This window comes from Parasphingopyxis marina (genome assembly GCF_014237875.1).
Lineage (GTDB): Bacteria > Pseudomonadota > Alphaproteobacteria > Sphingomonadales > Sphingomonadaceae > Parasphingopyxis > Parasphingopyxis marina.
The window spans coordinates 947,874-1,004,256 of sequence record NZ_JACJVJ010000001.1; the positions used below are offsets into that span (position 1 = coordinate 947,874).

At 64.8% G+C, this 56,383-nt stretch carries 58 protein-coding genes and 1 pseudogene (2 of these 59 only partly in view); 45 read left to right on the forward strand and 14 right to left on the reverse strand.

The annotated features are described in order from the left end of the window. Both H6P80_RS04705 and H6P80_RS04710 read left to right on the forward strand, forming a co-directional pair. On the forward strand, positions 1-718 hold the end of the coding sequence (locus H6P80_RS04705) for a prolyl oligopeptidase family serine peptidase (RefSeq protein ID WP_235973712.1). The gene continues 1,355 nt to the left of window position 1, outside the view; the window shows 718 of its 2,073 coding nt (coding positions 1,356-2,073); the start codon falls outside the window, past its left edge; its stop codon occupies positions 716-718. Between the two features lie 145 nt (positions 719-863). Next, on the forward strand, positions 864-1,409 hold the full coding sequence (locus H6P80_RS04710) for a hypothetical protein (RefSeq protein WP_185800165.1): 546 nt from the start codon (positions 864-866) through the stop codon (positions 1,407-1,409). A 954-nt stretch (positions 1,410-2,363) separates the two neighbouring features. Here the strand turns inward: H6P80_RS04710 and H6P80_RS16775 are convergent. After that, positions 2,364-2,481, reverse strand: a pseudogene (locus tag H6P80_RS16775) (methyl-accepting chemotaxis protein); the annotation flags it as partial. 204 nt (positions 2,482-2,685) lie between these two features. On the opposite strand from H6P80_RS16775, the gene guaA reads away from it, so the two are divergent. Then, positions 2,686-4,257, forward strand: a complete 1,572-nt coding sequence (guaA, locus tag H6P80_RS04720; RefSeq protein WP_185800167.1) for a glutamine-hydrolyzing GMP synthase — start codon at positions 2,686-2,688, stop codon at positions 4,255-4,257. Between the two features lie 9 nt (positions 4,258-4,266). Here the strand turns inward: guaA and H6P80_RS04725 are convergent, their stop codons facing one another. Continuing rightward, positions 4,267-4,629 carry a DUF7662 domain-containing protein gene (locus H6P80_RS04725; RefSeq protein ID WP_185800168.1) on the reverse strand — a complete coding sequence of 121 codons (363 nt, stop codon included), beginning with the start codon at positions 4,627-4,629 and terminating at the stop codon, positions 4,267-4,269. Between the two features lie 61 nt (positions 4,630-4,690). On the opposite strand from H6P80_RS04725, the gene H6P80_RS04730 reads away from it, so the two are divergent. Further along, on the forward strand, positions 4,691-5,392 hold the full coding sequence (locus tag H6P80_RS04730; protein ID WP_185800169.1) for an endonuclease III domain-containing protein: 702 nt from the start codon (positions 4,691-4,693) through the stop codon (positions 5,390-5,392). Between the two features lie 227 nt (positions 5,393-5,619). After that, on the forward strand, positions 5,620-6,048 hold the full coding sequence (locus H6P80_RS04735; protein ID WP_185800170.1) for a GNAT family acetyltransferase: 429 nt from the start codon (positions 5,620-5,622) through the stop codon (positions 6,046-6,048). Here H6P80_RS04735 and H6P80_RS04740 read toward each other — a convergent pair. Beyond that, positions 6,045-6,944 (reverse strand): LysR family transcriptional regulator, encoded by a 900-nt coding sequence (locus H6P80_RS04740; RefSeq protein ID WP_185800171.1) that lies wholly within the window; start codon positions 6,942-6,944, stop codon positions 6,045-6,047. The genes H6P80_RS04735 and H6P80_RS04740 overlap by 4 nt on opposite strands. A 114-nt stretch (positions 6,945-7,058) precedes the next feature. On the opposite strand from H6P80_RS04740, the gene H6P80_RS04745 reads away from it, so the two are divergent. The 6 genes from H6P80_RS04745 to H6P80_RS04770 all read left to right on the forward strand — a co-directional run bounded on the left by H6P80_RS04745 (position 7,059) and on the right by H6P80_RS04770 (position 10,413). Beyond that, positions 7,059-7,610, forward strand: a complete 552-nt coding sequence (locus H6P80_RS04745; protein ID WP_185800172.1) for a carboxymuconolactone decarboxylase family protein — start codon at positions 7,059-7,061, stop codon at positions 7,608-7,610. Positions 7,611-7,685: 75 nt separating this feature from the next. Continuing rightward, entirely contained in the window at positions 7,686-8,150 is a 465-nt protein-coding gene (locus H6P80_RS04750) for a nuclear transport factor 2 family protein (RefSeq protein WP_185800173.1), read from the forward strand. A 6-nt stretch (positions 8,151-8,156) separates the two neighbouring features. Beyond that, positions 8,157-8,753, forward strand: a complete 597-nt coding sequence (locus H6P80_RS04755; RefSeq protein WP_185800174.1) for a pyridoxamine 5'-phosphate oxidase family protein — start codon at positions 8,157-8,159, stop codon at positions 8,751-8,753. Between the two features lie 127 nt (positions 8,754-8,880). Then, the gene (locus tag H6P80_RS04760; protein ID WP_185800175.1) at positions 8,881-9,705 is read left to right on the forward strand and encodes an alpha/beta fold hydrolase; all 825 of its coding nucleotides are present in this window, start codon (positions 8,881-8,883) and stop codon (positions 9,703-9,705) included. Between the two features lie 65 nt (positions 9,706-9,770). Next, a complete protein-coding gene (locus H6P80_RS04765) occupies positions 9,771-10,010 on the forward strand; it encodes a hypothetical protein (protein WP_185800176.1) in 240 nt (79 codons plus the stop codon). A gap of 43 nt (positions 10,011-10,053) precedes the next feature. After that, positions 10,054-10,413, forward strand: coding sequence for an ArsC family reductase (locus H6P80_RS04770; RefSeq protein ID WP_185800177.1), 360 nt, complete (start codon positions 10,054-10,056; stop codon positions 10,411-10,413). Between the two features lie 77 nt (positions 10,414-10,490). On the opposite strand, the gene H6P80_RS04775 is transcribed toward H6P80_RS04770, so the two are convergent. After that, positions 10,491-11,573 carry an endonuclease/exonuclease/phosphatase family protein gene (locus H6P80_RS04775; RefSeq protein ID WP_185800178.1) on the reverse strand — a complete coding sequence of 361 codons (1,083 nt, stop codon included), beginning with the start codon at positions 11,571-11,573 and terminating at the stop codon, positions 10,491-10,493. A gap of 136 nt (positions 11,574-11,709) precedes the next feature. On the opposite strand from H6P80_RS04775, the gene panB reads away from it, so the two are divergent. The 6 genes from panB to H6P80_RS04805 all read left to right on the forward strand — a co-directional run bounded on the left by panB (position 11,710) and on the right by H6P80_RS04805 (position 16,880). Next, entirely contained in the window at positions 11,710-12,579 is an 870-nt protein-coding gene (panB, locus tag H6P80_RS04780; protein ID WP_185800179.1) for a 3-methyl-2-oxobutanoate hydroxymethyltransferase, read from the forward strand. 88 nt (positions 12,580-12,667) lie between these two features. Next, complete coding sequence (locus H6P80_RS04785) at positions 12,668-13,414, forward strand: tetratricopeptide repeat protein (RefSeq protein ID WP_328804968.1); 747 nt, start codon at positions 12,668-12,670, stop codon at positions 13,412-13,414. Positions 13,415-13,434: 20 nt separating this feature from the next. Then, positions 13,435-14,751 carry an outer membrane protein assembly factor BamB family protein gene (locus H6P80_RS04790; protein ID WP_185800181.1) on the forward strand — a complete coding sequence of 439 codons (1,317 nt, stop codon included), beginning with the start codon at positions 13,435-13,437 and terminating at the stop codon, positions 14,749-14,751. Between the two features lie 25 nt (positions 14,752-14,776). Next, a complete protein-coding gene (der, locus tag H6P80_RS04795; RefSeq protein ID WP_185800182.1) occupies positions 14,777-16,138 on the forward strand; it encodes a ribosome biogenesis GTPase Der in 1,362 nt (453 codons plus the stop codon). Beyond that, positions 16,135-16,350, forward strand: coding sequence for a sulfurtransferase TusA family protein (locus tag H6P80_RS04800; protein WP_185800183.1), 216 nt, complete (start codon positions 16,135-16,137; stop codon positions 16,348-16,350). Before der ends, H6P80_RS04800 begins: the two co-directional genes overlap by 4 nt. 89 nt (positions 16,351-16,439) lie before the next feature. Beyond that, entirely contained in the window at positions 16,440-16,880 is a 441-nt protein-coding gene (locus H6P80_RS04805) for an Hpt domain-containing protein (protein WP_185800184.1), read from the forward strand. Positions 16,881-16,907: 27 nt separating this feature from the next. Here H6P80_RS04805 and bfr read toward each other — a convergent pair whose 3' ends face one another. The 4 genes from bfr to H6P80_RS04825 all read right to left on the reverse strand — a co-directional run bounded on the left by bfr (position 16,908) and on the right by H6P80_RS04825 (position 19,670). Then, on the reverse strand, positions 16,908-17,387 hold the full coding sequence (gene bfr / locus H6P80_RS04810) for a bacterioferritin (protein WP_185800185.1): 480 nt from the start codon (positions 17,385-17,387) through the stop codon (positions 16,908-16,910). Positions 17,388-17,485: 98 nt separating this feature from the next. Beyond that, positions 17,486-17,656, reverse strand: coding sequence for a (2Fe-2S)-binding protein (locus H6P80_RS04815; protein ID WP_185800186.1), 171 nt, complete (start codon positions 17,654-17,656; stop codon positions 17,486-17,488). A 50-nt stretch (positions 17,657-17,706) separates the two neighbouring features. Continuing rightward, the gene (locus tag H6P80_RS04820) at positions 17,707-18,966 is read right to left on the reverse strand and encodes a DUF418 domain-containing protein (protein WP_185800187.1); all 1,260 of its coding nucleotides are present in this window, start codon (positions 18,964-18,966) and stop codon (positions 17,707-17,709) included. 29 nt (positions 18,967-18,995) lie between these two features. After that, positions 18,996-19,670, reverse strand: coding sequence for a nitroreductase family protein (locus H6P80_RS04825; RefSeq protein ID WP_185800188.1), 675 nt, complete (start codon positions 19,668-19,670; stop codon positions 18,996-18,998). An 86-nt stretch (positions 19,671-19,756) separates the two neighbouring features. Between H6P80_RS04825 and H6P80_RS04830 the strand changes: the two genes are divergently transcribed. Then, positions 19,757-20,548, forward strand: coding sequence for a Coq4 family protein (locus H6P80_RS04830; RefSeq protein WP_185800189.1), 792 nt, complete (start codon positions 19,757-19,759; stop codon positions 20,546-20,548). Between the two features lie 43 nt (positions 20,549-20,591). On the opposite strand, the gene purL is transcribed toward H6P80_RS04830, so the two are convergent. From purL to H6P80_RS04860, 6 genes are all read right to left on the reverse strand, one after another. Then, positions 20,592-22,793, reverse strand: coding sequence for a phosphoribosylformylglycinamidine synthase subunit PurL (gene purL, locus H6P80_RS04835; protein ID WP_185800190.1), 2,202 nt, complete (start codon positions 22,791-22,793; stop codon positions 20,592-20,594). A 61-nt stretch (positions 22,794-22,854) separates the two neighbouring features. Continuing rightward, the gene (locus tag H6P80_RS04840; RefSeq protein ID WP_185800191.1) at positions 22,855-23,937 is read right to left on the reverse strand and encodes a hypothetical protein; all 1,083 of its coding nucleotides are present in this window, start codon (positions 23,935-23,937) and stop codon (positions 22,855-22,857) included. Positions 23,938-24,067: 130 nt separating this feature from the next. Continuing rightward, a complete protein-coding gene (locus H6P80_RS04845; protein ID WP_185800192.1) occupies positions 24,068-24,499 on the reverse strand; it encodes a hypothetical protein in 432 nt (143 codons plus the stop codon). 94 nt (positions 24,500-24,593) lie between these two features. After that, positions 24,594-25,262, reverse strand: coding sequence for a hypothetical protein (locus tag H6P80_RS04850; RefSeq protein ID WP_185800193.1), 669 nt, complete (start codon positions 25,260-25,262; stop codon positions 24,594-24,596). Continuing rightward, the gene (locus H6P80_RS04855; protein WP_185800194.1) at positions 25,259-25,915 is read right to left on the reverse strand and encodes a toll/interleukin-1 receptor domain-containing protein; all 657 of its coding nucleotides are present in this window, start codon (positions 25,913-25,915) and stop codon (positions 25,259-25,261) included. Before H6P80_RS04855 ends, H6P80_RS04850 begins: the two co-directional genes overlap by 4 nt. A gap of 49 nt (positions 25,916-25,964) precedes the next feature. Further along, positions 25,965-26,474: a DNA-deoxyinosine glycosylase gene (locus H6P80_RS04860; protein WP_185800195.1), complete on the reverse strand. Its 510-nt coding sequence runs from the start codon at positions 26,472-26,474 to the stop codon at positions 25,965-25,967. Between the two features lie 192 nt (positions 26,475-26,666). Here H6P80_RS04860 and H6P80_RS04865 point away from each other — a divergent pair, with 192 nt between their 5' ends. The 27 genes from H6P80_RS04865 to H6P80_RS04995 all read left to right on the forward strand — a co-directional run. Next, on the forward strand, positions 26,667-27,662 hold the full coding sequence (locus H6P80_RS04865) for a cysteine synthase A (protein WP_185800196.1): 996 nt from the start codon (positions 26,667-26,669) through the stop codon (positions 27,660-27,662). After that, the gene (locus H6P80_RS04870; RefSeq protein ID WP_185800197.1) at positions 27,663-28,001 is read left to right on the forward strand and encodes a hypothetical protein; all 339 of its coding nucleotides are present in this window, start codon (positions 27,663-27,665) and stop codon (positions 27,999-28,001) included. It begins immediately after the preceding gene. Positions 28,002-28,326: 325 nt separating this feature from the next. Next, on the forward strand, positions 28,327-28,857 hold the full coding sequence (locus tag H6P80_RS16675; RefSeq protein ID WP_185800198.1) for a division/cell wall cluster transcriptional repressor MraZ: 531 nt from the start codon (positions 28,327-28,329) through the stop codon (positions 28,855-28,857). Beyond that, positions 28,854-29,831, forward strand: a complete 978-nt coding sequence (gene rsmH, locus H6P80_RS04880) for a 16S rRNA (cytosine(1402)-N(4))-methyltransferase RsmH (protein ID WP_185800199.1) — start codon at positions 28,854-28,856, stop codon at positions 29,829-29,831. The genes H6P80_RS16675 and rsmH overlap by 4 nt, the downstream gene beginning before the upstream one ends. Next, complete coding sequence (locus H6P80_RS04885) at positions 29,828-30,406, forward strand: hypothetical protein (protein ID WP_185800200.1); 579 nt, start codon at positions 29,828-29,830, stop codon at positions 30,404-30,406. The genes rsmH and H6P80_RS04885 overlap by 4 nt, the downstream gene beginning before the upstream one ends. Then, positions 30,403-32,112 carry a peptidoglycan D,D-transpeptidase FtsI family protein gene (locus H6P80_RS04890; RefSeq protein WP_185800201.1) on the forward strand — a complete coding sequence of 570 codons (1,710 nt, stop codon included), beginning with the start codon at positions 30,403-30,405 and terminating at the stop codon, positions 32,110-32,112. The genes H6P80_RS04885 and H6P80_RS04890 overlap by 4 nt, the downstream gene beginning before the upstream one ends. Next, a complete protein-coding gene (locus H6P80_RS04895; RefSeq protein WP_185800202.1) occupies positions 32,109-33,539 on the forward strand; it encodes a UDP-N-acetylmuramoyl-L-alanyl-D-glutamate--2,6-diaminopimelate ligase in 1,431 nt (476 codons plus the stop codon). Before H6P80_RS04890 ends, H6P80_RS04895 begins: the two co-directional genes overlap by 4 nt. Beyond that, on the forward strand, positions 33,536-34,921 hold the full coding sequence (locus H6P80_RS04900) for a UDP-N-acetylmuramoyl-tripeptide--D-alanyl-D-alanine ligase (RefSeq protein WP_185800203.1): 1,386 nt from the start codon (positions 33,536-33,538) through the stop codon (positions 34,919-34,921). Before H6P80_RS04895 ends, H6P80_RS04900 begins: the two co-directional genes overlap by 4 nt. After that, entirely contained in the window at positions 34,909-35,979 is a 1,071-nt protein-coding gene (gene mraY, locus H6P80_RS04905) for a phospho-N-acetylmuramoyl-pentapeptide-transferase (protein WP_185800204.1), read from the forward strand. Before H6P80_RS04900 ends, mraY begins: the two co-directional genes overlap by 13 nt. Further along, positions 35,976-37,253, forward strand: coding sequence for a UDP-N-acetylmuramoyl-L-alanine--D-glutamate ligase (murD, locus tag H6P80_RS04910; protein WP_185800205.1), 1,278 nt, complete (start codon positions 35,976-35,978; stop codon positions 37,251-37,253). Before mraY ends, murD begins: the two co-directional genes overlap by 4 nt. Further along, a complete protein-coding gene (locus H6P80_RS04915) occupies positions 37,250-38,443 on the forward strand; it encodes an FtsW/RodA/SpoVE family cell cycle protein (RefSeq protein ID WP_185800206.1) in 1,194 nt (397 codons plus the stop codon). Before murD ends, H6P80_RS04915 begins: the two co-directional genes overlap by 4 nt. Beyond that, on the forward strand, positions 38,440-39,603 hold the full coding sequence (gene murG, locus H6P80_RS04920) for an undecaprenyldiphospho-muramoylpentapeptide beta-N-acetylglucosaminyltransferase (RefSeq protein ID WP_185800207.1): 1,164 nt from the start codon (positions 38,440-38,442) through the stop codon (positions 39,601-39,603). The genes H6P80_RS04915 and murG overlap by 4 nt, the downstream gene beginning before the upstream one ends. Then, positions 39,603-41,009 carry a UDP-N-acetylmuramate--L-alanine ligase gene (gene murC / locus H6P80_RS04925; protein WP_185800208.1) on the forward strand — a complete coding sequence of 469 codons (1,407 nt, stop codon included), beginning with the start codon at positions 39,603-39,605 and terminating at the stop codon, positions 41,007-41,009. The genes murG and murC overlap by 1 nt, the downstream gene beginning before the upstream one ends. Then, positions 41,006-41,914: a UDP-N-acetylmuramate dehydrogenase gene (gene murB / locus H6P80_RS04930; RefSeq protein WP_185800209.1), complete on the forward strand. Its 909-nt coding sequence runs from the start codon at positions 41,006-41,008 to the stop codon at positions 41,912-41,914. Before murC ends, murB begins: the two co-directional genes overlap by 4 nt. Then, positions 41,911-42,828: a D-alanine--D-alanine ligase gene (locus tag H6P80_RS04935; protein WP_235973713.1), complete on the forward strand. Its 918-nt coding sequence runs from the start codon at positions 41,911-41,913 to the stop codon at positions 42,826-42,828. The genes murB and H6P80_RS04935 overlap by 4 nt, the downstream gene beginning before the upstream one ends. Further along, positions 42,825-43,745, forward strand: a complete 921-nt coding sequence (locus tag H6P80_RS04940; RefSeq protein ID WP_185800211.1) for a cell division protein FtsQ/DivIB — start codon at positions 42,825-42,827, stop codon at positions 43,743-43,745. The genes H6P80_RS04935 and H6P80_RS04940 overlap by 4 nt, the downstream gene beginning before the upstream one ends. Positions 43,746-43,787: 42 nt before the next feature. Continuing rightward, positions 43,788-45,047: a cell division protein FtsA gene (gene ftsA / locus H6P80_RS04945; protein ID WP_185800212.1), complete on the forward strand. Its 1,260-nt coding sequence runs from the start codon at positions 43,788-43,790 to the stop codon at positions 45,045-45,047. A 122-nt stretch (positions 45,048-45,169) separates the two neighbouring features. Continuing rightward, positions 45,170-46,852, forward strand: a complete 1,683-nt coding sequence (gene ftsZ / locus H6P80_RS04950) for a cell division protein FtsZ (protein ID WP_185800213.1) — start codon at positions 45,170-45,172, stop codon at positions 46,850-46,852. A 144-nt stretch (positions 46,853-46,996) separates the two neighbouring features. Beyond that, entirely contained in the window at positions 46,997-49,105 is a 2,109-nt protein-coding gene (locus H6P80_RS04955) for a tetratricopeptide repeat protein (protein ID WP_185800214.1), read from the forward strand. Then, positions 49,105-50,265, forward strand: a complete 1,161-nt coding sequence (locus H6P80_RS04960; protein ID WP_185800215.1) for a deoxyguanosinetriphosphate triphosphohydrolase — start codon at positions 49,105-49,107, stop codon at positions 50,263-50,265. Before H6P80_RS04955 ends, H6P80_RS04960 begins: the two co-directional genes overlap by 1 nt. 74 nt (positions 50,266-50,339) lie before the next feature. Further along, positions 50,340-50,645: a ferritin family protein gene (locus H6P80_RS04965; RefSeq protein ID WP_185800216.1), complete on the forward strand. Its 306-nt coding sequence runs from the start codon at positions 50,340-50,342 to the stop codon at positions 50,643-50,645. A gap of 4 nt (positions 50,646-50,649) precedes the next feature. Next, positions 50,650-50,925 (forward strand): hypothetical protein, encoded by a 276-nt coding sequence (locus tag H6P80_RS04970; RefSeq protein WP_185800217.1) that lies wholly within the window; start codon positions 50,650-50,652, stop codon positions 50,923-50,925. Positions 50,926-51,063: 138 nt separating this feature from the next. Beyond that, the gene (locus tag H6P80_RS04975; RefSeq protein WP_185800218.1) at positions 51,064-52,683 is read left to right on the forward strand and encodes a peroxidase family protein; all 1,620 of its coding nucleotides are present in this window, start codon (positions 51,064-51,066) and stop codon (positions 52,681-52,683) included. A gap of 86 nt (positions 52,684-52,769) precedes the next feature. Beyond that, positions 52,770-54,500, forward strand: a complete 1,731-nt coding sequence (argS, locus tag H6P80_RS04980) for an arginine--tRNA ligase (RefSeq protein WP_185800219.1) — start codon at positions 52,770-52,772, stop codon at positions 54,498-54,500. 3 nt (positions 54,501-54,503) lie between these two features. Next, the gene (locus H6P80_RS04985) at positions 54,504-55,232 is read left to right on the forward strand and encodes an SPOR domain-containing protein (protein ID WP_185800220.1); all 729 of its coding nucleotides are present in this window, start codon (positions 54,504-54,506) and stop codon (positions 55,230-55,232) included. Positions 55,233-55,269: 37 nt separating this feature from the next. Then, positions 55,270-56,277 (forward strand): beta-N-acetylhexosaminidase, encoded by a 1,008-nt coding sequence (gene nagZ, locus H6P80_RS04990; protein WP_185800221.1) that lies wholly within the window; start codon positions 55,270-55,272, stop codon positions 56,275-56,277. 94 nt (positions 56,278-56,371) lie between these two features. Continuing rightward, a protein-coding gene (locus tag H6P80_RS04995; protein ID WP_235973714.1) for a segregation and condensation protein A crosses the window boundary here: on the forward strand, positions 56,372-56,383 show its 5' end (the start). It continues 759 nt past the right edge of the window; only the first 12 of its 771 coding nucleotides appear in the window; the start codon lies at positions 56,372-56,374; its stop codon lies beyond the right edge, outside the window.

Sequence of the window (56,383 nt, forward strand, 5' to 3'; positions counted from 1 at the left end):
GCATCCGGCGCTGCTCTACGGCTATGGCGGCTTCAACGTTTCGATGACGCCGAGTTTCAGCCCGGCGACCCTCGACTGGATGGAGATGGGCGGCGTCTATGCAGTGGCCAATATCCGCGGCGGCGGCGAATATGGCGCCGAATGGCACGATGCCGGGCGGCTCCGGAACAAGCAGAATGCGTTCGACGATTTCATCGCGGCCGGCGAATATCTGATCCGCGAAGGCATCACCTCGCGCGAGCAGCTGGCGATCCGCGGCGGATCGAATGGCGGGTTGCTGGTCGGCGCGGTCGTCAACCAGCGGCCCGACCTCTTCGCCGCCGCGCTGCCCGCGGTCGGCGTTATGGACATGCTGCGCTTCGACCGGTTCACGGCCGGGCGCTTCTGGGTCGACGATTATGGCTATCCGGACCGCGAAGAGGATTTCCGCGCGCTCTACGCCTATTCGCCCTATCACAATATTCCGGAAACCGGCGACTATCCGGCGATCCTTGTGACGACGGCGGACACAGACGACCGCGTCGTGCCGGGCCACAGCTTCAAATATGCGGCCGCGCTCCAGCATGCCGATCTCGGGGATCGCCCGCACCTGATTCGGATCGAAACCCGGGCCGGGCACGGCTCCGGCCGGCCCACCAGCCAGCTCATCGCCGAATATGCAGACCTCTGGGCCTTTATCGGGCACTGGACGGGACTGGCAGTTCCTGGGCACGAATAGCCCGGCTTTCCGCCATTTTTATTGTTCATGAAAATAGCATTTTAGATTAACGGCGCCCTACAGGCGAGTTCAGACCGGGCTCAGCGCGGCCTCCCTATAAAGCCATCAGTTCTTCGGGAACTGCGTGCATGAAAGGAGCCACGTGATGAATATTCTTGGAAAAACCCTGATGGGTGCAACTGCCGCCACCGCGCTGGCCGTGGCTGCTCCGGCCCAAGCTCGCGACAATGGCGGGATCGACGGCGAGGACGTTCTCGTCGGCGCCCTGATCCTCGGCGGTGTCGCCGCCGTGATCGCGGCCGTGTCGGACAATGACGACGATGATCGCTATGAGCGCCAGGCGCGTTACGACCCGCGTTACGACCGGCGCAACACCCGGCCCAATAACGGGTATAACAACGGCTATTACCGGCAGCAGAATCTGACGCCGCGTGCCGCCGTCAACCAGTGCGCGACCGCCGCCCAGCGCCGTGCGTCGCAATATGGCCGGGCCCGGATCACGGAGATCACCGATATCGACCGGGATCGGAACGGCTATGACGTCGAAGGCCGGCTCGTGGTCAACGAGGGCCGGTGGAACAATGGCGGACGCCGCTGGAACGCCGGCTATAACAATGTCGACAATGGCCGCTTCTCCTGCCGGATCCGCTACGGCCAGGTCGAACGGGTCCGCATCCGCGGCATCGACTAAGCCTGACGGCCAGCCAATGAAAAGGGCAGGGCGTGGAACTCCGGTTCCGCGCCCTCTCTTTTTGTCCGGTTCAGGGGAAAGGCTAGGCGGCCTTGGTCTGCTTCTCGCCGGCGGCGATCGCGGCAAGGATTTCGGTTTCGCTTTTCACCTGCTGCTCGATCACGCAGCGCAGGCCCAGCCCGTCGAAACCGTTGTACGGCAGCGCCTTGGCAATCGCCCTGGCCGAACGGTCGGTCGAGATAACGCCGCTTTCCTTGCCCTCGACATCGTAGCGCTGGTTGAACGGCGCGCCCCAGGACGAGCTGACGACATGATCCTGGTGATCGATGATGCTGACCTTGGTGTGATCCATCTCGGGATCGCTGTAGAGCCGGCCGTCGGAAATCAGGAGCCGGATCTGGGTCTCGAAATCGAATTCCAGATACAGCACGCCGGTCGGTCGGCGTGCGCCCGGATCTTCGGGCCACAGGCTGGCGACGTAGATCAGCACTTCGCGATCGTTGGAATAGGGGTTTTTCCATACCGCGTCGGTTTTCCAGAAACCGCGCTCATTGGTGTTCAGCGCCTCGCTGAATTGCACTTCGCCCTTGAAATGATGGGTTCGGATGCTCGCCTGCTCGTTCGCGCTGGCGACCACCCTGCCATCGGCATTCACGATGAAGGCGTTGATGTAGAAAGGCGAAATGCTGACCTGGTGCTTGAGCCGCTTGAGCGCCGCCGCAAGGCTTTGCTCGTCGCCGATCTCGGTCGCCGCGATCACGCTGGGGTCAGAGGCGAGCATCTTGAGATCCAGGCTGCGCGCGTAGAGATTGCGGGTGATATTCTGAATTACCGACTGGGCGACATTGCCGAGCCTTTCGCCTTCGATCTCCGCGACCAGCGAATCAGCGATTTCGGCGCCCCGCGCGAGGCGATCGAGCACATCGGCGCGGAAGGAGGCCGCATTGTTGCTGGCCTGGCTGGCAAGCGCCTTCACCTCCTGCGCAACGACCGCAAAGCCGCGACCTGCCTCGCCGGACCGTGCGGCCTCGATAGTGGCGTTGAGGGCAAGCAAGCGCGTCTGGCCGGCGATGGCTTCACCTTCGCTGGCATAATCCTGCACTTCGTCGCGCAGATTGTTGAGCAGATGGCGAATTCGTCTTGGCATCCGAATAACCTGTCCTGTGCGCCGCCTCTCTATCCCGCTATTGGTTAACAGGCCGTTTGTGCGAGACGGAAACCCCCGGATTTTCGGCCTCGGCTGGACAGAATCGCCGGCGCTGATTATTCCCCCGCAATGACGATCCAGCCTTCAGAAACCATCCTCATCGTCGACTTCGGAAGCCAGGTAACCCAGCTTATCGCCAGGCGCGTTCGCGAAGCCGGCGTCTATTCCGAGATCGCCCCCTTCAACAGTGCCGAAGAAGCGTTCAACCGTCTGAAACCCAAGGGAATCATCCTTTCGGGTTCGCCGGCCGGCGTGCCCGAGGAAGGCAGCCCCCGGGCGCCGGAAATCCTGTTCGAAAGCGGCCTGCCGATCCTCGGCATCTGTTACGGGCAGCAGGTGATGACCCACCAGCTGGGCGGCGAGGTGCGGCCCGGCCATGAAACCGGCGAGGGCGGAGAATTCGGCCGCGCCTTCCTGACCGTGACCGAGGAATGCGTGCTGTTCGACGGGCTCTGGAAGATCGGCGACCGCCACCAGGTCTGGATGAGCCATGGCGACAAGGTGACGCGTTTTGCCGAAGGTTTCCGCATCGTCGCGACATCGGACGGCGCGCCCTTCGCGTTGATCGCCGACGACGAACGCCGCTATTACGGCACGCAATTTCATCCGGAGGTCGTCCACACGCCGGACGGCGCACGGCTGATCGCCAATTTCGTTCGCCATGTCTGCGGCTGCGCGGGCGACTGGACGATGGCCGAGTTCAAGGCCACCAAAATCGCCGAGATCCGGGAGCAGGTTAGCGACGGAAAGGTGATCTGCGGTCTGTCGGGCGGCGTCGACAGCGCGGTCGCGGCGGTGCTGATCCATGAAGCGATCGGCGAGCAATTGACCTGCGTCTTCGTCGATCATGGCCTGATGCGGATGAACGAGGCCGAGCAGGTCGTGAGCCTGTTCCGCGATCACTACAACATCCCGCTCGTCCATTGCGATGTCGAAGAGATGTTCCTGTCCGGGTTGGCCGGCGAGACCGATCCCGAAAAGAAGCGCAAATTCATCGGCAAGACCTTTATCGACGTGTTCGAGGAAGAGGCGCGCAAGATCGGCGGCGCGGATTTCCTGGCCCAGGGCACGCTCTATCCCGATGTGATCGAAAGCGTCAGCTTCACCGGCGGGCCCAGCGTCACCATCAAATCGCACCACAATGTCGGCGGGCTGCCCGAGCGCATGAACATGCAGCTCGTCGAGCCGCTGCGCGAGCTCTTCAAGGACGAAGTGCGCGCGCTCGGCGTCGAGCTCGGCCTGCCCGAAGCCTTTGTCGGCCGCCATCCGTTCCCGGGCCCCGGCCTTGCGATCCGCATCCCCGGCGAAGTGACCAAGGAACGCTGCGACATATTGCGCAAGGCCGACGCGATCTACCTGGAGGAAATCCGCAACGCCGGGCTGTACGATGCGATCTGGCAGGCCTTCGCCGTGCTGCTGCCCGTGAAAACGGTCGGCGTGATGGGCGACGGGCGCACCTATGACAATGTCTGCGGGCTCAGGGCGGTGACCAGCACCGACGGCATGACCGCCGACGTCTATCCCTTCGATGCGAGCTTCCTCACCGCCACCGCGACCCGCATCGTCAACGAGGTGCAGGGCATCAACCGGGTGGTGTACGATTATACGTCGAAGCCGCCGGGGACGATTGAGTGGGAGTGATTTTCGGCGCTAGCCGCGGATATGCACTTCGATACAGTCTACGGGCACTCCAAATTGCTTTGCGAGACCGCTCTTGGCTTGAGCAATACTCAACGGCTGGATGGTCGCCTCATCCGCAGATGCTTCGCATTTTCTAACGAACCGTACCAACTCTCGGCTCATATCCACGTTAGTCGTTTCCCAACCAACGCCTTGCCAAGCGAGGTTTTGAGATCCTTGTCCGTCGGTTCGATTAGCCCACCACGGTCGGTGACTGTAGGCGCTGTCAGGTAGATCGCCGTCGATCATATCGCCAATCTGATTGAACGAAAGCTCGACTTCATTATCTTCGTAATCAGCCAAAAAGCGTGTGAGAGGTGCATATTTTGACATCAGAAACTCCTTATATCGCGCGATGAATGTATACTATAAGTATAGTATAAGGTCAAGCGCTTTGCAACTCCCCCTCGGCCCGGACCCGCGCACCGAAACGCTCCAACGCACGCACGACCTGCTGATCGCCTATTTCGGTCGCGTCGTCCGTCCGCCGGAGAAGCGGCGCTCGCCCGAATGGACGCTCGTCCAGGGCGTGATCGGGGCGCGGACGAAGACGATCCATTCGAACCGGTCGGCCGACGCGATGCTCGCGCATTTCGGGTCTTGGGACGCGGTCGCGGCGGCATCGGAGGCGGACCTGCTGCCGTTCCTCGAAACCGCCACCTTTCCCGAACTGATGGCCGAGCGGCTCAAGGCGTGCCTCATGGAAATCGCCGCGCAGCGCGGCGAGGTCGATCTGCGGCATCTTTCCAACCTGCCGACCGAAGAGGCGATGGACTGGCTCGAAAGCCTGCCGGGCGTCGCCCGCAAGATCAGTGCGCAGGTGATGAACGCCAGCAGCTTCAATCGCCCGGCGCTCGTCATCGACACCAATCACCGCCGCGTCATCCAGCGCATGGGCCTCGTGCCCGATAGGGCCGATACGGCGCGGGCCTATGACACGCTGATGCCGCTCCTCCCCGCGGACTGGTCGGCCGAAGATATCGACGAGCATCACCTGCTCGTGAAGCGCGTCGGCCAGCGCTTCTGCCGCCCGAAAGCGCGCCATTGCGGCGCCTGCCCCGCGCGCCCCGAATGCAGGGCCGGGAGGGCGGGCTGAACGCGCCGCACCCTGATCTTCGTGCTTCAAATGTTGGAAAATCTGGCATAGCCCGGTTGCAAAGCGGAAAGGAGTGCGGACGGCATGAGAGGGCAGCGGAGATCGCAGGACGCGGCGTTTGTGCGCGCTTTTTGTCAACTTGTTCAGCCGTTCGTTCTCGAAGATGAACAGCGAGGGCCGAATACCCCCGGCCTGTGTCAACCAGTGTCAACCGGCGCGGGAACCGCGTGAGTCGCGGCGCCGATCCGGATAGCGCCGTCGCGCTGGAAGCCGACCGGGATGCGGTCGTCGCGCTGTGGCGCGCCTGCGGGCTGACGCGCCCGTGGAACGATCCCGTGGCCGATTTCGATGCCGCCATCGGCAATGCGACGTCCGACATCCTGCTGTTTCGCGACGGCGATGGGCTCGTCGCGTCCGTCATGGTCGGTTTCGACGGGCATCGCGGCTGGGTCTATTATCTCGCCGTCGATCCCGCACGCCGCCGCGAGGGCGTGGGCCGGCGGATGATGGATGCGGCCGAGACATGGCTGCGCGAGCGCGGCGCGCCCAAGATCCAGCTGATGGTGCGCAGCGACAATATCGAGGCGGTCGCCTTTTACGAGGCGCTGGGGCTGGAGCGGCAGGAGGTCGCGACCCTGGGGCGCAGGCTCGGCTAATCTTGCGCCAGCCGGGCGCGCAGCCGCGGCGTTGCGAAATCGAGAAAGGCGCGGATTTTGACGGGCGCGCGCTCCTGCCCCGCGCGCACGAGATGGATGGGCCAGGGCGCGGGTTCCTCGTCCTCGAGCAGCAGCACGAGCCGGCCGTCGCGCACGGCGTCGGCGCATTGATAGGAGAGCAGACGGACAATGCCGGCGCCCGCGATACACGCATCGACCGCGGCCTCGGCCGAGTTGACCGTCAGCCGCGCCGATACCGGCACCGACCGTTCGGCCCTGTCCGTACCGAAATCCCACTGCCCCGGCGGGCCGAGGCTGCTGAAGGCAATCGCCCGGTGATCGGCGAGCGCCGCGATCGTTTCGGGCGTGCCGCGATCTTCGAGATAGCGCGGCGCGGCGCACAGCACGCGCCGCACTTCGCCGACACGCGTCGCGACCATCGTGCTGTCCGGCAGGTCGCCGATGCGCAGCGCGAGATCGATATGATCGTCGAGCAGGTGCGCAAGGCGGTCGGCGAGCAGCATGCGGACGTCGATATCGGGATAGGCGGCGAGGAAATCGGCGACGACCGGCGTCATGTGCAGCCGCCCGAAGGCGAGCGGTGCGGCGAGAATCAGTTCGCCGCGCGGCGCGACATATTCGCCCGCCGCCGCGCGCTCTGCCTCGTCCACATCGTCGAGGATTCGTCCACACGCGGCGCGATAGCCTTGGCCGGCCTCGGTCAGCACCAGGCTTCGCGTCGTCCGGTTGAAGAGCCTCGTGCCGAGATGGGTCTCGAGGTCGGCGATCCGGCGACTGACGGTCGCGAGCGGGATACCGAGCCGCCGCCCGGCGGCCGAAAGGCTGCCGCATTCCGCGACGTCCAGAAACAGCGCCATGGAGTCGAGACGGTCCATGATTATCTCGTTTTATGGAAGGATAATTATCAAATTTGCCGTCTAATCTTGTGAAATGGAAGTGTCTAGGTCTCTCCGCGTCACCCCGAACAGCTTTTCAGAAAGGCCAAGACAATGTCCCGTATCCCCACCCCCGCCACCATCGCCGACGCACCCGACGCGGCGCGCCCGCTCCTCGAACAGGTCGAGAAGCAGCTCGGCCAGGTGCCGAACATGTTCCGCCTGATCGCCAACAGCCCGGCCGCGCTTGACGGCTATCTGAGCCTCTCCGGCGCGCTCGCCAAAGGCAGATTGACGGCCGCGACGCGCGAACGGATCGCGCTCGCCGTCGCCGAGGTCAACGGCTGCAGCTATTGTCTCTCGGCGCACAGCTATCTCGCCAGGAACCTCGCCAAGCTCGACGATGCGGAGATCACCGCCAACCGCAGCGGTGCCTCGAACGATCCCAGGGCCGATGCCGCCGTACGTTTCGCCGCGGAGGTCGCTCGCGAGCGCGGCCATGTCAGCGACAACGATCTGCGCGCCGTCAAGCTTGCCGGCTATGACGACGACGAAGTGATCGAGATCGTCCTGCATGTCGCGCTGAACAGTCTCACCAATTACGTCAACGAGGTCGCGACCACCGATATCGACTTCCCTGCCGTCTCCGTCCGTCAGGCCGCCTGACGGAAAGCGAGCAGCCGGCGGCGCCCCCTCGCAACCCCGCTGCCGGCTGCCCCACCCCGTTGAAGGGAGAATGTGATGAATCGCCCGCCGCTGCCCCCGTTCACGCGGGATACCGCCACCGAGAAGGTGCGAATGGCCGAAGACGCCTGGAACAGCCGCGACCCAGCCCGGGTCGCGCTCGCCTATTCTCCCGATAGCCGTTGGCGGAACCGCTCCGAATTCGTCGAAGGCCGGGCGGCGATCGAGGCTTTCCTGACGCGCAAATGGGAGGCCGAGCACGAATATCGGCTGATCAAGGAGCTCTGGGCGTTCGAGGGCAGCCGCATCGCCGTGCGCTTTGCGTATGAATCGTGCGACGGGACGGGTCGATGGTTTCGCAGCTATGGCAACGAGAATTGGGAGTTCGACGCCGACGGGCTGATGCGGCGGCGGATCGCCAGCATCAACGATCTGGAGATCGACGAAAAGGACAGGCTGTTCCATTGGGCGCAGGGTCCGCGTCCCGAAGGCCATGCCTCGCTTTCCGAACTCGGACTGTAACAGGCGATGGACGTTCCCAGCGACATCGCGTTCACGCCGACTGTCAAGGCTATGCAGGCGCGGTTCGGATCGCGTGACGCCTATGCGCGGATGGAAGAGAAGGGCGGCTGGCGGACCGAAATCACCGAGGATCTTGCGGCTTTCATCGCCGAACAGCGCAGCGTCTTCCTCGCCACCGCGACGACCGACGGCCAGCCTTATATTCAACATCGCGGCGGCCCGCCCGGTTTCCTCGCCATACTCGACGAACGCACGATCGGCATGGCCGATTTCTCGGGCAATCGGCAATATATCACGCTCGGCAATCTTGCCGACAATCCCAAGGCCTATCTGTTCCTGATCGACTATGCGAACCGTCGCCGAGTTAAGATCTGGGGCGAGGCGCGCTTCGTGGAGGATGACGCGCTCGAAACGCAGTTGATGCCCGACGGTTACAAGGCCAAGGCCGAACGCGTCCTGCTGTTCACCGTCAAGACGTGGGACACCAATTGCCCGCAGCATATTCCCCAGCGTTTCGAGGCCGCAGACATTGCCGCGGCGCTTGCCGAGCGCGACGAGCGGATCGCGATGCTCGAAGCCGAAATCGCAGCGCTCAAACCCTAGACGGCGACCGGTCGCCGTCTCCGCAAGCCCCGACGGTTGCGCATTTTCGATGCGCGGCTGTCACGAAATTCGAATAAACTGACCTTCGCGGAGGGATTGCGACTCCAGCGAACGAAAGGAAGAGCCCATGCCTGTTGTGACCACCAAAGACGGCGTCGAGATTTTCTACAAGGATTGGGGCGAAGGCCAGCCCATCGTGTTCAGCCATGGCTGGCCGCTATCGGCGGACGATTGGGATCCGCAGATGATGTTTTTTCGAAGCCAGGGGTTTCGCGTGATCGCGCACGACCGGCGCGGCCATGGCCGTTCGAGCCAGGTCGATGGCGGGCATGACATGGATCATTATGCCGACGATCTTGCAGCGCTTACCGAACATCTCGACCTTCGGGACGCGGTCCATGTCGGTCATTCGACGGGCGGCGGCGAGGTCGTCCATTATATCGCGCGTCACGGCGCCGGCCGGGTCGCCAAGGCGGCGATCATCGCCGCGGTGCCGCCGCTGATGATGAAGACCGACGCCAATCCCGGCGGGCTTCCCAAGGAGGTTTTCGACGATTTCCAGGCGCAGGTCGCCGGTAACCGGGCGCAATTCTATTACGACGTGCCTGCCGGGCCTTTCTACGGGTTCAACCGCGAAGGCCGCGAGGCCCAGCCCGGCATCGTCTGGAACTGGTGGCGCCAGGGCATGATGGGCGGGGCCAAGGCGCATTATGACGGCATCGTCGCCTTCTCGCAGACCGATTTCACCGAGGATCTCAAGGCGATCGAGGTGCCGGTGCTGGTGATGCACGGCGATGACGACCAGATCGTGCCCTATGCGGATTCCGCGCCGCTCTCGGCCGAACTGCTGCCGAACGGCATTCTGAAGACCTATCCGGGATTTCCGCACGGCATGCCGACGGTAGAGGCCGAGACGATCAACGCCGATCTTCTGGAATTCATCCGGGGCTAGCTTCGCCGCGCCGCCGCCCGGACACAGGACTTGAGGCGACCGGGGCGGCGGCGTAACGAGCGGCCATGAAAGTCCGCTACCGCGTCATTCACAAGCGCAAGACCATCTGGCAGGCGCTGCTCCAGGGGCGTACCTGGACCGATTGGTACGTCGCCCAGCGGCGCGGCTGGTTCGGCTGGCGGACGCTGGGAATTTTTCCGACGGTCGGCGAGGCGGAGAGCGCCTGTGCCGATCATGCCGGCGGCGAATTGCTTGACGACGGCGGCCGGATCGTCTCGGAGTTCACGCGGCGCGACGAAGACTGATTCTCCGGTCCGGATTTATCGCGGATAACGAAAGAAAAGTATCATGGCGCTCACCCTTTACGGCATCCCCAATTGCGACACGATCAAGAAGGCCCGGCTGTGGCTGGAAAAGCGCGGCGTCGTCTATGGCTTCCACGATTACAAGAAAGCCGGGATCGACGAGGCCAAGCTGAAGGAATGGTCGGCCGAAGTCGGCTGGGAAACATTGCTCAACCGCCGCGGGACCACCTTTCGCAACCTGCCGGACGAGCATAAGGCGCATCTCGACGAGGATATCGCCTTCACGCTGATGATCGCCAATCCCTCGCTCATCAAACGGCCGATCCTCGAAAGCGAAGGGCCGCTGCTCGTCGGCTTCAAGTCGAGCGAATATGAGGAAATCGTCGAGGCAATCGGCGCCTAGGGAGGACGGTCACGGTCAGCTACTGCCTATGGAAGGGCGCCGCCTCCTGAGGGGCCTCAAGTTCGGTTGATTTCCGCTTATTCGCCTTCGCGCCGGTCCGCGATCACGTCTTCGCGATAGCTGTCCATAATATCCGCATAGTCGCCGAAATCCTCGGCCGTGGCCCCCTCGGCCTCGTTCAGGGCTTCGCCGGTGCCCGGAACGAGACAGATTTCGGCATGGACGGGAAGGTGATCGGAGCCCACTGGCTCGCCGGTCTCGAGGGCGGAAAGCGCGAATTCCTCCGAGAAGAAAAGATGGTCGAGCGGCCAGCGAAAGGCCGGCCAGCTGGCCGGGTAGGTGGCGTAGAAGCCCCGGCCGATACGCGGATCGACGAATTCGCCGAGCCTGCGAAACAGCTGCGACGTCCGCGACCAGCCGACATCGTTGAAATCGCCGAACGCGACCGCGGGCAGTCCGGTCGACTGGATGCGGCGCGCGGCGATGGCCAGTTCCGCATCGCGTTCCTCGGTATCCTGTCCGGGATGCGGGGGGCGCGGATGCAGCGCCGCGAAGCGGAACGGCCGCCCGGATCGCGTGCGCGCGACGCCGTGGATGGAGGGTGTGCCCGGCTCGGCCAGATTCTCGATCCGCCCGCCGGCCACCGGCAGGTTGGTCGCGAAGATCATGCCATATTTGTTCGGCAGCGGCGCATCGAAGCGCTGGCCGAAACCGCTCAGCAAGGGATCGAGTTCGCGCTGCCAGGTGCGGTCGGTTTCCATGAGGAGCAGCATGTCGGGCGCGGTTTCCTCGATCAGGCGGCGGGTACGGCCATAGTCGCGATTGTCCTGTAGTACGTTCAGGCTGAGCAGCGTGAAGCAGTGATCGCGGCGCTCGGCCTCGGTGAGGGCGATCCTTTCGGCCTCGACCGGGGCAAAGCGCGTATAGGGGAAGATAAACCAGAGCTGGTAACCGAGCGCGGCGACGAGCAGGCCGACTATCGGCCAGCGTCCGCGAAACGGCAGCGCGATCAGCGCCAGCAGGGCGAGCGCGCCGAGTGCGAATATGATGAGGCGCGGAAAATCCCAGACCCGGATCCACCACTGGTTCGACGGAAAAGCGCCGAGCAGCGATACCAATATCGCGAGCCCTGCAACGAGCATCGCCGCCCCTGTTGCCACTCGCCGCCAATCTATCCGCACGTCTTTTCTTTCCCCTGGTTCGCTATCCTAACGCATATCGGATGGAATAGGGTCCACAAGCCCGGGCCTGCGGCAATGCTAGCCAAGCGCGCCGGTCGCGGCTAAAAAACCGGCCATGTCCACGACCTATACGCTCGACACCAAGACGGACCGCGCCCATCCGACGCCCAAGCCGATGAAAAGGCTGACGGTGCCGGCGATCCGCGACCGCAAGACCGACGGCAAGGGCGGCGAGCCGCTCGTCATGCTGACGGCCTATACCGTGCGCATGGCGCAGATTCTCGATCCGCATTGCGATATCCTGCTGGTCGGGGATTCGCTGGGCCAGGTGATTTACGGGCTGGATTCGACGATTCCGGTCAGCCTCGACATGATGATCGCCCATGGCGCGGCGGTGGTGCGGGGCAGCTATCACAGCGTCGTCACCGTCGACATGCCGTTCGGCAGCTACGAGGCGAGCCCGGATCATGCGATCGCCTCGGCGACGCGGATCATGAAGGAAACCGGCGCGGCCGCCGTGAAGATGGAAGGCGGCGAGGCGATGGCCGAAACCGTCGCGTTCCTCACCGCGCGCGGCATCCCGGTGATGGGCCATGTCGGGCTCACCCCGCAGGCGGTGAACATTCTGGGCGGGCACAAGGTGCAGGGCCGCGACGATGCGACGGCGGCGAAGGTTCTTGCCGATGCCAAGGCTATCGACGAAGCGGGCGCCTTCGCGCTCGTCATCGAAGGGGTGCTCGAGCCGATCGCGGTCGATGCGACGCGGGCGGTATCCTGTCCCACCATCGGCATCGGTGCCTCGGCCCAGTGCGACGGGCAAGTTCTGGTGATCGACGACATGCTCGGCATGTTCGATCGCGTGCCCCGTTTCGTGAAGAAATATGACGACCTCTCGACCCGGATCGAGGATGCGGTGAAGCACTATGCAGAGGGCGTTCGCAGCCGCAGCTTCCCGGGCATCGAACAGACCTATCAACCGAAATAGCGGCGGCTGCGAAGTCGCGCTTTCCCTCAAGGCGACGCGCCGCTAAGGTCCGCCGCCAAAGCGAGTTTGGAGACGTAAATTGGCCATTGTGCCGCAAGACAATTCCGCGTTCATGCGCGAAGTCGACGAGCAGGTCCGCAAGGACCAGGCGACCCAGTTCTGGGCGCGCTGGGGCGTGTGGCTCGTCGGGCTGGTTATGGCCGGGCTGATCGCCTTTGGCGGCTGGCTCTACTGGAACCATTCGCAGACGGTCGCGGCCGAAAACGAAGTCGAACAGCTTTCGCAGCTCCTTGAAGAGATCAGCAGCGGCAATACGGACAATGCCGATGCCGTGCTGGCAACGCTTGTCCAGTCGGGGCGCCCCGGCGTGCGCGCGGAAGCGCTGCTGACCCAGGCGGCGCTCGCGCTCCAGGACGGGCGGGACGCCGAAGCGGTGCAGATCTATGCGACGCTGGCGGGCGATACCGGCCTGCCGCAGCAGTTTCGCGATCTCGCGCTGATCCGCCAGACGGCGGTCGAGTTCGAAAATATGGAGCCGCAGGCGGTGATCGACCGGCTGGCGCATCTCGCGGTGCCCGAGAGCCCGTGGTTCGGCAGCGCCGGCGAATTGACGGCGATCGCGCTGATCAACAAGGGCGAGCGGCAGGCGGCGGGCGAAATGTTCGCGCAGATTGCCAGCGAGGACAATGCGGGTACGGTCCCAGAAACGCTCCGTATAAGAGCGGTTCAGATGGCCGGTGTATTGGGTGTCGATGCGGTTCCCGACGAGCCGATCGAAATGCAGCTTCCGCCATCCGCGGCGGCGCAGGCGGCTGCACCCGGTACGGCGCCCTAAACGGTAGAGGATTGAGTTTCATGAAGCGTATTTTGGTAATTCTCGCCGCGGCCTTGCCGCTTGCCGGTTGCGGCCTGTTCGGGGGCCGTGACGATGCGACGCCGACGATTGGCAACCGCACCCCGATCCTGGCGGCCGAGAATGAGATCCAGGCCGACCCCCAGATCGCTTCGGTTCCCGTCGTCCTGCCGCCCGCCACCGCCAATGCCGGCTGGGAACAGCCCGGGGGCAGCGCCAGCAAGGCGCTCGGCCATCTCGCGCTCAGCGCGGCGCCAAGCCGCGCCTGGTCGACCTCGATCGGTTATGGCGGCAGCGGTCGCGCGCGGCTCGCCGCAGCGCCGGTCGTCAGCGGCGGCCGGGTCTATACCATGGATGCCGAAGCGACCGTGCGCGCCTTCGACGCCGAAACCGGCTCCGAACTCTGGTCGACGAATTTCGGCACCGAGATCGACGGCGAGCCGGCCCTGTTCGGCGGCGGCGTCAGCGTATCGGGCGACCGGCTCTTCGTGACCAACGGCGTGGGCTATGCCGGCGCGCTCAACGCCGCGGACGGCAGCGTCATCTGGAAGGTGCGCCCCGGCGGCCCGCTGCGCGGCGGCCCGACCATCGCCAACAACAACGTCTATGTGCTTTCCCAGGACAACCAGATTTTCGCGCTCAATCCGCTGGACGGCGAGCAGCGCTGGACGGTTTCGGGAACGCTCGAAGTCTCCGGCGTGTTCGGCGTCGCCGCGCCCGCCGCGGCGCAGGGCACGCTCGTCGCCGGTTTCTCCTCGGGCGAGTTGATCGCCTATCGCTATGAGAACGGCCAGATCGTCTGGCAGGATTCACTGAATCGCACGAGCATATCGACCTCGGTGTCGACGCTGTCCGATATCGATGCGAGCCCGGTCGTCGCCGACGGCTTCGTCTATGCCGTGGGGCAGGGCGGACGCATGGTCGCGCTTCGCCTGATTACCGGTGAGCGTATCTGGGAAGTGAATGCGGGCGGCCTCGCTACGCCGTGGATCGCCGGCGACTGGATGTTCGCGGTGACCGACGATGCGCGGCTCGTGGCGATCGCCCGCGCCAATGGCCGGGTCCGCTGGATCACGCAGCTGCCGCGCTACCGCGACGAGGAAGATCGCAAGGGCCCGATCTTCTGGCGCGGGCCGGTGCTCGCGGGCGGCCAGCTGGTGCTGGTGTCGTCGCGCGGCCATATCGCCTATGTCGATCCGGCGCTCGGCACGGTGCGGAGCATGGATAGGGTCGGCGAGGGCTTCGAACTGGCCCCGGTCGTTGCCGGCAACACTCTCTATCTGATCGATAGCGAGGGCGAACTTAGCGCCTGGCGCTAACGTCCAAGAGAAAGGCGCAGGAGCCATGGCGCGGCTGCCCGTTATTGCGATTGTCGGCCGCCCGAATGTCGGCAAATCGACGCTGTTCAACCGGCTGGTCGGCAAGAAGCTCGCGCTTGTCGATGACATGCCGGGCGTCACCCGCGATCGGCGGGAGGGCGATGCGCATCTTTTCGGGCTCGATTTCCGCGTCATAGATACCGCCGGCTATGAGGAAGACGATGCCGCGACCCTGCCCGGCCGGATGCGCCAGCAGACCGAGCGCGCGGTCGCCGATGCCGATGCCGCGCTGTTCCTGTTCGATGCCCGTGTCGGGCTGACGCCGCTCGACGAGGAAATCGCGCGCTGGCTGCGCGGCACCGATCGGCCGGTCGTGCTCGTCGGCAACAAGGCCGAAGGCCGCGCCGGCGAGGCGGGGCTCTATGAAAGCTTCAGCCTCGGCCTTGGCGAACCGATAGCGATCAGCGCCGAACATGGCGAAGGCATGGCCGATCTGTTCGGCGTGCTTCAGCCGCATATCGAGGCGGCGGAAAGCGAAAACCCCGATGACGAAGCGGAGGAGGACGAAAACGGCCCGCTGAAGCTCGCGATCGTCGGACGGCCCAATGCCGGCAAGTCGACGCTGATCAATGCGATGCTCGGGGACGACCGGCTGATCACCGGGCCCGAGGCGGGGATCACGCGGGATTCGATTTCGGTGCCCTGGGAATGGCGGGGGCGGCCGGTCGAACTCATCGATACCGCGGGTATGCGCAAGCGCGCCAAGGTGCAGGACAAGCTGGAAAAGCTGTCGGTTGCGGACGGTCTGCGCGCGGTGGATTTCGCCGAGGTCGTGGTTATGATGCTCGATGCGACCAAGGGGCTGGAAGCGCAGGATCTGAGGATCGCCGACCGCGTGATCGAGGAAGGCCGCGCGCTCGTGATGGCGATCAACAAATGGGACGTGGCGCAGGATCGCAAGGAGCTGTTCGAAGGAATCCGCGTCGCGCTGGACGAGGGGCTGGCGCAGATCCGCGGGGTGCCGCTAATCGCGATCTCGGCGATGACGAAAAAGGGCATCGACGAACTGATGGAAACCGCGTTCGCGACGCGCGAGGCCTGGTCGCGCCGGGTCACGACCGGGGAGCTCAACCGCTGGTTCCGCGCGGCGATCGAGAAAAACCCGCCGCCCGCGCCCAAGGGCCGGCGGATCAAGCTCCGCTACGTGACCCAGGCGCGCACCCGCCCGCCCAGTTTCGTGCTGTTCGGCACCCGGGTCGATCAATTGCCCCAGAGCTATGAGCGCTATCTGCTCAACGGTATCCGCCGCGATCTCGGTTTTGGCGGGGTGCCGGTGCGGCTCACCATGCGCGCCCCGAAAAACCCCTACGACACCCCGAAGGAATGAGCGGGGCGGGCGTCGATATCGATGCGCGCGGTCTCAAATGTCCGTGGCCCGCGCTCAGGCTCGCGCGCACGATGCGAACGGCCGAGAGCGCGGTAATCGTCGCCGACGATCCGCTCGCTCCCCGCGAGATCGCCGCGCTGGCCGCAGAACGGGGCTGGACGGTCGGGCCCTGCGCCACCGCGATCGGGCCGGGTTGGCGGGTTTTTCGCTAGCCGGCCTTCGCCGTCCCTTTCCAGTAAACGCATTGTTAACGCTCATTGGCTAGTGAGTGATCTGGGTTTTCGCTGAAAGGGAGCGGTTTGTGTCGTTCCAAGAACAAGAACTGATCGACTGGGATGAATTTAACGCCGTGCGCGAGCAGCTCGGCGCCAATTTCGCGAAAATTATCCTGTATTTCCGCGAAGATGGTATCAAGTCCGTCGAGGCTATCGAACAGGCTATGCAGGCCAAGATCAGCGTTGCTCTGGTCGTTCCCGCGCATACGCTGAAGGGCGAATCGCTGCAGTTCGGCGCGACGCCGCTGAGCGCGCTCGCCGAAAAAATCGAAATGACGGCGCGTCACCTGGTCGAGATCCAGCAGACGCCGGAACAGCTTATCCCGGAAGCGGCACAGCTCCGCCCGATGTTCGAAGCGACGCTCGATGCGCTGGAACGCGCGACCAATCCGCTGGTCCAACGCCGCAGCGAAGGCGGCGGTTTCGGCGCCAAGGGTGCCACCAACCAGAAGTTCGGCCGCCTCTAGGCAAGGGCCGTACCCAGTTCGAAAAATCTAGCCTTCGGCCGGTTCCGACTGGAGCTGGCAGTAATTTTCGATGCCCATGCGCTCGATCATGTCGAACTGTTCTTCCAGCGTATCGACATGCTCTTCCTCGCTTTCGAGGATCTCGGAAAACAGATCGCGGCTCACATAGTCGCGCACCTTTTCGCAATGCTCGATCGCGTCGCGCAGCATGGGAAGGGCTTCTTCCTCCAGCTCCAGGTCCGCCTTCAGGACTTCCTCGACCGTTTCGCCGATGCGCAGCCGGCCGAGCAGCTGGAAATTGGGTAGCCCGTCGAGGAACAGGATGCGTTCGGCGAGCTTGTCGGCATGTTTCATCTCGTCGATCGATTCTTCGTACTCGAACTTGGCGAGCTTCTTGATGCCCCAATTGTTGAGCATCCGATAATGCAGGAAATACTGGTTGATCGCGGTCAGCTCGTTCTTGAGCGCCTCGTTCAGAAATTCGAGAACCTTCTCGTCGCCCTTCATGCCGCGTCTCCTTTGTCAGCCACGCGCACTATAGCGCAGTGACAGGAGTCGGGAAAGGCCGAAACCCGCAGTTTTCCTATGGTTTTAGGGTGTTCCTGCTACGCAGTTGCAGTTTCGGACTGGATGATCTGACGTGCGAACGAGACGCATTGACCGCAACGCGCCTTGCACCCCATCTTGGCATAGGCCGAGGACGGGGTCTGCGCGCCCTTGTGGACGGCGGCGCGAATATCTTTTTCGCGAATCGCATTGCAGATGCAGACAACCATGTGCCGTAAATAGGGCTATTGAGACTAAGTCGCAATAGGAACTGTTCGGGTCATCGATTTTTTCGTATCGGCTGCAACTGCCGCCGCGCGAGGCTGCGCCACAGCCATTCGAGCGGCCCGTAGCGGAAATGGTCGAGCCAGGGCTTCGACCAAAGCAGGATCGCGGCCCAGACGCCGAGCACGACCAGGTAGAGCGGCGCGCGGCCGAGTTCGCCGTAAAGGCCCAGGCCATAGCCGTAGAAGATCGTCGTACAGATCAGGCTGGTGCCAAGATAGTTGGTGAAGGCGGCGCGCCCGGCGGCGGCGATCCGCGCCATCAGTGCGCTCTCCTGCGCGCTCTTCACCCAATAGAGGATTAGCGCGGCATGGGCGGCAATCAGCGGCGGGTTGGCGATCACCTGCAGGGTGGAATCGTAAAAGAAGATCGCGACCGGATCGAAACCGGCGCGCATCAACAGCAACGCCAGCCCGATTTGCAGGGGCAGGCCGATCAGATAGCCGATCCGCGCGATCCGGGCATAGGCGGCCGCGCGCCATTCGCCGGTCAGGAAACCGCTTTTCAGCCCCGCCATGCCGGCGAGCATCAGCCCCAGCGTTTCGGGCGCGGCAAAGCCGTTGGCGGCGATCGGTTGCCAGAAATCGGGCCCGGTCCGCTCGGCGAGGATACCGAGATAGCCGCCCTGAAATAGCGCCAGTTCACGCGCGAGCTCGACCGGCGGCAGCGGGCCGATGGCTTCGGCGATCGATGTCCATGCCGCGATCGTATCGGCCTCGGCGCCCGGGGCGGCAGCGGCCCGGGCCAGCGTCCAGATGCTGTGCGTCGCCACGCCCACCAGCGCCGCCTGGGCGCCGATCAGCACAAGGCCGAGCGTGAGCAGCTTGTGCGTTTCCATGTTGCGGAACAGGAAGGCAATCATGCCGACCACCGCATAGAGCATCAGGATGTCGCCGAACCAGATCCCATAGGCATGGATCACGCCGAAGAAGAGCAGCCAGCTCATCCGCTGATAATGGGTAAGGACGGGGCTTTCGCCCCGGGCCTCGGCGCGCTGCACAACGAGCAGCATGGAGGCGCCGAACAGCAGCGAGAAAAGCCCGCGCATCTTGCCGTCGGCGAGCACGAAATTGGTCGCCCAGACGGCAAGGTCGGCGGGTCCGGGATCGCCATAGGCGAGCGGGTTCATATAGGCCTGGAAGGGCATGGCGAAGGCAACGATGTTCATCAGCAGGATGCCCATCACGGCGATACCGCGGATGACGTCGAGGCTTAGATGACGGCTGTCGATCAGCGCGGACCGCGTATCGGTCATAGTGCCTCCTTCGCTGGCGGAGCGAACAGCTAGAGCCAGCTCGCAATCGCGTCGAGCGGTTTCTTGCTCAGCGCGTGGACGGGCACCCTGGCCTCCGTCGCGGCCTTTCCCGCGACGATGATCATCACCGGCTTCTCGGCCGCCGGCCGTTCGCAAACCTCGTTCAGGAATTTCATCGGATTGGGCGTGTGGGTCAGCGTCGCAAGGCCCGCATCGTGGAGCGCCGCGATCAGGAAGCCGCAGGCGATGCCGACCGATTCGGTAACATAATAATTCTGCTTGTCGTCCCCGGGATTGGGACCGCCGCGCCGCTGCGCGAAGACGGTGATCAGCCAGGGCGCGGTTTCCAGATAGGGCTTCACCTCGTCGGTACCGAGCGGGCCGAGCGCTTCCAGCCACTCGGCGCTCGCCTTGCCGGCGTAAAATTCGCGCTCCTCGGTTTCGGCCGCTTCGCGGATCGCCGCCTTCTTCTCGGGCGAGGAGACGACCGCGAAATGCCAAGGCTGGTGATTGGCGCCGCTCGGCGCCGAACCCGCCGCAAGGATCGCCTGTTCGATCACTGCGCGGGGCACCGGCGCGGCGCTGAAATCACGGCATGTGCGACGGGTTTTGAGATGCTCGTAAAATGCCTCGGCGCGCGCGATGCGCTCGGCGTCGGAATAGTCGGGAAGTACGGCATAGGGGAGGGTGGCGGGATCGGTCATGGCCTCGCTTAGCGCCATGGCCGCATCAGGCAAAGGGTTGACGCTCCACTATTGACATTAATGTCAGTAATAGGCATTTGGCGCCCATGGACATGCAGCATGACTTTGTCGCCATGCCGGTGCCGGTGCATCCGGACCGGCCGACGCCGAAATTCCGGCCGCTATTGGCGCTCAAGCATTTCCGCGCGCTCATCAAGGACAAGGAAAACACCGAGCATGTTTTCCATATCTTCGAAGCCTTGCCCCGCAAGAGCTTCCGCGACGATGCCCGCGCCTTCGGCGAAAGCGAACAGGGCCGCGCCGTTTTCGTGCAAGAACGCTATCTGCCGGACCTGCTCGACGATCATGAACGGCTGCGGGCGATGCCAAAGGGCAGCGTCGCCCATGCCTATTGCGATTTCATGGAACGCGAAGGGCTGAGCGCGGCCGGGCTGGTCGCCGAGGCGATGAAATTCAACGCCGATCGGCATGACGACATGATCGAATGGTATGGCGCGCGCAATCGCGACACCCACGATCTCCTCCATGTCCTTACCGGTTATGGCCGCGATCCGCTCGGCGAACAGTGCGTTCTCGCCTTCACCTATGGCCAGGACCCGTCACTGGGGCATCTGTTCATCGGCTATGCGGGCGGACTCAACGTCAAACATACGACGAAGACCAGGGCGCCGATCCTGCGCGCGATTACCGAGGCCAAGCGCCTCGGCAAGGCTTGCCCGCGGATCAGCGAGGAATCGATCACCGACCTGCTCGCCCAGCCGCTTGAGGATGTGCGCAAGCGGTTCAACATCGGAGAGCCGCGCCTGTATCGGGAGGCGCACCGCATCCTGCGCGAAGAAGGCCATGATCCCCATGGAGTCATGGAAAAGGCCGCCTAGGCGGTAGAAGCGGCGTTTCCCCGCGCAGCGCGGGGAGCCGGAATTACCGTTCCATCAATTCGGTGAAGAAGCTGTCGTTCGCGGTGCGAAGGTCGGCGAGCGATACCGTCGCGCCCGGTAGAGACAGCGCATCGCCGACCGTCGCACCGACCGGCGCGACGAAGATCCCGGCGTCTTTCGCCCGGGCTACAAGCGCCTCCGGATCGCGCGTCGTCACGACATAGCGGCCCTGGTCTTCGCCGAAGAGGATCGCCGCGGGATTGGGCGCATCGGGCAGGGTCAACTCGGCGCCGATATCGCCGGCCAGGGCCATTTCGGCCAAGGCGACGAGCGCGCCGCCGTCCGATACGTCATGAACGGCCGTTACCGCCCCATCGGCCACCAGTGCGCGGACGAAATCGCCATGGCGTTTCTCGATATCCAGGTCGACGGGCGGCGGCGGGCCTTCCTCGCGGCCATGGCATTCGCGCAGCCACAGCGATTGGCCGACATGACCCGCGCTGTGGCCGATGATGACGATCGCCTCGCCCTCCGCCTTGAACGCTATCGTCGTCATAAGGTCTATGTCGTCTAGCAGGCCGATGCCGCCGATGGCGGGCGTCGGCAGTACCGGCGTCGCCTTGCCGTCGGCATCGGTCGTCTCGTTGTAGAGCGAGACATTGCCCGAAACGATCGGCATATTGAGCGCCAGGCAGGCTTGCGCCATGCCTTCGATACAGCCGACGAACTGCCCCATGATCTCGGGCTTTTCGGGGTTGCCGAAATTCATGCAGTCGGTCGTCGCCAGCGGCTTCGCGCCGACCGCGGTGAGGTTGCGATAGCATTCCGCGATCGCCTGTTTGCCGCCTTCGACCGGATCGGCCTTGCAATAGCGCGGCGTGCAATCGGTGCTGATCGCGAGGCCCTTGCTGGTGCCATGAACGCGGATCACGGCCGCATCGCCGCCCGGGCGCTGGATCGTGTCGGCCATGACCGTGTGATCATATTGTTCCCAGATCCAGCGGCGCGAGGCGAGATCGGGCGAGGCCATGAGCGTGAGCAGGTCCGCGCCGATATCGCCGCTTTCGGGAATGTCGGCCAGCGGAGCCGACGGTTGCGTCGGGACGTGCGGGCGATCGTAATTGGGCGCGTCGGCGGCGAGCGGGCCGAGCGGGATGTCGCAAACGGTTTCGCCCCCGAAGGTCAGCACCATGTGCCGGGTATCGGTGACCTCGCCGATCACCGCGAAATCCAGTTCCCATTTTTCGAAAATCGCCCGGGCCATGTTTTCGCGGCCGGGCTTCAGGACCATCAGCATCCGTTCCTGCGATTCCGAGAGCATCATCTCATAGGGCGTCATGCCCTCTTCGCGGCACGGCACCTTGTCCATGTCGAGGATGATGCCGACCTCGCCATTGGTCGCCATCTCGACCGACGAGCTGGTGAGCCCCGCCGCGCCCATATCCTGGATAGCGACGATCGCGTCGGACGCCATCAGTTCGAGGCAGGCCTCGATCAGCAATTTCTCGGTAAAGGGATCGCCGACCTGCACGGTGGGCCGCTTGTCCTCGCTGTCCTCGTCGAACTCGGCGGATGCCATGGTCGCGCCGTGGATGCCGTCGCGGCCGGTTTTCGATCCGACATAGACGATCGGATTGCCGACGCCGCTGGCGGCCGAATAGAAGATTTTGTCGGTATCGGCGATGCCGACCGTCATCGCGTTGACGAGGATGTTGGTGTCATAGGCCGAATGGAAATTCACCTCGCCCCCGACCGTCGGCACGCCGACGCAATTGCCATAGCCGCCAATGCCGGAGACAACGCCCGAGACAAGATGGCGCGTCTTGGGATGGTCCGGGCTGCCGAAGCGCAGCGCGTTCATATTGGCGACCGGCCGCGCGCCCATCGTGAACACGTCGCGCAAAATGCCCCCGACCCCGGTCGCGGCGCCCTGATAGGGCTCGATGTAACTGGGGTGGTTGTGGCTCTCCATCTTGAAGATCGCGGCCTGGCCGTCGCCTATATCCACGACGCCCGCATTTTCACCCGGGCCGCAAATCACCTGGGGGCCTGTCGTCGGCAGTTTCTTCAGGTGGCGGCGCGAACTTTTATAGCTGCAATGCTCGGACCACATGACCGAGAAGATGCCGAGTTCGACGATATTGGGTTCGCGATCCAGCGCGGCGAGGATGCGTTCATATTCGTCGGGATTGAGACCATGCTCGGCGACGATTTCGGGGGTGATCGCAGGGGAAGAATCGGCCATGCGCGCGCGATAGCCGAGGCTCCGGCGACGCGCCAGTCCCGTTATCCCCGATCCGCCGTTGCTAGTTGATCGTCAGGGTCGAGGGCGAGCGTTCGAGCGCGTCGCTGGCCGTCTGCAGGGCGATCAGCTGGGTGATCAGGCTGATCACCTGGCTCGATCGGTTGCGCGGCCGCTGGCCGGGATTGGCCGGTTCGACGAAAAAGCTCTGCCCCTCGTGCGAGACGTGGATCGCATGGCCGCCGGCCGGCGCGCTGTTCGGCACGCGGAAGACGATGTCGCCGCCCGGGGTGCGCATTTCCCCGCCGCCCGATCGCAGGATTTCGCCCAGATAATAGATCACGCCCTCCACCGAACGCAGCTCGTAATCGTCGGGCGAGAGCGCCGTCACGGCGCAGCCGGTGAGGCGCGAGGAACCCGAAAGCGTGATGTTCAGCGTTTGCTGGGAGCGCTGGAAGACGTCGAAAATCGCCTTGCCCTCATCGTCCCGCCGCACCGTCACCCGGTAATCGTCGGTAAGATTTTCAAGCACCATGCCGAGGCTTGTCGCCTGATCCGCGCCCATGCTGATGATCGGTTCGTTGGTGTTGCCGCCATCGGTCGTTTCGAAGCCGAGGCCGAAGGTCTGGTCGGGATCGAGATAGAGACGGTCCGGATTGCGGTCTTCGTCGCCCCGAAGATCGTTATAATAGGTGATGCCGCCGCAGGAGACGCTCTCGACGAGCAGGGCCGCGAGCAGGTTTTCGTTCCACCCCTGGCTGAGGAACAGCGCCACGACATTGGGCTCCACAGGCCGCAGGATGCCGGTCGCGAAATCCGCGGTGTTGAGCGGGATGATCTGGAAGCTGGGCGCGGATCGCACCGAAACCCCGATTTCCGCACCGCCGTCGATATCGTCGATAATGCCGCTGAGATCCGCCCCTGCCGTTCCCTCGATAGCCAGATTTCCACTGACTGAGCTGAGCGCCGAATAATGGGTCGGCTCGCCGCGGCTGGCGCGCACGATGTTGAGCAGGATCATCTCGTTCGATGTGTCCGCGATAACCCGGTTATAGTCGGTGGCGAATTCCGTCATCGGCGTCCGCATCGAGGCGCAGCCGGTAAGCGTGGTGGCCATGGCCGCTGCGGCGGCAATCCAGTGTTTCATCGATCAGCCCCTCTTTTTCCCGCTCTCGATCTAGAACGGGGGGAGGGGCCAAGGCAAGCGCTGCGCCCATGAAAAAGGGGCCGGCGGCGAAAACGCTACCGGCCCCGATGAAAGGTTTGAAACGAACGGGTTAGGCGTTGCAGCGCTGCAAGCTTCCGCCCGGCCGGGCAAACTGGATGCTCGGTGCATCGCTGGCGCCGACGACCCGGTAGCCTTCGCCGGCATAGCTCGGCACGGCCGGGGCTTCGGCGGCTTCTTCGCCGTCTTCTGCCGTGGCTTCGTTGGGAAGAAGGGTCTCGGGACCGGTTTCGTCGAGCCGGACACCGACCTGCGTGTCGTTGGTGTAGAAGCTGACATGGACGAGGCTGTTGTCGGCGCAGCGGAAGCTGGTTTCGCGGACGCGCATCGGCGGGAGTTCCGCCGGATCGAGCGCCGCGATTTCGTCGGCGTTCGGATCGGCCATGCCGCCGACAACTTCGGGTTCTTGGGACTCGCCGCAAGCGGCAAGGGTGAGGAGCGCCGCTAGGGATGCGGCAGCGAGGGGGGTTTTTGATATGTGCATAGTAGCTGCGCTTCTCGCGGCTGCAGCAAAATTCGTCAACACTGTTTTTATGACGTTTCGATGACCATGCGTTCAGCTTCGACGACCGGGGGACTCAGAAGTTCCCGTTCGTACCCGGTACCCGGTCCCGCGGCGGATCGTTCGGCGTGCGCGGCGGATTCGGGGACGGATTCTGCGGCAGCCGGCCGATAATGCCGGGGTCGGTCTGGGGGACGCTCGGTACCCGGACCGGGCCATTGCCGGGGCGGACCGGTATGTAAACCGGTTCGGAATTGCTGCCGGGCTGGGGAAGACCGCCCGGATAAGTCGTGTTGCGGCGCGGAGGACGCGCCGGTTCGGGCGGGAGCTCGCTCTGCGGTTCGCGGGGCGCCCGAACTTCTGGCGCTGTGGGGCGCGGGGAAGGACGGCGAACCTGCGCCGTATCCGGGCGCTGCGTGGGCCGCGTGGTCGGGGCAGCCGTCCGGACGGCCGGCTCTGGCGGGAGAGGCTCGACTTCGGGCGGCAAGGGCTGTTCCTCAACCGGCACCGGTTCGAGAACGGCGATGTCGGCAGTATCCTCTCGCACAGGCGCGGTGGTCAGCTCGTCCAGCTGCGCGCGCAGCGAATCGCGCTCGGCCTGCAGATCGGCGACATAGAAGGCGGCCCATCCGGTTGCGCTCAGTGCGATCAGGGTCGCAAGGAGCTGCGCGATCAGCAGCAGCCACGCGCTGCGGACGAAACGGCGGACATTGGGCCCCATGGGCGCGCGGCGTGTATCGGTCATGATTGCCTCGATGCGAGAGCGGTTCGGGTGAATTTCCAAAAAACGAGCACGGACCCCAGAAGAGCGGCGCCAAAGCCCGCCAGGCTCACCGTGCGGTAAAGCCCGAGCTCGACCAGATCTTGCCCCAGCAATATGGTAAGCGCCGAGATCAGCGTGGTCAGCAGGACGAGCCCGAAGCCGATGGTCGCGACCGGGCCGAGGCCCTGCAGCCGCTGCGCGAGTTCGGGCGCGGCGCCGGCAGCGTTTTCGAAGTCCGCGACTTCGCGGCCCGTCATCACGCCGACCCGGCCTTCGAGTTCGCTCCATTCCCGGGACTGGCGCGATCCGTTCCAGCCGGCAAAGGGGATCATGTGCAGCACGTTGAAGGGCAGCGGCATCCGGCTTTCGTCGAGCCGGATCTGGACCAGCTTGTCATGGTCGAGCGCTTCGCTCGCCTCGGCGCGGACCCAGAGCGATTCCTTGGCCTGCTCGGACCAGCAGACGACGACGCTCTTGGTTTCGGCGAGCGCCTTTTCGATCTTCAGCGCATAGTTATCGCCGGCCTTGAGGGCGGTATCCCACCACAGGCTGTAGCCGCTATCGGTGATACCGTCGGCGACTTGCCGAACGCGATCCCGGTTCTTGCGGGCGTAGGAGATAAATACGTCTGTCATCTGCCTTTCTCCAGTGGGGCCATCGCCCCGCTATCTGGAAGGCATAGTCTCACCGACCCCGATTCGCGGCTATGTCGCCGATCACAGCCCAGCGCGAAATCTTCTCGGCGATCGGCATCGCGGCATAGGCCGGGCTTGAGGAAGGTAGGTCTATAAGTTCGATATCGCCGGATATTTCTGCGAGTTGGCGGCGGCCCGCGATCGCCGATTTGCGGCCGTTAAACGCAATGGCGCGCAGCCTCGGCAGCGACCGCGCAAGCGCGGTGAGATCGTTGACGCGTTCGGCGCGAATCGCGCTGTCGAGGCTGCCGGAACGATGGGCATCGGCGATCACATCCCACAGACCGATATGATGGGTCAGCAGCACCGCGAGCCGCGCTTCATAAGCCAGCGCCCGCAGATCGGCTCCGATCGCCTCGCCGACCAGCTCCCAGAAGCGGTTTTGCGGGTGCGCATAATATTGCCGCTGCCGCAGCGATTCTTCGCCCGGCAGGCTGCCGAGGATCAGGACGCGGGTGCCTCCGTCGGTGACGGGCGGGAAGGAAGACTTGCGCTGCATGGCAAGAGGATGCGGCGGGGACGGGGAGCGATCAAGGGCGCGAGCGGCGTCGCCGACCCAATACCGGCCGTTTGCGAGCAATGAGGCAACGTCCGCTTTCCACCCATTGCCGACACTCACCCATCCCCCCCTTTCCGCCACCCAAGCCAAGATTGCTTGCCCCGCGAAACCCGCCTCGGCTAAGCCTGCGCCATGACGATTGTTCCCTATGCACTCGGCCTGATCGGCAATACGCCTCTCGTTCGCCTCAAGGGGCCGTCCGAGGAGACGGGCTGCGAAATTCTGGGCAAATGCGAATTCGCCAATCCCGGCGGATCGGTGAAGGATCGCCCAGCGCTGTTCATTGTCGAGGATGCCGAGGAAAAGGGACTGCTCCAGCCCGGCGGCACGATCGTCGAGGGCACGGCGGGCAATACCGGGATCGGGCTGGCGCTCGTCGCCAATGCCAAGGGCTACAAGTCGATCATCGTGATGCCCGACACGCAGAGCAAGGAAAAGATGGATACGCTGCGCGCACTTGGCGCGGAACTCGTCCTTGTTCCCGCCGCCCCCTATTCCAGCCCCTGCCATTTCGTCCACCAGTCGCGCCGGATTGCCGAGGAAACAGAAAATGCGCTCTGGGCCAACCAGTTCGACAATACGGCGAACCGCCTGGCCCATATCAAGACGACGGCCAAGGAGATCTGGGAGCAGACCGGGGGCCAGGTCGATGGCTTTACCTGCGCGGTCGGCACCGGCGGCACGCTCGCCGGCGTCGCGATGGGGCTGAAGGAATTTTCCGAGGACGTGACGATCGCGCTTTCCGATCCCCATGGCGCCGCGCTGTACGAATATTATGCCCATGGCGAGCTCAAGGCCGAGGGTTCCTCGGTTGCCGAAGGCATCGGCCAGGGCCGGATCACCGCCAATCTCGAGGGTGCGCCGATCGATACCCAATATCGGATTTCGGATGCCGAAGGGCTCGCCTGGGTTCACCGCCTGCTCGGCGAAGAGGGGCTGTGCCTCGGCCTGTCCTCGGGCATCAACGTCGCCGGCGCTATCGAACTGGCGAGAAAGCTGGGCCCGGGTAAGACCATTGTCACGATCCTCTGCGATAGCGGCCTTCGCTATCTTTCCACGCTGTACAATCCGGAATGGCTGGCCGAAAAAGGGCTCGCAATTCCGCCCTGGCTTGCCGAGGAGGAGTAGGTGGCCGAAATACCGGTCGACAGGATAGTCGATCCCGTAGCCGAAGCGCGCCAAGAGCGCATGAACCGTATCCGTATCGGCGCGACGGGCCTTGCCGTCATCATTCTGGTCGTGCTGCTGGCCGCGACCTTCTCCGGAACCGCGAGCAACGAACCCGAGCTCACGCCCGAGGCGATTGCCGAACATGCCGCCGAAGACGAAAATCCCGCAGCGGACGAATTGCCGCCGCCGCAGGAGCCGCTCGCCGAGCTCGGGGTCGCGCCGAGCACCGGGCCGGTCGAGACACCCACCGGAACGCCCGCGGAACCCGGTGCCGGCGGCGACTCGCCCGCCAACTGATTCGCCCGATCGTTAACGATTGCCCGCCGCGCGCCGATTTCCGCGCGCGAAAGCGGCCCCCCGCGCGCGGTTCGGCCGCCCGGATTTCGCCGAAAACAAAGAAAGAACAACGGCTGAATTCGGCGGCTCTCATAGCGCGCTTTGGCAGGAAGTGGGATCAAATCCCTTAAAATACCCATAAAATGGTATTGATACCCAAGGTTAACATTGATACGCCAAATCCCCGGAAGAGCGGGGCAGGGCATTCCCAGCATCTCCAAGGTTTGCGCCGGACCATGCGGTTTCGGCGACGGGGAAGCTTTGCGCCGCGAATAGAGGGACCGGCGTGGATTTTTTCATTCCTTTTGGCGGACAGGCGCTCAACGCGGTCGACGCTAAGGGCCGCGTGTCGCTTCCTGCCGATCTCCGCACGACGGTAGAGCGCCGCGCCGCGCTTGGCCGCGACAACGGCCTGCCGGTCGACGACAAGGTCCTGCACATCGCCGAAGACGAGGAACTGCCCTGCCTCGTCGGCTTCGACGAGACCGAGCAGTTCAACCTTGCCCGCCGCCTGCAGGAGCTGCGCGCCGCAGACCCGGTGTCGAGCGGCCGCAAGAGCCTGGTCCGCCGCGACCGGGGCACCGAAACCTTCGCGCCCGCACAGCGCGTCGTGTTCGACAAGGCGGGGCGGATGGTGCTTCCCTCCTTCCTGCGCGATTTCGCGGACATCGGCGATTTCGCCTTCTTCACCGGCAATGGCGACAATTTCGATATCTGGTCGCCCCGGCGCGCCCATGCCCATTTCACGGCGATCGGGGAGGGGCGGCTTGTCCGCATCCTCGATTATCTCTGCAAGGAAAAGGGGCTGAAGCTGTGAACGCCGCGGTCGATTCCCGCCATGCGCCGGTGCTGCTCGACGAGGTGATCGCCGCGCTCGACCTCGCCGTCGACGAGATTCACGTCGACGCGACCTTCGGGGCCGGCGGCTATACCCGGGCGATGCTCTCCAGCGGCGCGAAGATCTATGCCTTCGACCGCGATCCCGATGCGATTGCGGAGGGCGCTGCGCTGGTCGCGGAAAGCGATGGCCGGCTCGAACTCGTTGCGCGCCGCTTCTCGGAAATGCGCGACGCGCTCTCCGAACGCGGCGTCGAGCAGGTCGATGGCGTCGCGATGGATATCGGCGTTTCCTCGATGCAGCTCGACCGCGCCGAACGCGGTTTCTCCTTCCAGGCCGAAGGGCCGCTCGACATGCGGATGGAACAGGACGGCGAAAGCGCCGCCGATTTCCTCAACACCGCGGACGAGGCGATCATCGCCGACATCATCTACGCCTATGGCGAGGAACGCCGTTCGCGCCGCATCGCGCACGCGATCGTCGAGGCACGGCCCATCGAAACCACGAGCCAGCTGGCCGCGATCGTTCGCAAGGCCGTCGGCTACAAGCCGTATGGATCCAAGGGTGCGAACAAAGACCCTGCCACCCGCACCTTCCAGGCGATCCGCATCCACCTCAATCGCGAGCTCGACGAGTTGCGCGACGGATTGGCGGCAGCCGAAGCCGTGCTCGCTCCCGGCGGGCGGCTGGCCGTGGTGACCTTTCACAGCCTCGAAGACAGGATCGTCAAACAGTTCTTGCGCGAACGCGGCGGGCAGATGCCCGGCGGCTCGCGCCATCTGCCCGAGGCGGCGCACAACGCGCCGCCCGCCAGTTTCGACAAGCCGGCCAAGCCCATACGCCCTGCCCAGGCCGAGCTCGATCGAAACCCGCGTGCCCGCTCCGCCACCTTGCGGAGCGCGCGGCGCAACGGGGCCCCGCCCTGGCCGGCCGCAAGGAGAGCGTCAGTATGACCATCACCCGCAAATTCCGTTCCGTCACCTGGGCCGCCGCCGTCGCCACCGCAGCGCTGAGCTGCTACCTGATCTCGCACCGGGTATCGGCCGAGCGCAACGCGCTGGAAGAGGTCGAGCGCGATATCGCGTTGGCGCGCGAGGATATCCTGGCGCTCAATACCGAATTCGAAACCCGCAGCCGGATGAGCCAGATCGAACGCTGGAACCGGTATGATTTCGAGCTGACTTCCCCGGACGCCGCGCAGTTTCTCGACGGCGAATTCCAGCTTGCGAGCCTGATCCGCGACGGGGTTCGGGATTCCGGCGATGTCCGGCTCGTTTCCGCGGAGGACGAGGGCGAAACCGAAGATCGCCGCGTCGACGAGGAGGTTTTCGAGCCTGCCGACCCCGACACCCTCGAAACGCCGCGCATCCGCAATGCCTCCTATCTCGTGCCGGGCGACAATGCCGCGCGGGCGCGCAGCCAGCGCATTGCCTTTCTCGACGATCGCTTTCGCGGCGACATAGCCGGCCGCGCCGCCGCCGAACGTCGGCCGGCCGAAAACCAGCGGGAGGGCGCCGCGGAGGAATGACCCGGCTCGTCGCCCAATCGGCAGAGGTGCGCAAGGTCAGCCTGCGGCAGCAGATGCAGCCCATTGTCCAGCAGCGGCTGATGGTGGTCATGCTGCTCCTGTTGTTCGGGGTGATCGCTGTAACCCTGCGCATCGGCTGGCTGACGATACTCTCGGGCGGGGAGGCCAATGCCGCGAGCACGACCGGCGGCCTGCCGCCGCGCGCCGATATCACCGATCGCAACGGCGTGACCCTGGCCCGCACCATCGATGCCTGGTCGATCGCCATCCATCCCGACCGGATGATCTCCGATCCCGACGAACTCGCGCCGCGCCTCCACGCGTTGATGCCCGAGCGCAGCGAGCAGGATTATCGCGAAATCCTCAATTCGGATCGCTCCTTCGTCTATCTGCGCCGCCGCGCGCTGCCCGAACTGGTCAGTCAGGTGAACGCGCTCGGCGAACCGGCGATGGAATATCTGCGTGAACCCGAACGGCTGTATCCGCAGACCAATCTTGCCGCCCATATTCTCGGCTGGGTCAATCTCGATGGCGAGGGCGTGACCGGGATGGAGGCGGTGCTCGAGGAACGGCTGACCGACCCCGCGCTGCGCAACGATCCCGTCGAGCTTTCGATCGACAGCCGCGTTCAGGCGGCGGTGCAGAGCGAGCTGGCCGAGGCGATGCGCCGGTTCAATGCGATCGGTGCGGTCGGCATCGTGCTCGATGTGCATAGCGGCGAGCTGCTGGCGATGACCTCGCTGCCCAATTTCAACCCCAACGCTCCCTCCCAGTCGAGCGATCGGGCGCGCTTCAACCAGGCGACGATGGGCTTTTACGAACTGGGATCCACCTTCAAGCCGATCACCATGGCCGCCGCGATCGAAGACGGCGTCGTCACCGATATTTCCCGCCGCTACGATGCGGAGGAGCCGCTGGTCGTTGGCCGGTACACGATCAGCGACGATCATCCGCAGCGCCGCTACCTCAATGTGCCGGAAACGCTCGTCCATTCGTCGAACATCGTCACCGCGCGGATTGCCGACGAACTGGGCGCCGAGCGGATGCAGCAGGTGTTCCGCCGGCTGCATTTCGACGAGCCGGTCGATTTCGAACTGCCGGTGCGCGGCCGGCCGATCTGGCCGAGCTATTGGGCCCGCACGACGGTGATGACGACGGGCTATGGCCATGGCATCGCGGTCACCCCGCTCCATCTCGCCAATGCCTATGCGACACTCGTCAATGGGGGCATCTACCGGCCGGTAACGCTGACGCGCCTATCCGGCGACGATATTCCGCAGGGCGAGCGCGTGTTCAGCCAGGCGACCAGCGATCAGATGCGCGGCCTGCTCCGCCTGATCGTCCAGGAGGGCACCGGCCGCAATGCCGACGCCGAGGGTTTTCGCGTGGGCGGCAAGACGGGTACGGCGGAAAAGGCGGGCGAGGGCGGTTATCGCCATCATGCGCTGGTTTCCACCTTCGCCGCGGCCTTCCCGATGGACGATCCTCGATATGTCGTCGTCATCATGCTCGACGAGCCGCACGGCGATGCGGGCACCGGCGGCGCGTCGACCGCGGGCTGGACGGCGGCACCGGTCGTCAGCCGGGTGGTTTCCCGGATCGGCCCGTTGCTCGGCGTGATTCCGAGCGAAAGCCGCGATATCGATACGACCCGTCTCCAGGCGATGCTCTGGCATCCGCCTTCCGAACGCGAGCCCGAGGCATGAAGCTGGGCGGGCTCATCGGCGGCCCCGGCCTGAATAGCGAGGACGGCCCCACCGTCACCGGCTTTGCCATCGATCATCGCAAGGTTGCACCGGGCACGGTGTTCGGCGCTTTCCGCGGCGCAAAATTCAACGGCGAGGATTTCATCCCCGATGCGATCCGCTCGGGTGCCGTCGCCATCGTCTCGCGGCCCGAGGCCAAGGTGGACGGTGCCGCGCGCGTTACCGACGAAGAGCCGCGCCGCGCCTTTGCGCAGCTCGCCGCTAAATTCTTCGCGCCCTTCCCCGAAATCTCGGTCGCGGTGACCGGCACCAACGGCAAGACCTCGACCGTCGAACTCACGCGCCAGCTCTGGCGGATGGCCGGCCATCACGCCGCCTCGATCGGCACGCTCGGCGTGACGACCGCCGAAGACCAGGTGAAGACCGGCCTGACGACGCCGGATATCGTCACCTTCCTCTCCAACGCGGCGGGGCTGGAGCGCGAAGGCGTCACCCATCTCGCCTTCGAAGCGTCGAGCCACGGCCTTTCCCAATATCGCACCGAAGGCCTGCCGGTCGGCGCCGCCGCCTTCACCAATTTGAGCCGCGATCATCTCGATTATCACGGCACGATGGAGGCCTATCTCACGGCGAAGCTGCGGCTGTTTACCGAGGTCGTCGACAAGGACGGCACGGCGATCGTCTGGGCCGACGATCCCGCGAGCGCCCAGGTGATCGAGGCGATCGAGGGGCGTGGCTTGCGTGGTCTTTCGGTCGGCAAGAAGGGCCGGGCTATCCGGCTTGTCAGTCGCACGCCGACCCAGCTCGGCCAGCGGCTCGATGTCGAGGCAGACGGGCAGGCTTACGCCATAAACCTGCCGTTGATCGGCGCTTACCAGGCGAACAACGCGCTCGTCGCGGCGGGCCTGGTCTGGGCGACGGGCGGCGATATCGGCGCGACGCTCGGCAATCTTTCGCGCGTCCAGCCGGTGCGCGGACGGCTGGAACGCGCGGTGATCACCAAGGCCGGCGCGCCGGTCTATGTCGACTATGCCCATACGCCCGATGCGCTCGAAGCGGCGATCGACGCTTTGCGCTGGCATGCCAAGGGCCGGGTGATTACGGTGTTCGGTGCGGGCGGGGATCGCGATACGGGCAAGCGCCCATTGATGGGAGAGGTCGCCGTCAAACTGTCCGACCATGTCATCGTCACCGACGATAATCCGCGTTCCGAAGACCCGGCTGCGATCCGCGCCGAAATCATGGCCGGCGCGAAGGGCGCGGTCGAAGTGGAAGGCCGGCGCGAGGCCATCGCCGCCGCCATCGCCGAAGCGGGCGCCGACGATATCGTGCTGCTGGCCGGCAAGGGGCATGAGCAGGGTCAGGAAATTGCCGGCCGCGTGCTGCCCTTCGACGATGTCACGGTGGCGCGGGAATGTGTAACATGAGCGCGCTTTGGACCTCCGAGCGGATCGCCACGGCGGTCGGCGGCGAAGCGCACGGTGCGTTCGAGGCGAATGGTGTCGCGTTCGACAGCCGCGAGGTCGGCCCCGGCGATCTCTTCATCGCGCTGAAGGGCGAGACGACCGACGGGCATCGCTTCCTCGACGGCGCGTTCGAGCGCGGCGCGGCCGGCGCTATCGCCAGTGCCGATTGTGCGCATCCGCATGTCCGCGTCGCCGATACGACCGAGGCGCTCAACGCCCTGGGCCGGGCATCGCGCGCGCGCATGTCGGGCAAGGTGATCGGCGTGACCGGATCGGTCGGCAAGACCGGCACCAAGGAAGCTCTCCACGCGGCGCTTGCCCGCAAGCCCGGGCGAATCGCCCATCGCTCGGTCAAGAGCTACAACAATCATACCGGCGTGCCGCTCAGCCTCGCGCGGATGCCGATGGCGAGCGATTTCGGCGTTTTCGAAATGGGCATGAACCACGCCGGAGAGCTCGCAGCGCTGACCCAGCTCGTCCGTCCGCATGTTGCTATCGTCACCGCGATTGCCCCGGCCCATTCGGAATTTTTCCCGAATGAGGAAGCGATCGCCGACGCCAAGGGAGAGATTTTCGCCGGGCTGGAGCCGGGCGGTACCGCGCTCGTCCCCTATGACAGTCCGCACCGCGACCGGCTGATTGCCGCCGCCGAACCCCATGCCGAAACCATATGGACTTTCGGCCTTGGCGAAGGCGCGATTATCCGCGCGCGCGAAGTGGTGCGCGAATTGACCGGCACCATCGTCACCGCCGAACTGCCCGGCGCCGAACTGACCTTCACCATCGGCCTGCCCGGCGATCACTGGGTGTCGAATGCGCTCGCGGTGATCGGCGCGGTCGAGGCGGCGGGCGGAGATCTGGCGCTGGCCGGCCTTGCACTCGCCGAGATGGCCGGTCTGCCCGGGCGCGGCGAGCGGACGATGATCCGCGTCGATGGCGGCGAGGCGCTGCTCGTCGATGAAAGCTACAATGCCAACCCTGCCTCGATGGCGGCGACGCTCAAGACGCTCGGGGAGGAAACCGCCGACCGGCGGATCGCCGTGCTGGGCGGAATGCGCGAGCTTGGCGACAAATCCGAGCAATATCATGCCGATATCAAGGGGCCCATCGAAGCGGCCGGCGTCGACCTGTGCATCCTTGTCGGCGAGGAGATGGCACCTTTGGCAGATGCCCTTGGCAGCGGCACCGAGTTCGTCCATGTGCCCGGCCCTTCGGAGGCGCTCGACGTGCTTTCGGACCGTATTCGTCCCGGGGACGCTGTGCTCGTCAAAGGCAGCAACGCAATTGGGCTCGCACGTCTCGTCGAGGCGCTGACGAGCGGAAAGATTCCATGTTCGACCTGATCGCCAGCTATTTCGATTATGAGGGGCCGTTCAACCTCTTCCGCTATCTCTCCTTCCGGGCGGGCGGGGCGACGGCCACCGCGCTGTTGATCGGCCTGCTGATCGGGCCGCGCTTCATCGGCTGGCTGCGCATCAAGCAAGGCAAGGGCCAGCCGATCCGCGAAGACGGCCCGATTACCCATCTGAAGAAGGCCGGCACGCCGACGATGGGCGGGCTGATGATTCTCGCTTCGCTCACCATCTCGCTGCTGCTCTGGATGGATCTTTCCAATCGGCTGGTCTGGGCCTGTCTGTTCGTCACGCTGGGTTTCGGCCTAATCGGCTTCCTCGACGATTACGACAAGGTCACCAAGCGCCATCATGCCGGGATATCGGGCAAGGTCAGGCTGCTGTTCGAATTCATCGTCGCCGGCTTTGCCTGCTGGATCATTCTCGGCGAGACCGGGACGGACCTGTATCTGCCTTTTTTCAACGGGCCGGTCGGCGATATCGGCTACGCCTATTATATTTTCGCGATGCTGGTGATCGTTTTCACCGGCAATGCCGTGAACCTTACCGACGGCCTCGACGGGCTTGCGACGATGCCGGTGATCATCGCCTCGGTCGCCTTCATGATGATCATCTATCTTGTCGGGCGTGAGGATTATGCGACCTATCTGAGCATTCCCTATGTGCCGGGGGCGGGCGATCTCGCGATCATCTGCGCATCGATCGTCGGCGCCGGGCTCGCCTTTCTCTGGTTCAACGCCCCGCCCGCGGCCGTCTTCATGGGCGATACCGGGAGCCTCGCCCTTGGCGGCGCGCTCGGCGCGATCGCCGTCACCGCGCATCACGAGATCGTGCTTGGCATCGTCGGCGGCCTGTTTTTCCTGGAGGCGATGTCGGTCATCATCCAGGTCTTCTTCTTCAAGCGGACCGGCCGGCGCGTCTTCAAGATGGCGCCGATCCATCATCATTTCGAACAGATGGGCTGGTCCGAACCGACTGTTGTCATCCGCTTCTGGATCATTTCCTTCGTGCTGGCGCTTGCCGGCCTGTCGACGTTGAAGCTCAGATGAAGGCCGCCCGCGCCTTTGCCGGTAAGCGCTATGCGGTGCTCGGTCTCGCGCGGACCGGGCTATCGGTCGTCGACTATCTGTGGAATTCGAGCGCGACCGTCATCGCCTGGGACGACAAGGAAGAGGCGCGCGAGCGGGTGAAGGGGAAGGCCAAGCTCGCCGATCCGATGGAAATGGACCTCGAACAGTTCGACGCGGTCGTCGTTTCGCCCGGGGTGCCGCTCAACACCCATCCGATTTCCGAAAAGATCCGGCGCACCGATACCCCGCTGATCTGCGATATCGAACTGTTCTCCCAGGCCCGGGCCGAACTGCCGCCGCACAAGGTGATCGGCATCACCGGCACCAACGGCAAGTCGACGACGGCGGCGCTGATCCATCATATTTGCAAGACGGCAGGGCTGCCCACGCGGCTCGGCGGCAATATCGGCAAGCCGATCCTCGGCGAGATGGAGCTGGAAGAGGGCGGCGTATATGTGCTCGAACTTTCCTCCTTCCAGATCGACCTGACCCAGAGCCTCGATTGCGACGTCGCGATCCTGCTCAACATCACACCCGATCATCTCGATCGCTATGACGGTTTCGACGCCTATGCGGCGTCGAAAGCGCGGCTATTCGCGATGCAGTCGCCCGATCATTCCGCCATCATCGCCATAGACGATGCGCCGAGCGCCGCGATTGCCGTCGAAGCGAAGGGCGCCGTCATCCAGATTTCGGCCGGCGGCTGCATGGACCAGTCGCGCTGGCCGACGCTGCAGGGCCCGCACAATGCGCAGAACGCGATCGCCGCGATGAGCGCCGCGCGCCGGCTCGGCATTTCGGAAGACGCGATCGAGCAGGGGTTGCGCAGCTATCCCGGCCTGCCGCACCGCATGGAGCGGATCGCCGAAAAGGATGGCGTGCTTTTCATCAACGACAGCAAGGCGACCAACCCGACCTCGACCGCGCCGGCGCTGGCCGCCTATCCTGCGGTCCACTGGATTCTCGGCGGTCGCGCCAAAACCGACGATCTGGACGCGTGCGCGCCTTTCTTCGATCATGTCCGCGCCGCCTATACGATCGGCGAGACCGCCGACATGTTCGAAGAGCTGCTCGCGCCGGTGATGACCGTCAGCAATTGCGGAACGATGCGCAAGGCCGTGCAGGTCGCCTCCAGGGCGGCGAGGCCCGGTGAGACGGTGCTGCTCTCTCCGGCTTGCGCTTCGTTCGACCAGTATCGCGATTTCGAGGAGCGCGGCGACGATTTCCGCGCGGCCGTGGGGAGCGTGCTATGACCGTCGAAGTCGCCATCGCCAAACGCACCCGCAAGCCGCTCGGCGAATATCTGGGGCGTTCCCAAAAGGGGCCGCTCGGCGAATGGTTCTGGGAAATAGACCGCGTCCTGCTGCTGCTGGTGACGATCCTCATCTCGATCGGCCTGATTGCCGTCGCCGCGGCCTCGCCCGCTGCTGCCGACCGCTACTCAGGCACGAGCGTCACCTTTCCCGATCTCTATTATTTCTACCGTCAGCTCGTCTGGCTCGCCATCGGTCTCCCGATTATGTTCGTGATCTCGACCATGCCCAAGGAGTTCGCCAAGCGTTTCGCGCTGGGCGGGGCGGTTTGTTTCTTCGTGCTGCTGTTGCTCGTGCCCTTCCTCGGCAACGAAGTGAACGGCGCGCGCCGCTGGATCGGTTACGGCGCGGCGACGCTCCAGCCGTCTGAATTCCTGAAGCCCTTTTTCATCGTCGCGACGGCCTGGATCCTTTCGCTCCGGGTCACGCAGGATCCGACGCTGCCGGTGGTCACCGCGACCGGCATATTGACCGGCGTCATCGCACTCTTGCTGATGCGCCAACCCGATTTCGGGCAGACCGTGATTTTCGCCAGCGTCTGGTTCGTGATGTTGATGATCGCGGGGGTCTCCAACAGGCTGCTCGGCATATTGGCGGGCGGCGGGATCGGCGGGCTGCTCGCCGCCTATCTTTTCTATCCGGTCGCGACGACGCGGATCAACGCCTTCCTGTTCGGCCAGGGCGACGAATATCAGGTCGAGAATGCGATGCGCACGCTTACCAATGGCGGCATCTTCGGCACGGGCCCGGGCGACGGCGTGATGAAGTACCGGCTGCCCGAACCGCACACCGATTACATCTTTTCGGTGGTCGGCGAGGAGTTCGGGCTCATCGCCTGCCTTGCCATCGCGATGATTTTCGGCGCCATCGTCGTCCGCGTCTTCGTGAAATTGATCAACGAAGAGAATATCTTCTACCTGCTCGCTTCCGCCGGGCTTGCCACCCAGTTCGCTGTTCAGGCGCTGATTAACATGGCGGTAAACCTCGACATGGCACCTTCCAAAGGGATGACGCTGCCTTTCATCTCCTATGGGGGCTCGTCGCTGATTGCGCTGTCGATCGGCTTCGGGCTGTTGCTCGCCTTTACGCGGCGCAACCCGCACCTGCCCGCGCTTACGAGGCGCCCATGAGGGGCGCGCGGCATTTCGTTCTGGCGGCCGGCGGCACGGGCGGACACATCATCCCGGCCTTTGCGCTGGCGACCGAACTCAAGAAGCGCGGCCATTATGTCGCGCTCATCACAGACGAACGCGGCGCGGCGATCCCGGGCACTTTCGAGGGCGAGGAAAAGCACATCCTTCCCGCCGGTCGGCTGACGCGCAATCCGCTCGGCTGGCTCGGCGCGGCGAAGAATATTCTTGCCGGCCGGGCGATGGCGCGGCGGCTCTATGAAAGCTTCCAGCCGGAAGCGGTAATCGGCTTTGGCGGCTATCCGGCCTTGCCGGCGCTGCTCGGCGCGCTCCGGGACGGCATCCCGACGGCGGTGCATGAGCAGAATGCAGTGCTCGGCCGCGTCAACCGGCTGCTCGCAAGCAAAGTCGATGCGATCGCCACCGCCTACAAGCAGATCGGCCGGCTCAAGGAAAGCCATCTTCCCAAGGTCCATCTCGTCGGCAATCCCGTGCGCGAATCCGTCGAGCTGCTGCGGGCCCAGCCTTTCCCGGCGCTCTCCGAGGACGGCATCTTCCGCGTGCTGGTGACCGGCGGCAGCCAGGGCGCGGGCATCCTTTCCGAAGTCGTGCCCGATGGCCTTGCCTTGCTGCCGCTTTCCTTCCGCCGCCGAATGCAGGTGACCCAGCAATGCCGCGAGGAGGATATCGAGCGCGTCCGTACGCGCTATGCCGACCTCGCCATACCGGCCGATCTCGCCACCTATATTCCCGACCTTCCCGAGCGGCTGGGCTGGTCGCATGTCGTGATCGCCCGGGCGGGCGCGTCGACCATCGCCGAGCTGACGACGGCGGGCCGGCCCGCGATCCTCGTTCCCCTACCGATCGCGACCGACGATCACCAGACGGCTAACGCGCGGGAGATGGCGGCGTCCGGCGGCGCGCGCGTGATCAGGCAGGCCCAGTTCACGCCCGCCGAACTCGCCAAGCAGATGCAGAAGCTCGGGCTCGAACCCGATGCGCTGATGAACGCGGCGGGCCGCGCGCGCAGTGCCGGCTATCCCAACGCCACCCGCGATCTCGCCGATCTTGTCGAACGGCTCGGCAGCGGCCTCGGCGGCGAAGCAATCCCGGTTCCCGCGACCCCCCAGGCGCGCCCGGCCGCGCAGGGAGCCGGCTGATGAAGGGGTTTGGCACCGATATCGGCATCATCCATTTCATCGGCATCGGCGGTATCGGCATGTCGGGCATCGCCCGCGTGATGAACAATCTCGGCTACACGGTGCAGGGCTCCGACATAGCCGAAAGCGCGAGCGTCGAGGCGATGCGCGAGCGCGGCATTACCATCCATATCGGCCATGATCCGGACAATCTCGGTGACGCCGCCGTCGTCGTCACCTCGACCGCGATCCAGCGCGGCAACCCGGAAGTCGAACGCGCGCTCGAACGCCGCATCCCGGTCGTCCGCCGCGCCGAAATGCTGGCCGAGCTGATGAAGCTTAAGGCCACGGTCGCGATTGCCGGCACCCATGGCAAGACGACGACGACCTCGCTGGTCGCGGCGATGATGGATGCCGGCGGGCTCGATCCCACGGTGATCAATGGCGGCGTGATCAACGCCTACAAGTCCAATGCGCGGGTTGGTGAGGGCGACTGGATGGTCGTCGAAGCCGATGAAAGCGACGGCAGTTTCCTCAGGCTCGACGGCACGATCGCGGTCGTCACGAATATCGATCCCGAACATCTCGATCATTATGGTTCGTTCGACCGGGTGAAGGACTGTTTCGTCGAATTCGTCGAGAATGTGCCCTTTTACGGCGTCGCCTTGCTCTGCCTCGATCATCCCGAGGTTCAGGCGATCATCCCGCGCGTCCGCGACCGGCGGATCGTCACCTATGGCTTTTCGACCCAAGCCGATATCCGCGCCGAGAATGTCCGGCCGGATAACGGCGGGAATTGCTTCGACGTCGTCGTCCGCAACCGCGACGGCGAAACGCGCAAAATAGAGAATATCGCGCTGCCCATGGCCGGGCGGCACAATGTCCAGAACGCCCTCGCCGCGGTCGGCGTCGGACTGGAGCTTGGCATCGCCGACGAAGCGGTCGCCAAGGGCTTTGCCGGTTTCTCGGGCGTCAATCGGCGCTTCACCCATGTCGGCGATGTCGCGGGCGTGACGGTGATCGACGATTACGGCCATCACCCGGTGGAAATCCGCGCCGCGCTTTCGGCGGCGAAGGAGCGCGCGTCGGGCAAGGTTTTCGCGGTCATGCAGCCGCACCGTTACACGCGCCTGCGCGATCTGCTGACCGAATTCGAAGCGGCCTTCAACGATGCGGATGCGGTGTTCGTGACCCCGGTCTATGCTGCCGGCGAGACCCCGCTCGACGGCATCGATTCCGAAGCGCTGGTCGCGGGCCTCAAGGAGCGCGGCCATCGTTCGGCGCGCGCGGTTGCCGACGAGGAGGAACTTGCCATGCTCCTCGGTGCGGAAACGGCCGAGGGCGACATGATCGTCTGCCTCGGCGCGGGCGACATCACCAAATGGGCAGCGCGGCTGCCGGAAAAACTTGCAGGGGCGCGCGCATGAATGCGGCCAAAACCCTTACCGGGCTGCCGCCGCTCGAAGGCTCGGTCAAACGGGGCGGGAGCCTTGCCGATTTCATCTGGTTCCGGTGCGGCGGCCCGGCCGAATGGCTGGTCCGGCCGAGCGATATCGAGGATCTCTCGCATTTCCTTTCCCAGCTCGATCCGGCGATCCCCGTGCTCCCGGTCGGCGTCGGATCGAACCTGATCGTTCGCGACGGCGGTGTGCGCGGCGTCGTCATCCGCCTGCCGAAAAGCTTTGCCGAGATCGGCGTCGAAGCGGGTAGCCGTGTCCGCGCGGGCGGCGCAGCGATGGGCATTACGGTCGCGACCAAGGCGCGCGAGGCGGGTATCGCTGGCCTCGAATTCCTGCGCGGCATCCCGGGTACGGCCGGCGGCGCGGTGCGGATGAACGCGGGCGCCTATGGCCGCGATGTGAGCGATATCCTCGTCGAGGCGAAGCTCGTGCTCCGAGACGGCTCGGTCGAAACCTGGCCGTCCGAAAACCTCGAATACACCTATCGCCACTCGGCTGTGCCGCAGGGCGCGATTGTCGTTGAAGCATTGTTCGAAGGCACGCCCGGCGATCCCGCCGATATCGGCGCGGAGATGGACCGGATCGCCGCCGAACGCGAAGCCTCCCAGCCACTGCGCTCGCGCACTGGCGGATCGACCTTCAAGAATCCGGACGGCGAAAAGGCCTGGCAGCTCGTCGATGCCGCCGGTTGCCGCGGCCTCCGGATCGGCGGTGCGCAGGTTTCCGAAAAGCACACCAACTTCCTGATCAATACCGGCGAGGCGAGTTCCGCCGATATCGAGGAACTGGGCGAAGAGGTCCGCCGCCGGGTGTTCGAAGAATCGGGGATCGAACTCGAATGGGAAATCCAGCGTGTCGGAGATCCGGCATGAAGAAGCTGCATGTCGCGGTGCTGATGGGCGGCTGGTCGGCCGAGCGAGAGGTCTCGATGATGAGCGGTACCGGCATCGCCGACGCGCTCGAAAGCCTCGGCCACAAGGTTACGCGGATCGACATGGACCGAAATGTCGCCGAAGTTTTGGCGGGTGTCCGCCCCGATGTCGTGTTCAACGCGCTGCACGGGTCGCCGGGCGAGGACGGCACGGTCCAGGGCATGCTGGACCTGATGCAGATCCCCTATACCCATTCCGGCCTTGCGACTTCGGTCGTCGCGATCGACAAGCAGCTGACGAAACAGGCGCTGGTGCCGCACGGCATCCCAATGCCCGGCGGCCAGATCGTCGCGAGCGAAAGCCTGTATGCGGGCGATCCGATTGCGCGGCCTTATGTGCTGAAGCCGGTCAACGAGGGTTCGTCGGTCGGAGTGGCCATCGTCACCGACAGCGGCAATTACGGCAACCCGATCGCCCGCGACGCCGAGGGGCCGTGGCTCCATTTCGAACGCCTGCTCGCCGAGCCGTTTATCAAGGGCCGCGAGCTGACGACGGCGGTGATCGGCGAGGAACCGCTCTGCGTTACCGAACTCGTGCCCAAGAGCGGCTTCTACGATTACGACGCCAAATATACCGACGGCATGACCGACCATATCTGCCCGGCCGATATCCCCGAAGCCATCGCTGAGCGCTGCAAGGCGATCGCGATCGAGGCCCACCGCCTGCTTGGCTGCAAGGGCACGAGCCGGTCCGATTTCCGCTGGGACGAGGAGCAGGGCGAGGCCGGCCTTTTCCTGCTGGAGGTCAACACCCAGCCCGGGATGACGCCGCTGAGCCTCGTTCCCGAACAGGCCCGCTATGTGGGCATGAGCTATGCAGAGCTCGTCCAGCGTATCGTGGAGGAAGCGTTATGAGCCAGTCGAGAAATAGGCGCAAAGCCGCTCCGCGCAAGCGCGCTTCGGCCAAGAGGAAACCGGCACGGAAACCGCCGAGCCAGCCGATCTCGGCCCGGCTCGCCACCATATTGCCGATGCAGGAAGAGACGATCCGCCGCTCCGGGCGCTTCGCGGTGCTGGGCGGTCTCGGCGTGGCGATGGCCGCCGGCGCGATGGCGATCCAGTTGCCGCAGATGATCGGCTGGCAGATCGGCGAAGGGATCGGGCGGCTCGGCTTCACGGTGGAGCGCGTCGAAATCCTTGGCATCGACCGGATGGAGCGGCTGCCCGTCTACGCCGTCGCGCTGGACCAGCCATCGATGGCGATGCCCAATGTCGATATCGACGAAATCCGCACACGGGTGGAAGCGTTGGCCTGGGTCCAGGAGGCGCGGGTTTCGCGGCGGCTGCCCGATACGCTCGTCGTCTCGATCACCGAACGGTCGCCGAGTGCGATCTGGCAGCACGACCAACAGCTCTTCCTCGTCGACAGCGACGGCGCGGTGTTGGAGGAAGTGCCGCTCGATGCAATGCCGGACCTGCCCCTGATCGTCGGGCCGCGGGCCAATCGGCAGGTCGCCAGTTTCGAGGCGCTGATGGATAGCGCCCCCGCTTTGAAGCCGATGCTGGCGGGCGCGACCTGGGTGGGGAACCGGCGCTGGGACCTGCGTTTTCAGTCGGGCGAGACACTGGCCTTGCCCGAAGGCCATGAGGATGCGGCGCGCGCGCTCGTTCGTTTCGCGCGGATGGACGGGGTGACGGGGCTGCTTGGCGAGGGATTTCGCCGTTTCGATATGCGGGTGCCCGATCGCTTCGTTGTTCGCGTCGCGCGCAACGCGCCGACGCCCGAACCGCCGGCCGAGGATGAAGCCGAGGCCGACACCGATACGATCTGAATTTGGGGGATTTGATCCGGAGAACCCGGGGGACAGGAACGCATGGCACAGGGACGAAACGACAATCTCATAACGGTCCTTGATATCGGATCATCGAAGATCTGCGCGATGATCGTGCGCAATCCGGAAGGATCGGATTTGCAGGTGCTCGGTACCGGGCAGCGCGAGAGCAAGGGCGTGCGGCGCGGCTATATCGCCGACATGGAAGCGACCGAGGCCGGGATCCGCGCCGCCGTAGAGCAGGCCGAGCGGATTGCCGGGCTCAATATCGACAGCGCATGGGTCGGCTTTTCGGCCGGCGGACTGGCGTCCAAGGTGACGACGATCGAGGCCGATCTGGGCGGCTACCGGATCGAGGAAGCCCATATCCGCGATCTTCATATCGCCGGGCTCAACGCCATTGATCCCGAAGACAAGCAAATCCTCCACGCCCATCCCACACTCTACACGCTCGATGGCCTTGCTGGGGTCAAGAATCCGCTCGGCCTTCACGCCGATCAGCTCGGCGTCGATATCCATGCGGTGCTGACCGAACGGTCGCCGATGCGCAATCTCGATCACTGCGTGCGCGCCGCCTATCTTGGCGTAGACGGTATCGTCGCCTCGCCGGTCGCCACCGGTTACGCCTGTCTCAGCGCCGAGGAGCGCGAGCTCGGCGTGGCGCTGGTGGAGCTCGGTGCGGGCGTTACCAATGTTTCGCTATTCGCGGGCGGCATGCTCGTCGGTCTCACCTCTATCCCGATGGGGGCTGCGGATATCACCGATTCCATCGCCACGGAGTTCGCGATGCGGCGCGCGCAGGCCGAACGCGTCAAATGTTTCCACGGCTCCGCGACGACGAGCCCGCGCGACAATCATGACATGATCGATCTTGGCCCGCATTCCGAAGATGAGGGCGCCGAGGCGCCCCGCATCACGCGCGCGCAGCTGATCGCCGTCATCCGAGAACGCCTGGAAGAGTTGATGACGGAAGTCGGCAACGCGCTCGATGCGATGGGCTTTACCGGCCCCGTCGGCCGCCAGGTCGTGCTGACCGGCGGCGGCGCCGAGCTCAAGGGAATTGCCGATTTCGCGCAAGGCGCGCTGGGCCGAACGGTGCGCACCGGACGGCCGATCGCGCTGGCGGGTTTGCCCGAAGCGCATTCCGGCCCCGGCTTCGCGACGCTCGCCGGGCTCGCCCGCTTTGCCGCCGAGGGACCGGCGGACCTGCGCGTGATGCAGGATCAGGCACAACTCATCGTCACGACCGCCAAAGGCAGCCTCTGGAACCGCTTCATGGCTGCGTTCAGGAGTGAATATTGAGCGATAAAGTGAGCTTTATCCACGAGTCGCGGTGTTTTTTCACTGGAATCCGCGAGTCACTGTGGTGTAGTATTAGTTAACGCGTTGAACGACATGCAGATTTGCAAGGGGAACACACTGTCATGAGCATCGAATTCACCCGGAGCGAGGTTAGCGAGCTGAGGCCGAAAATTTCGGTTATCGGCGTTGGCGGTGCTGGCGGAAACGCCATCGCGAACATGATCGAAGCCGATGTCCAGGGGGTCGATTTCGTCGTCGCCAATACCGATGCCCAGGCGCTCAACCACAGCGATGCGGGAACGAGGATCCAGCTCGGGCCGAAGATCACCGAAGGCCTTGGCGCCGGTTCGCGGCCCGAGATCGGGCGCGCGGCCGCTGAGGAAACCCTCGCCGCGATCGACGATGCGCTCGACGGTTCCCATATGTGCTTCATCGCCGCGGGCATGGGCGGCGGCACCGGCACCGGCGCGGCTCCCGTCATTGCCGAGGCCGCGCGCAAGAAAGGCATCCTGACCGTCGGCGTCGTGACGAAGCCGTTCAGCTTCGAAGGCTCCCGCCGGGCGAAATCCGCCGATGCCGGCATCGAAGAGCTGCAAAAGCATGTCGATACGCTGATCGTCATTCCCAACCAGAATCTGTTCCTGATCGCCAACCCCGACACGACCTTCAAGGATGCCTTCCGCATGGCGGACGAAGTACTCCAGCAGGGCGTGCGCGGTATTACCGACCTGATGGTCATGCCGGGCCTGATCAACCTCGATTTTGCCGATGTTCGCTCGGTGATGGAGGAAATGGGCAAAGCGATGATGGGGACCGGCGAAGCCGAAGGCGACGATCGGGCCCGCGAAGCCGCCGAAAAGGCGATCGCCAACCCGCTGCTCGACGGTGTCTCGATGCAGGGCGCCAAGGGCGTCATCATCTCGATCACCGGCGGCGAGGACATGCGCCTGATGGAAGTCGACGAAGCGGCCAACCATATCAAGGAACTGGTCGATCCCGATGCCAACATCATCTGGGGTTCGGCGTTCAACGACGATCTCGAAGGCAAGCTGCGCGTATCGGTTGTCGCGACCGGTATCGATGCCGATGCGGTCGCCCGGCCGCGGCCGGAACAGGCCAAGGTCTTCACCTTCCCCTCGGCCCGCGAAAAGGCCGAGGATATCGAAACGCCGGCTGAAGAGGTGGCCGAGGAGGTGATCGAAGAAACGGTGCCGCTTGCCAAGGATGAAGCTGAACCGGTCGAAGCTCCTGAAATAGCTGCGGAAAATGAAATCGCGGAACCGCTTTCCGAAGCTGGCGAAGCCCCCGAAATCGAAGCGAAAACCGAAGAGCCTCTGACGCTGGAAACGCCGGCAGAGGCTCCCGAAGCCGCCCGGATGTTCGACGACACGGTGATTTCGCCGGGCGCATCGGAACGCCGGCCGGCCTTCAATTCTCCGACCTTCACGGTGCGCGCTGCGGGTGAGGCGCCGCGCCATATCGCTCCCGATCCCAAGGCCGAGACCGGCGAAAGCGCTGCCCAGCCTTCGGCGGAAGCGGAGGATGAGCTGGTGCTCGACGCCGACAATATCGTCGGCCAGGAAAAGGCTGCCGAACGGCCCGCGCCGGCCGTGAACAAGTGGATTGCCGAAGACGACAAGGCCGAAGCTACCCCCAAACCGGCACGCGGCGGTACGCTGTTCGAAAGGATGTCCAACATCGCGCGCGGCGCTGCCAAGGTCGAAACCGAAGAGAAGAAGGCGGCATCGAGCGGCGGCGATTCGCTCGATATCCCGCACTTCCTGAATCGGCAAAACAACCAATAGACGATCGCTTCCGGCGCCTTCGCTCCCTTTTTGGGAAGCGAAGGCGTTCGCATGCGCCGGTTCGCCGTCGGCAAGGACCGGTCTGCCGCGCCGACCGCCCCGAGATGCCGTGCGTTCCGGAAAGCCCACGTCTATGATCCCTTCGTGATGTTATCCAGCAAGGCCGATTTTCGCCGGGGGGGCGTGCGCCAAATCCTGTTGCCGCTGCTCCTGGCGAGCGCGGCGATGCCGGTCCACGCCCAGCAGAATAGCGATGCGTTCCCGTTCATGAACCAGTCGCAACCGGGCGGCGCGGCGGCCAGGCTCAGCAGCTCGCTCGGGCAGCTGGCCACCAACCCCAATAACAGCGAAGCGCTGATTGGGGCGGGCGGGGCAGCGCTCGATCTCGGCGATGCCGATGCTGCGCTCGGCTTTTTCGTGCGAGCCAACGAACTGTCGCCGCGCAATGGACGGGTAAAGGCCGGGCTCGGCCGCGCGCTCGTTCGTCTCGAACGGCCGCTCGAGGCGATGCAGCGGTTTCGCGAGGCCCAGCAACTTGGCGCATCGCTCGCCGATTATGTGGCGGATCGCGGCTTTGCCTACGATCTGCTCGGCCAGCCGGAACTCGCCCAGGCCGATTACCGGGCGGCGATGGCGCGCGGCTCCACTCCCGAACTCGTCAAGCGGCTGGCGATCAGCCTCGGTATTACCGGCGACAGGGCCGGGGCGCTGGAGGTGCTCGATCCGCTGCTGCGCGCGCAGGATATGTCGGCGTGGCGAACGCGGGCTTTCGTCATCGGGATGACGGCGGAGGATGTCCGGGAAGCCATTGAGGCGGCATCGGTTGCCATGCCGCGCAGGCAGCTCCAAATTCTTACCCCCTATCTCTCGCAACTCCCGACCCTCAGCGATGCTGGCAAGGCGCAGGCCGTGCATTTCGGCAATTTCCCGGTGAACGGCACAGGGCCGCGCTATGCGCTCTCCGATTTTCCCGAATTTGCCAGTCTCGGTACGCCCGGTGCCGGTCTCGTGCCGCAGGGAACGGCGCTGGGGCCGCGCACCGAGGCCGAGCAGCGCCGCGAAACCCGCCGCGAACAACGCCGCCGCGAACGCCAGGAAGCGCGGCAACGGCGGCTTCGCGGCAGCGAGACGCAGGTACGGCGGCGTCCCGGTGTCGCCAGCGATGCCGAGGTGGCGCAAGCTGAAATCCCGGCGCCGCCGCCTCCTCCACCGCCTCCACCACCACGACCTACTCCTCCGCCTCCTCCCGCGCCTGCGCCACCAACGCCTCCACCGGCCGCGCGGGAGGTGCCTCCGCCCTCTCGGTCCGAACCGCAGACGCCTGCCCCGACGCCCGGATTCAGCGCTGCCCAAGCCTCCGGTCCTGGTTCCGAAGGGGACACCGTCCTCGATACGCGTTTCTCGCTGACCGACTTGGCGAGCGAATTGCGGTCCCGGGCGCGCGAGGAGCGAACGGCGGAACCTGCGGGGCCCGAAACCCGGCCGGAATCCTTGCTGCCAGCGAGGGTGGTTGCTGCGGCTCCTCCACCGCCAACGACACCGAGACCTTCACCGCCGCCGCCGCCGCCTCCACCGCCACCGCCGCCGCCTCCACCGGCACCGGCGCGGAACGAGGCCGCGCAGGCCGAACCGGCCCGCAACTGGGTGCAACTCGCAACCGGGCCGACGATGGACGGGCTGCGCTTCACCTATCGCCGCTATGCCCGCGCGAATGCGGTCTTCGATGGCTATGAAGGCTGGTATGCGCCGCTGGGCCAGACCAACCGGCTGCTCGTCGGACCCTTCGATACAGGGGCGGAAGCGCAGGCATTCATCAATGCGCTGGCCGAGGGCGGAATCGCCGCCCTGCGCTGGCGGAGCGGCGAAGGCGAGGCGATCCCGCGCCTCTATGACGAGGGGGCTTCGCCCCAGCCAACCGCCGATGCGCGGCGGCCCGGCGATGCGCCGCCGGAAGCTGCCGCGCCGGCCGCGCCTTCGCACCCCGCCCGCTATTGGGCGCAGGTCGCGATCGGCCAGCAGATCGATGCGCTGCGTTTCACCTTCCGCCAGTTCTCCCGCCAGGCCCCGAGCGCTTTCGAAGGCCGGACCGCATGGTATACGCCGCTCAACGCGACCAACCGGTTGCTCGTCGGCCCGTTCGACAGCCGCGCCGACGCCCAGGCCTTCCTGAACGCCGCTGCCGAAGAAGGAGTCGAGGGCTACATCTTCCATAGCGATGACGGGCAAGAGGTTTCGCGCCTCAATCCTCGCTGATGCTCGCGCCCTACGCTTCGGACCCGCGCGCTTCGCGTGGGCGCTTGCACGACGAAGGCCGTGACGAGACGCGGGGCCCGCGCGACGCTTTTCAAAGGGATCGGGACCGGATCATCCACTCGGTCGCCTTCCGGCGCTTGCGCGGCAAGACCCAAGTGTTCGTCGCCCCCGATGGCGATCATTTCCGTGTCCGCCTGACCCACAGCCTGGAGGTCGCGCAGATCGGCCGCACGGTGGCGCGCGCGCTCGGGCTGAACGAAGATCTCACCGAGGCATTGTGCCTCGCGCACGATATCGGCCATCCGCCTTTCGGCCATGCCGGAGAGGACGCGCTGGAGCTTGCGCTCGCAGGGGCCGGCGGCTTCGATCACAATGCGCAGACGGTGCGGATGCTGACGAGGCTCGAACGCCGTTACCCGCTTTTCGACGGGTTGAACCTCAGCTGGGAAACCCTCGAAGGGCTGGCCAAGCATAACGGGCCGGTCGCCGATCCGCCTTGGGCGCTGGCCGAGGCGGATTCTGAATTTCCATTGGAACTCAACGGCTTTTCCAGCCTGGAGGCGCAGGTCGCGGCGCTTGCCGACGATATTGCCTATGACAATCATGATATCGACGACGGCCTGCGCGCCGGCCTGTTCAGCCGCGAGGCGCTACTCGCTATTCCCGGCGTCGCCCGGCTATGGGAGCGCGCGGCAAGCCGCTTCCCCGGCGCGGGGCCGGACCTTCTCGTATCGGAACTGATCCGCGAACAGATTGGCGTGATGGTCAACGACCTGATCGAAGAAACGCGCCGCCGCGTCGCCGATGCCGGCGTCGAAACCGCCGACGATGTTCGGGGCGCGGGGAAGCCGCTGGCCGGCTTTTCGAACGAGGGCGCGGGCCATGAACGCGCGCTCAAGGCGTTCCTCTATGCCAATATGTACGAGCATCCGATGCAGGAGGAGGTGGCCGAAGTCGCGCGCCATATCGTGACGGGCCTTTACGACGCCTATGCGGCCGATCCCGACCTGATGCCGGCGGACTGGCGCGCCGCCCTGCCGGCCGATGCGCCGCACCGCGCGCGGCATATCGCCGATTTCATCGCCGGGATGACCGACAGCTACGCGATTCGTTGCTATCGCGAAGCGGTCGGCGAGGTCGAACTGCCCGAAGGCTTTTAGGCGGGCTAGTCCGTTGCGGCGTTTCGCCGCATCCGGCATAGCAAGGGTGACGACCGTTAATGGGAGAAGCGACCATGGCCAGCGATACTCTTCACGCCCCGCGCGAAAAGCTTTCCACCGAAACCCTTTCGATGCATCACGCCATCGTCTCGCTGATGGAGGAGCTGGAAGCCGTCGACTGGTACCGCCAGCGCGCCGACGATTGCGAGGATGCCTCGCTCAAGGCAATCCTTCTTCACAATATGCGCGAAGAGATGGAGCATGCCGCGATGGTCATCGAATGGCTGCGTCGCAACAATTCCGATTTCGAGAAGGAATTGAAGGATTATCTCTTCACCGAGGGCGATATCGCGTCGATCGAAGAACAGGTGCAGGGCTAGGCCGATGGCCGAACCTGGCGCTTCCGTCAGCGACCCCGCGAGCGCTTATGCCGGGCCGGAAGAGGTCGCCGCCGATGTGCGGCTCAGCGAAGCGCAGAAAATCTCCGCGCTCAGACAATGGGCCTATGACGTGCGCGAACTGGAAGTCGCCGAGGAAGAAGGAATGGGCGATCATGACGGCGACATTCTCCGCCGCATCCAGATCGTCCTGGCCGAGCTCGGCCATCCGGTCGATAGCGACCATGTGGCGCCCTCGAAACAGCATTCCGCCACGGACTAGTATTCCCGATCCGGGGCGGCGTTTCAGTCCCCGATGGACCTAGCCGCGCTACGTTTCGGGGCCGAAAGATGCTATTCATTCGCTCCTATGCGGCGCGCAGAGGGGGAAGGCGGCACCGCACACAGGGAGGGAAACCATATGGGAGGGTTCCTCGAAGATGTCGGCACCGCGATCCTCAAGGGCGTTCTCGGCAAACGGAAAACCAATGCGTTCCTGATCAACCGGCTGGTCGGCCGCTGCCGCAATCGCCCCCATCCCTGGAGCACGCGTGGCGACTATGTCAGCTGGCCCGGCCTCAAGGATCGCAACTATTTCGGCCGGTTGCTGCCCAGCACCAACTGGCCCGGCGCGCATCAGCCGGTATTGCCGCCTCGCGAGGATGTCACCGGCCTGTTCATTGCCGGGCCGGGCGATCAACGTCTCTGCCCGAAATCGACCTGCCTGTTTCCGGCCTTCGCGCAATATCTGACCGACGGTTTCCTGCGCACCCGCCTTTCCAATATCGAGGCCGAGGAGGACCGCACCCGGACGACGTCAAATCACGAGATCGATCTCAGTACGCTCTATGGGCGCGGCGAGTGGCAGACCTTGGCGCTGCGCCGGCGGTCGGAACAAATGGGCGAAAGGGGCCGGCTGAAATCGGAGACCATTGCCGGCGAGGAATGGCCGCTGCGCCTCTTCCTGCCCGGCGGCAACGAGATCGATCCGCAATTCCTCGATCCCGCCAGCGGAAAGCCGCTGCTCGATACGCCCCTCGGTATCGACAATACGTCACCCGAAATGCGAGCGACGCTGCTTGCGGTGGGCGGGGACCGGGTCAATGCCGCGCCGCAGACTGCGATGATGAACGTCCTGTTCCTGCGCGAGCATAACCGCATCGCGGGCCTATTCGAACAGGATCACCCGCATTGGGACGACGACCGGGTCTTCGAAACAGTCCGCAATGTGATGATCGTGATGTTCATCAAGCTCGTCGTCGAGGAATATATCAATCATGTCAGCACCGCGAAGATCAAGCTGAAGGCCTGGCCGGAAGTCGCCTGGAAGGCCGGCTGGAACCGTGAAAACTGGATGACCATCGAATTCACCTTGCTCTATCGCTGGCATTCGCTGGTCCCGCGAACGATGCGCTGGGCGGATGTGGAGATCGGTGGCGATGCGCTGCTGCTCGACAACAGGGTATTGCTGGAAGGCGGGCTGGCCAGCGCCTTTGCAGATATTTCCGCCAACCCGGCGACCGAACTCGGCCTCGGCAACGCCGCCGAGTTCATGCGCAAGGCAGAGATGAACGCGCTGAAGCAATCGCAGACCAACAAGTTGCAGGGTTATGCGGCCTATCGCAGGGCAATGGGCAAGAAGGTGCCCAAGGATTTCGCGACGCTGGTCGGCAAATCGAAAGATCCAGCCGAGCAGGAACGCCGCACCGCGCTCGCCGCGGCGCTGAAGGTGCTTTACGGATCGGTCGACGGCCTGGAATTTTACACCGGGCTTTTCGCCGAGCCGCGCGAAAAAAATGGTCCGCTGCCAGACCTTCTCACCGCGATGGTGGCGATGGACGCCTTTTCCCAGGCGCTAACCAATCCGCTGCTTTCCGAACATGTCTGGGGAGACGAGGATATTCGCCGCGAAACCTTCACCCAGCGCGGCCTCGATATCATGACCGACACCGCGTGCCTGCGCGATATCCTGGCCCGCAACACCGACGATCTGGGGGACCGCTTCGTCGGCATGACGCGGCCGGACTGGCAGCGCGAATAGGTCTTTCGCGGGCGGCCGGGACGGCGGAATTGCCGGACGCCTCCGGATCGTCTAATCGCGCCTCCTCGCACAAGCAGGGACAAACAGTGACCATCTATTCCGAGTTCGCCGGTCATATCGGCGCCATTCTCGATCATCTGGAGGAGGCCGGGGATTTGCCGGCCGGGCTCGACCGCAAGAATGTCGCCGTCGAACCGCCGCGTGATCCCTCTCATGGCGATCTCGCAACCAATGTGGCAATGGTGCTGGCCAAGCCTGCCGGCAAGAATCCGCGCGAGCTCGCGATGATAATCGCGCCCAAGATTGCGCGGTTCGATAGCGTCGCCGGGGCCGAGGTCGCCGGGCCTGGCTTCATCAATATCCGCCTTGTCGACGATGCCTGGCGCGAGGAACTGCGCGCGATTGCGGCCGCGGGCGAAAATTATGGCCGCTCGGCGATGGGCGCGGGCAAGACGGTCAATATCGAATATGTCTCGGCCAACCCGACGGGGCCGCTTCACATGGGGCATTGCCGGGGCGCGGTGGTCGGCGACGCGCTGGCGGGCCTGCTCGAATTTACCGGACACGCCGTAACGCGCGAATATTATATCAACGATGCCGGCGGGCAGGTCGATATCCTCGCCCGGTCCACCCATCTGCGCTACCGCGAAGCGCTGGGCGAGGATATCGGAGAAATCCCAGAAGGCCTGTATCCGGGCGAATATCTGAAACCCGTGGGCGAAGCGCTCGCCGCCGAATTCGGCGATCGCTATGCGGCGTCCGAAGAGACGCAATGGCTGGCGCTGTTCCGGGAACATTCGGTCGCCGCGATGATGGACCTAATCCGCGCCGATCTCGGCTTGCTCGGTATTGCGCAGGAAGTGTTCGCGTCGGAGGCCGCCGTGCACGCCGCAGGCAAGCCCGAGGCGGCCGAGGCCGAACTTCGCAAGCGCGATCTCGTCTATGACGGCATTCTCGAAGCGCCCAAGGGCAAGACGCTGGACGATTGGGAACCGGTCGAGCTGCCCTTGTTCCGCTCGACCCGATTTGGCGACGACCAGGATCGCCCGATCCGCAAGTCGGACGGCAGCTGGACCTATTTCGGCGCCGATCTCGCCTATCATTTTCAGAAAAGCCAGTCGGCCGACATGCTGATCGACATCTGGGGCGCCGACCATGCCGGCACCGTGAAGCGGATCAAGGCGGCGGTCGAAGCGCTGACCGACGGCAAGACCGAGTTCGACGTCAAACTCGTCCAGATGGTCCGGCTGCTGCGCGACGGCGAGCCGGTGAAGATGTCGAAGCGCTCGGGAAGCTTCGTGACGCTTGCCGATGTCGTCGAGGAAGTCGGCAAGGATGTCGTTCGCTTCACCATGCTGACGCGCAAGGCCGATGCGCAGATGGATTTCGATTTCGCCAAGGTGGTGGAGGCGTCGAAGGACAATCCCGTCTTCTACGTCCAATATGCCCATGCCCGTATCCGTTCGGTCCATCGCAGGGCGCAGGCCGAGGGCATAGAGATCGGCGGCGCGGCGGATCTCTCGCTGCTTGACGCCGAGGAACTGGCGCTGGTCAAGCGCGCCGCCCAATTCCCACGTATCGCGGAAGCCGCTGCAAATGCCCATGAGCCGCACCGAATCGCCTTTTATCTCGGCGATCTCGCGGCCGAATTTCACGCGCTCTGGAACCGCGGCAACGATCATCCGGAAAAGCGCCTGTTGGTCGCCGATGCGCCCGATTTGACCCGGGCACGGCTGGCATTGGCCGAGGGAATCGGGCAGATTATTCGCAACGGTCTTGCGATCATGGGGGTCGAGGCCGTCGAGGAAATGGAGTGAATGATGAGTGAAGGCGCGCTCGACCCGGCCGACGAGGATCGGCTTCCCTGGCTCGAGGCTGTGGAAGAGGACGAGGATGAGGGAATCAGTCTCATCAAGCTGGTGGCCGGCGTGCTCGGCGTGCTGCTGCTGATCGCGCTATTCGTGGGCGGCTATTTCTGGATGCGCGGCCCGGCGGGCTCGCCCGACGGAATCGAAATCATCGCCGCGCCCGATGAAGATTACCGCGTCCGGCCGAGCGAGGCCGGAGGCATGGAAGTGGAAGGCGAGGGCGACGCCGCCTTTGCTGCGAGCGAGGGCGGCAGCCCCGAGGGCCGGATCGATCGCACCGCGGTTCCCGAACCGCCCGTACAGGGCCGGCGGATCGCGGAAGGTTCTGCGCCCGCCACCGGCAGCTCCACGGCTCGCATTCCGGCCAATGATCGCCCGCTGGCCGAATCGGCGCCGCAACAGCCTGCGCCCGCTTCGCAGACCGCTGCCATCAGCACGTCGAGCGGCCGGCTGGTCCAGCTCGGCGCCTTTTCCAGCGAGGCTGCGGCCAACAGCGCCTGGGCACAGATCAGCGGCGGCCACGCGTCGCTGCGGCCGCTGAGCCGCACGGTTACGCCGGTCCAGGCGGGCGGGCGGACGCTCTACCGCTTGCGCGCCGCAGCCGCCTCGCGTGAAGCCGCGCGGTCGCTCTGCGCCAACCTGCGCGGAGCAGGCCAGGCGTGCAGCGTCGTCGTCAATTGACGGAGCGAGCCAGCCGGACCTGTCGGGCGGGCGGACGATGAAACCCGTTGTCTTCGGCATGGCCGGCAAAGCGCTGATCGATGACGAGCGTGCCCTGTTTCGCGAGGCGGATCCGGCGGGCTATATACTCTTCGCGCGCAATATCGCCGATAAGACGCAGCTGCGCGCGCTGACCGATACATTGCGGGAGGTTTCGGGCCGCGAGAATGTCCCGATCCTGATCGATCAGGAAGGCGGCCGCGTGGCGCGGATGAAGCCGCCGGTCTGGCCCGAATTTCCGCCCTGGGCGGCATTCGACAAGCTTTACGAGAAGGCGCCGGTCTCCGCGATCGAGGCCGCGCGGGTCAATGCCAAGGCGATCGCGCTGACCTTGGCCGAATGCGGCGTGACGGTGGATTGCCTGCCGCTGCTCGATGTCCGCCAGCCGGGCGCGAGCGATGTGATCGGCGACCGGGCGCTTGGAACCGAGCCAATGCGGGTGGCGGCGCTCGGCCGCGCGGTTCTGGACGGGATGGCGGAGGCGGGCATCATGGGCATCGTCAAGCATATCCCCGGCCATGGCCGGGCGATGGTCGATTCCCACAAATCGCTGCCGCGCGTTGTCGCAACCACCGAAGAGCTCGAGATCGATCTTGCGCCTTTCAAAAGTCTTTCCGGCGCACCGATGGCGATGACCGCGCATATCGTGTTCGAAGCCTGGGACAGCGAGCATTGTGCGACGCTCTCGCCGACGGTGATCGAAACTGTGATCCGCGGGCAAATCGGTTTCGATGGCCTGCTTTTCTCCGACGATCTCGACATGAAGGCGCTCAAGGGCGATCGCGCCGACCTTGCAGCGCAGGCGATCGCGGCGGGCTGCGATATCGCGCTCAATTGCTGGGCGCGGCTCGACGAGATGCAGGCAACGGTCGAAGCGCTGGATGATATTTCCGATGTTTCGCGCGCGCGGCTCGAACGGGCTGTGGCGGGGATCCGGCTTGATGCGGATATCGGCGAGCTGGACGAGCTTGTCGCCAAGCGCGATGCCTTGCTGGCGGTCGCCTGATCGCCCGCAACGCCGCGAAAAGACGCCAATCTGATACACAGGTTGCGGGACGGGAGAGCTTGATCGGGGGGCGGGGCGGAGTATCCCTTGCCGCATGGACGCCGTG

Coding starts and splice junctions, on each gene's coding strand:
- H6P80_RS04850 (WP_185800193.1), bottom strand. CDS start 25,262: ATGACCGATACACGCCGCGCGCCCATGGGGCCCAATGTCCGCCGTTTC.
- H6P80_RS04745 (WP_185800172.1), top strand. CDS start 7,059: ATGTCCCGTATCCCCACCCCCGCCACCATCGCCGACGCACCCGACGCG.
- murB (WP_185800209.1), top strand. CDS start 41,006: ATGAATGCGGCCAAAACCCTTACCGGGCTGCCGCCGCTCGAAGGCTCG.
- guaA (WP_185800167.1), top strand. CDS start 2,686: ATGACGATCCAGCCTTCAGAAACCATCCTCATCGTCGACTTCGGAAGC.
- H6P80_RS04965 (WP_185800216.1), top strand. CDS start 50,340: ATGGCCAGCGATACTCTTCACGCCCCGCGCGAAAAGCTTTCCACCGAA.
- panB (WP_185800179.1), top strand. CDS start 11,710: ATGTCCACGACCTATACGCTCGACACCAAGACGGACCGCGCCCATCCG.
- H6P80_RS04815 (WP_185800186.1), bottom strand. CDS start 17,656: ATGGTTGTCTGCATCTGCAATGCGATTCGCGAAAAAGATATTCGCGCC.
- murD (WP_185800205.1), top strand. CDS start 35,976: ATGAAGGCCGCCCGCGCCTTTGCCGGTAAGCGCTATGCGGTGCTCGGT.
- der (WP_185800182.1), top strand. CDS start 14,777: ATGGCGCGGCTGCCCGTTATTGCGATTGTCGGCCGCCCGAATGTCGGC.
- H6P80_RS04855 (WP_185800194.1), bottom strand. CDS start 25,915: ATGACAGACGTATTTATCTCCTACGCCCGCAAGAACCGGGATCGCGTT.
- ftsA (WP_185800212.1), top strand. CDS start 43,788: ATGGCACAGGGACGAAACGACAATCTCATAACGGTCCTTGATATCGGA.
- murC (WP_185800208.1), top strand. CDS start 39,603: ATGAAGGGGTTTGGCACCGATATCGGCATCATCCATTTCATCGGCATC.
- H6P80_RS04960 (WP_185800215.1), top strand. CDS start 49,105: ATGCTCGCGCCCTACGCTTCGGACCCGCGCGCTTCGCGTGGGCGCTTG.
- H6P80_RS04800 (WP_185800183.1), top strand. CDS start 16,135: ATGAGCGGGGCGGGCGTCGATATCGATGCGCGCGGTCTCAAATGTCCG.
- nagZ (WP_185800221.1), top strand. CDS start 55,270: ATGAAACCCGTTGTCTTCGGCATGGCCGGCAAAGCGCTGATCGATGAC.
- H6P80_RS04755 (WP_185800174.1), top strand. CDS start 8,157: ATGGACGTTCCCAGCGACATCGCGTTCACGCCGACTGTCAAGGCTATG.
- H6P80_RS04970 (WP_185800217.1), top strand. CDS start 50,650: ATGGCCGAACCTGGCGCTTCCGTCAGCGACCCCGCGAGCGCTTATGCC.
- H6P80_RS04975 (WP_185800218.1), top strand. CDS start 51,064: ATGGGAGGGTTCCTCGAAGATGTCGGCACCGCGATCCTCAAGGGCGTT.
- H6P80_RS04770 (WP_185800177.1), top strand. CDS start 10,054: ATGGCGCTCACCCTTTACGGCATCCCCAATTGCGACACGATCAAGAAG.
- H6P80_RS04725 (WP_185800168.1), bottom strand. CDS start 4,629: ATGTCAAAATATGCACCTCTCACACGCTTTTTGGCTGATTACGAAGAT.
- H6P80_RS04895 (WP_185800202.1), top strand. CDS start 32,109: ATGAAGCTGGGCGGGCTCATCGGCGGCCCCGGCCTGAATAGCGAGGAC.
- H6P80_RS04845 (WP_185800192.1), bottom strand. CDS start 24,499: ATGCACATATCAAAAACCCCCCTCGCTGCCGCATCCCTAGCGGCGCTC.
- H6P80_RS04890 (WP_185800201.1), top strand. CDS start 30,403: ATGACCCGGCTCGTCGCCCAATCGGCAGAGGTGCGCAAGGTCAGCCTG.
- H6P80_RS04740 (WP_185800171.1), bottom strand. CDS start 6,944: ATGGACCGTCTCGACTCCATGGCGCTGTTTCTGGACGTCGCGGAATGC.
- H6P80_RS04765 (WP_185800176.1), top strand. CDS start 9,771: ATGAAAGTCCGCTACCGCGTCATTCACAAGCGCAAGACCATCTGGCAG.
- bfr (WP_185800185.1), bottom strand. CDS start 17,387: ATGAAGGGCGACGAGAAGGTTCTCGAATTTCTGAACGAGGCGCTCAAG.
- H6P80_RS04790 (WP_185800181.1), top strand. CDS start 13,435: ATGAAGCGTATTTTGGTAATTCTCGCCGCGGCCTTGCCGCTTGCCGGT.
- H6P80_RS04985 (WP_185800220.1), top strand. CDS start 54,504: ATGAGTGAAGGCGCGCTCGACCCGGCCGACGAGGATCGGCTTCCCTGG.
- mraY (WP_185800204.1), top strand. CDS start 34,909: ATGTTCGACCTGATCGCCAGCTATTTCGATTATGAGGGGCCGTTCAAC.
- purL (WP_185800190.1), bottom strand. CDS start 22,793: ATGGCCGATTCTTCCCCTGCGATCACCCCCGAAATCGTCGCCGAGCAT.
- H6P80_RS04760 (WP_185800175.1), top strand. CDS start 8,881: ATGCCTGTTGTGACCACCAAAGACGGCGTCGAGATTTTCTACAAGGAT.
- H6P80_RS04825 (WP_185800188.1), bottom strand. CDS start 19,670: ATGACCGATCCCGCCACCCTCCCCTATGCCGTACTTCCCGACTATTCC.
- H6P80_RS04900 (WP_185800203.1), top strand. CDS start 33,536: ATGAGCGCGCTTTGGACCTCCGAGCGGATCGCCACGGCGGTCGGCGGC.
- murG (WP_185800207.1), top strand. CDS start 38,440: ATGAGGGGCGCGCGGCATTTCGTTCTGGCGGCCGGCGGCACGGGCGGA.
- H6P80_RS04935 (WP_235973713.1), top strand. CDS start 41,911: ATGAAGAAGCTGCATGTCGCGGTGCTGATGGGCGGCTGGTCGGCCGAG.
- H6P80_RS04915 (WP_185800206.1), top strand. CDS start 37,250: ATGACCGTCGAAGTCGCCATCGCCAAACGCACCCGCAAGCCGCTCGGC.
- H6P80_RS04830 (WP_185800189.1), top strand. CDS start 19,757: ATGGACATGCAGCATGACTTTGTCGCCATGCCGGTGCCGGTGCATCCG.
- H6P80_RS04885 (WP_185800200.1), top strand. CDS start 29,828: ATGACCATCACCCGCAAATTCCGTTCCGTCACCTGGGCCGCCGCCGTC.
- H6P80_RS04710 (WP_185800165.1), top strand. CDS start 864: ATGAATATTCTTGGAAAAACCCTGATGGGTGCAACTGCCGCCACCGCG.
- H6P80_RS04820 (WP_185800187.1), bottom strand. CDS start 18,966: ATGACCGATACGCGGTCCGCGCTGATCGACAGCCGTCATCTAAGCCTC.
- H6P80_RS04865 (WP_185800196.1), top strand. CDS start 26,667: ATGACGATTGTTCCCTATGCACTCGGCCTGATCGGCAATACGCCTCTC.
- H6P80_RS04840 (WP_185800191.1), bottom strand. CDS start 23,937: ATGAAACACTGGATTGCCGCCGCAGCGGCCATGGCCACCACGCTTACC.
- ftsZ (WP_185800213.1), top strand. CDS start 45,170: ATGAGCATCGAATTCACCCGGAGCGAGGTTAGCGAGCTGAGGCCGAAA.
- H6P80_RS04860 (WP_185800195.1), bottom strand. CDS start 26,474: ATGCAGCGCAAGTCTTCCTTCCCGCCCGTCACCGACGGAGGCACCCGC.
- H6P80_RS04750 (WP_185800173.1), top strand. CDS start 7,686: ATGAATCGCCCGCCGCTGCCCCCGTTCACGCGGGATACCGCCACCGAG.
- H6P80_RS04940 (WP_185800211.1), top strand. CDS start 42,825: ATGAGCCAGTCGAGAAATAGGCGCAAAGCCGCTCCGCGCAAGCGCGCT.